The sequence below is a fragment of the Bradyrhizobium sp. S3.2.6 genome (genome assembly GCF_040546885.1).
GTDB classification, from domain to species: domain Bacteria; phylum Pseudomonadota; class Alphaproteobacteria; order Rhizobiales; family Xanthobacteraceae; genus Bradyrhizobium; species Bradyrhizobium cytisi.
The window spans coordinates 1-56112 of record NZ_JBEPOS010000028.1; the positions used below are offsets into that span (position 1 = coordinate 1).

The 56112-nt window shown below is 63.9% G+C and carries 57 protein-coding genes and 4 pseudogenes (1 of these 61 only partly in view); 15 read left to right on the forward strand and 46 right to left on the reverse strand.

Going from position 1 to position 56112, the window contains the following annotated elements; genetic code table 11:
• Positions 1-118: 118 nt before the first annotated feature.
• From surE to ABID58_RS32590, 12 genes and pseudogenes are all read right to left on the reverse strand, one after another.
• The gene (gene surE, locus ABID58_RS32535; RefSeq protein ID WP_354036966.1) at positions 119-886 is read right to left on the reverse strand and encodes a 5'/3'-nucleotidase SurE; all 768 of its coding nucleotides are present in this window, start codon (positions 884-886) and stop codon (positions 119-121) included.
• A 102-nt stretch (positions 887-988) separates the two neighbouring features.
• A complete protein-coding gene (locus tag ABID58_RS32540; protein ID WP_354036967.1) occupies positions 989-1351 on the reverse strand; it encodes a hypothetical protein in 363 nt (120 codons plus the stop codon).
• Positions 1352-1446: 95 nt separating this feature from the next.
• Positions 1447-2778: a serine--tRNA ligase gene (gene serS, locus ABID58_RS32545; RefSeq protein ID WP_354036969.1), complete on the reverse strand. Its 1332-nt coding sequence runs from the start codon at positions 2776-2778 to the stop codon at positions 1447-1449.
• Positions 2779-2966: 188 nt separating this feature from the next.
• Positions 2967-3779: a twin-arginine translocase subunit TatC gene (tatC, locus tag ABID58_RS32550; RefSeq protein WP_148753771.1), complete on the reverse strand. Its 813-nt coding sequence runs from the start codon at positions 3777-3779 to the stop codon at positions 2967-2969.
• Positions 3776-4321, reverse strand: a complete 546-nt coding sequence (gene tatB / locus ABID58_RS32555) for a Sec-independent protein translocase protein TatB (protein ID WP_354036971.1) — start codon at positions 4319-4321, stop codon at positions 3776-3778. The genes tatC and tatB overlap by 4 nt, the downstream gene beginning before the upstream one ends.
• Positions 4322-4409: 88 nt before the next feature.
• Positions 4410-4646: a twin-arginine translocase TatA/TatE family subunit gene (locus tag ABID58_RS32560; RefSeq protein WP_092028685.1), complete on the reverse strand. Its 237-nt coding sequence runs from the start codon at positions 4644-4646 to the stop codon at positions 4410-4412.
• Positions 4647-4816: 170 nt separating this feature from the next.
• Complete coding sequence (gene scpB, locus ABID58_RS32565) at positions 4817-5569, reverse strand: SMC-Scp complex subunit ScpB (protein WP_354036972.1); 753 nt, start codon at positions 5567-5569, stop codon at positions 4817-4819.
• Between the two features lie 21 nt (positions 5570-5590).
• On the reverse strand, positions 5591-6430 hold the full coding sequence (locus ABID58_RS32570) for a segregation and condensation protein A (protein ID WP_148753768.1): 840 nt from the start codon (positions 6428-6430) through the stop codon (positions 5591-5593).
• 8 nt (positions 6431-6438) lie between these two features.
• Positions 6439-6669 (reverse strand): annotated as a pseudogene (locus ABID58_RS37430) (beta-hexosaminidase); the annotation flags it as partial.
• Between the two features lie 246 nt (positions 6670-6915).
• Positions 6916-8472 (reverse strand): SPOR domain-containing protein, encoded by a 1557-nt coding sequence (locus ABID58_RS32580; RefSeq protein WP_354037046.1) that lies wholly within the window; start codon positions 8470-8472, stop codon positions 6916-6918.
• A gap of 140 nt (positions 8473-8612) precedes the next feature.
• A complete protein-coding gene (argS, locus tag ABID58_RS32585) occupies positions 8613-10403 on the reverse strand; it encodes an arginine--tRNA ligase (protein WP_354036974.1) in 1791 nt (596 codons plus the stop codon).
• A gap of 9 nt (positions 10404-10412) precedes the next feature.
• Complete coding sequence (locus tag ABID58_RS32590; protein ID WP_354036975.1) at positions 10413-11621, reverse strand: deoxyguanosinetriphosphate triphosphohydrolase; 1209 nt, start codon at positions 11619-11621, stop codon at positions 10413-10415.
• Between the two features lie 125 nt (positions 11622-11746).
• On the opposite strand from ABID58_RS32590, the gene erpA reads away from it, so the two are divergent.
• A complete protein-coding gene (gene erpA / locus ABID58_RS32595; protein WP_354036976.1) occupies positions 11747-12076 on the forward strand; it encodes an iron-sulfur cluster insertion protein ErpA in 330 nt (109 codons plus the stop codon).
• A 245-nt stretch (positions 12077-12321) separates the two neighbouring features.
• Here erpA and ABID58_RS32600 read toward each other — a convergent pair whose 3' ends face one another.
• The gene (locus tag ABID58_RS32600; RefSeq protein ID WP_354036977.1) at positions 12322-12987 is read right to left on the reverse strand and encodes a DUF4272 domain-containing protein; all 666 of its coding nucleotides are present in this window, start codon (positions 12985-12987) and stop codon (positions 12322-12324) included.
• A 300-nt stretch (positions 12988-13287) separates the two neighbouring features.
• Between ABID58_RS32600 and ABID58_RS32605 the strand changes: the two genes are divergently transcribed.
• The 3 genes from ABID58_RS32605 to ABID58_RS32615 all read left to right on the forward strand — a co-directional run bounded on the left by ABID58_RS32605 (position 13288) and on the right by ABID58_RS32615 (position 14937).
• Complete coding sequence (locus tag ABID58_RS32605) at positions 13288-13569, forward strand: type II toxin-antitoxin system RelE/ParE family toxin (RefSeq protein WP_354036978.1); 282 nt, start codon at positions 13288-13290, stop codon at positions 13567-13569.
• A 17-nt stretch (positions 13570-13586) separates the two neighbouring features.
• Entirely contained in the window at positions 13587-13892 is a 306-nt protein-coding gene (locus ABID58_RS32610; protein ID WP_148753762.1) for a HigA family addiction module antitoxin, read from the forward strand.
• 142 nt (positions 13893-14034) lie between these two features.
• A complete protein-coding gene (locus ABID58_RS32615) occupies positions 14035-14937 on the forward strand; it encodes a hypothetical protein (RefSeq protein ID WP_354037048.1) in 903 nt (300 codons plus the stop codon).
• Positions 14938-15062: 125 nt separating this feature from the next.
• On the opposite strand, the gene ABID58_RS32620 is transcribed toward ABID58_RS32615, so the two are convergent.
• Complete coding sequence (locus ABID58_RS32620; RefSeq protein WP_354036979.1) at positions 15063-17405, reverse strand: ATP-binding protein; 2343 nt, start codon at positions 17403-17405, stop codon at positions 15063-15065.
• Positions 17406-17539: 134 nt separating this feature from the next.
• Between ABID58_RS32620 and xth the strand changes: the two genes are divergently transcribed.
• A complete protein-coding gene (gene xth / locus ABID58_RS32625) occupies positions 17540-18337 on the forward strand; it encodes an exodeoxyribonuclease III (RefSeq protein WP_354036980.1) in 798 nt (265 codons plus the stop codon).
• Positions 18338-18405: 68 nt separating this feature from the next.
• On the opposite strand, the gene ABID58_RS32630 is transcribed toward xth, so the two are convergent.
• Both ABID58_RS32630 and ilvD read right to left on the reverse strand, forming a co-directional pair.
• On the reverse strand, positions 18406-19230 hold the full coding sequence (locus ABID58_RS32630; RefSeq protein ID WP_148753758.1) for a tetratricopeptide repeat protein: 825 nt from the start codon (positions 19228-19230) through the stop codon (positions 18406-18408).
• Positions 19217-20941: a dihydroxy-acid dehydratase gene (gene ilvD / locus ABID58_RS32635; protein ID WP_354036981.1), complete on the reverse strand. Its 1725-nt coding sequence runs from the start codon at positions 20939-20941 to the stop codon at positions 19217-19219. The genes ABID58_RS32630 and ilvD overlap by 14 nt, the downstream gene beginning before the upstream one ends.
• Positions 20942-21462: 521 nt before the next feature.
• Between ilvD and ABID58_RS32640 the strand changes: the two genes are divergently transcribed.
• Both ABID58_RS32640 and ABID58_RS32645 read left to right on the forward strand, forming a co-directional pair.
• Entirely contained in the window at positions 21463-21741 is a 279-nt protein-coding gene (locus tag ABID58_RS32640) for a metal/formaldehyde-sensitive transcriptional repressor (RefSeq protein WP_063706516.1), read from the forward strand.
• 4 nt (positions 21742-21745) lie between these two features.
• Positions 21746-22807 carry a HoxN/HupN/NixA family nickel/cobalt transporter gene (locus ABID58_RS32645; protein WP_354036982.1) on the forward strand — a complete coding sequence of 354 codons (1062 nt, stop codon included), beginning with the start codon at positions 21746-21748 and terminating at the stop codon, positions 22805-22807.
• 33 nt (positions 22808-22840) lie between these two features.
• Here the strand turns inward: ABID58_RS32645 and ABID58_RS32650 are convergent, their stop codons facing one another.
• The 8 genes from ABID58_RS32650 to ABID58_RS32685 form a co-directional block, all read right to left on the reverse strand.
• Positions 22841-23713: a DUF1259 domain-containing protein gene (locus ABID58_RS32650; RefSeq protein ID WP_354037049.1), complete on the reverse strand. Its 873-nt coding sequence runs from the start codon at positions 23711-23713 to the stop codon at positions 22841-22843.
• A gap of 423 nt (positions 23714-24136) precedes the next feature.
• Complete coding sequence (locus ABID58_RS32655; protein WP_354036984.1) at positions 24137-24907, reverse strand: CbtA family protein; 771 nt, start codon at positions 24905-24907, stop codon at positions 24137-24139.
• Positions 24908-24917: 10 nt separating this feature from the next.
• Positions 24918-25124: a CbtB domain-containing protein gene (locus ABID58_RS32660; RefSeq protein ID WP_354036985.1), complete on the reverse strand. Its 207-nt coding sequence runs from the start codon at positions 25122-25124 to the stop codon at positions 24918-24920.
• Positions 25125-25126: 2 nt separating this feature from the next.
• The gene (locus tag ABID58_RS32665; protein ID WP_148753753.1) at positions 25127-25417 is read right to left on the reverse strand and encodes a hypothetical protein; all 291 of its coding nucleotides are present in this window, start codon (positions 25415-25417) and stop codon (positions 25127-25129) included.
• 218 nt (positions 25418-25635) lie between these two features.
• Positions 25636-25893, reverse strand: a complete 258-nt coding sequence (locus ABID58_RS32670; protein ID WP_148753752.1) for a hypothetical protein — start codon at positions 25891-25893, stop codon at positions 25636-25638.
• Positions 25894-26029: 136 nt separating this feature from the next.
• Positions 26030-26242, reverse strand: a complete 213-nt coding sequence (locus ABID58_RS32675) for a hypothetical protein (protein ID WP_148753751.1) — start codon at positions 26240-26242, stop codon at positions 26030-26032.
• A 208-nt stretch (positions 26243-26450) separates the two neighbouring features.
• On the reverse strand, positions 26451-26627 hold the full coding sequence (locus ABID58_RS32680) for a hypothetical protein (RefSeq protein ID WP_187435144.1): 177 nt from the start codon (positions 26625-26627) through the stop codon (positions 26451-26453).
• Between the two features lie 105 nt (positions 26628-26732).
• Complete coding sequence (locus tag ABID58_RS32685) at positions 26733-28469, reverse strand: adenylate/guanylate cyclase domain-containing protein (RefSeq protein ID WP_354036986.1); 1737 nt, start codon at positions 28467-28469, stop codon at positions 26733-26735.
• A 321-nt stretch (positions 28470-28790) separates the two neighbouring features.
• Between ABID58_RS32685 and ABID58_RS32690 the strand changes: the two genes are divergently transcribed.
• Complete coding sequence (locus ABID58_RS32690) at positions 28791-30968, forward strand: lytic transglycosylase domain-containing protein (protein WP_354036988.1); 2178 nt, start codon at positions 28791-28793, stop codon at positions 30966-30968.
• Positions 30969-31052: 84 nt separating this feature from the next.
• Here ABID58_RS32690 and ABID58_RS32695 read toward each other — a convergent pair whose 3' ends face one another.
• Together ABID58_RS32695 and ABID58_RS32700 are read right to left on the reverse strand one after the other, a co-directional pair.
• Positions 31053-31265, reverse strand: a complete 213-nt coding sequence (locus ABID58_RS32695; RefSeq protein ID WP_354036990.1) for a hypothetical protein — start codon at positions 31263-31265, stop codon at positions 31053-31055.
• 322 nt (positions 31266-31587) lie between these two features.
• Positions 31588-31986 carry a hypothetical protein gene (locus tag ABID58_RS32700; protein ID WP_354036991.1) on the reverse strand — a complete coding sequence of 133 codons (399 nt, stop codon included), beginning with the start codon at positions 31984-31986 and terminating at the stop codon, positions 31588-31590.
• Positions 31987-32706: 720 nt separating this feature from the next.
• Here ABID58_RS32700 and ABID58_RS37435 point away from each other — a divergent pair.
• The 4 genes and pseudogenes from ABID58_RS37435 to ABID58_RS32715 form a co-directional block, all read left to right on the forward strand.
• Positions 32707-33048, forward strand: a pseudogene (locus tag ABID58_RS37435) (PAS domain S-box protein); the annotation flags it as partial.
• A gap of 66 nt (positions 33049-33114) precedes the next feature.
• Positions 33115-33291, forward strand: a pseudogene (locus ABID58_RS37440) (ATP-binding protein); the annotation flags it as partial.
• Between the two features lie 77 nt (positions 33292-33368).
• Positions 33369-33959, forward strand: coding sequence for a response regulator transcription factor (locus ABID58_RS32710; protein ID WP_430640189.1), 591 nt, complete (start codon positions 33369-33371; stop codon positions 33957-33959).
• Positions 33960-34045: 86 nt separating this feature from the next.
• Positions 34046-34432, forward strand: coding sequence for a response regulator transcription factor (locus tag ABID58_RS32715; protein WP_187435143.1), 387 nt, complete (start codon positions 34046-34048; stop codon positions 34430-34432).
• Between the two features lie 32 nt (positions 34433-34464).
• Here the strand turns inward: ABID58_RS32715 and ABID58_RS32720 are convergent, their stop codons facing one another.
• From ABID58_RS32720 to eno, 14 genes are all read right to left on the reverse strand, one after another.
• Positions 34465-35436 (reverse strand): tripartite tricarboxylate transporter substrate binding protein BugD, encoded by a 972-nt coding sequence (locus ABID58_RS32720; RefSeq protein WP_354036994.1) that lies wholly within the window; start codon positions 35434-35436, stop codon positions 34465-34467.
• An 87-nt stretch (positions 35437-35523) separates the two neighbouring features.
• A complete protein-coding gene (locus tag ABID58_RS32725; protein WP_354036995.1) occupies positions 35524-36765 on the reverse strand; it encodes a threonine synthase in 1242 nt (413 codons plus the stop codon).
• A gap of 75 nt (positions 36766-36840) precedes the next feature.
• Complete coding sequence (gene lpdA / locus ABID58_RS32730) at positions 36841-38262, reverse strand: dihydrolipoyl dehydrogenase (RefSeq protein WP_354036997.1); 1422 nt, start codon at positions 38260-38262, stop codon at positions 36841-36843.
• Positions 38263-38393: 131 nt separating this feature from the next.
• Positions 38394-39737, reverse strand: a complete 1344-nt coding sequence (locus ABID58_RS32735) for a pyruvate dehydrogenase complex dihydrolipoamide acetyltransferase (RefSeq protein WP_354036998.1) — start codon at positions 39735-39737, stop codon at positions 38394-38396.
• Positions 39738-39799: 62 nt separating this feature from the next.
• Positions 39800-40252, reverse strand: coding sequence for a nucleoside deaminase (locus tag ABID58_RS32740; protein ID WP_148753740.1), 453 nt, complete (start codon positions 40250-40252; stop codon positions 39800-39802).
• A gap of 2 nt (positions 40253-40254) precedes the next feature.
• On the reverse strand, positions 40255-40557 hold the full coding sequence (locus ABID58_RS32745) for a DUF5076 domain-containing protein (protein ID WP_015685879.1): 303 nt from the start codon (positions 40555-40557) through the stop codon (positions 40255-40257).
• Positions 40558-40560: 3 nt separating this feature from the next.
• Positions 40561-41949, reverse strand: a complete 1389-nt coding sequence (locus ABID58_RS32750) for a pyruvate dehydrogenase complex E1 component subunit beta (protein WP_148753739.1) — start codon at positions 41947-41949, stop codon at positions 40561-40563.
• Between the two features lie 30 nt (positions 41950-41979).
• The gene (pdhA, locus tag ABID58_RS32755) at positions 41980-43002 is read right to left on the reverse strand and encodes a pyruvate dehydrogenase (acetyl-transferring) E1 component subunit alpha (RefSeq protein ID WP_148753738.1); all 1023 of its coding nucleotides are present in this window, start codon (positions 43000-43002) and stop codon (positions 41980-41982) included.
• 169 nt (positions 43003-43171) lie between these two features.
• The gene (locus ABID58_RS32760; RefSeq protein WP_354037000.1) at positions 43172-44551 is read right to left on the reverse strand and encodes a glycerophosphodiester phosphodiesterase family protein; all 1380 of its coding nucleotides are present in this window, start codon (positions 44549-44551) and stop codon (positions 43172-43174) included.
• Positions 44552-44645: 94 nt separating this feature from the next.
• The gene (locus ABID58_RS32765) at positions 44646-44963 is read right to left on the reverse strand and encodes an FtsB family cell division protein (RefSeq protein WP_148753737.1); all 318 of its coding nucleotides are present in this window, start codon (positions 44961-44963) and stop codon (positions 44646-44648) included.
• Positions 44964-45083: 120 nt separating this feature from the next.
• A complete protein-coding gene (locus tag ABID58_RS32770) occupies positions 45084-45635 on the reverse strand; it encodes an NADPH-dependent FMN reductase (RefSeq protein WP_354037002.1) in 552 nt (183 codons plus the stop codon).
• A gap of 182 nt (positions 45636-45817) precedes the next feature.
• Positions 45818-46813: an MBL fold metallo-hydrolase gene (locus tag ABID58_RS32775; RefSeq protein WP_354037003.1), complete on the reverse strand. Its 996-nt coding sequence runs from the start codon at positions 46811-46813 to the stop codon at positions 45818-45820.
• A 111-nt stretch (positions 46814-46924) separates the two neighbouring features.
• Positions 46925-48064 carry a zinc-binding dehydrogenase gene (locus ABID58_RS32780; protein ID WP_148753734.1) on the reverse strand — a complete coding sequence of 380 codons (1140 nt, stop codon included), beginning with the start codon at positions 48062-48064 and terminating at the stop codon, positions 46925-46927.
• A gap of 34 nt (positions 48065-48098) precedes the next feature.
• Positions 48099-49382, reverse strand: coding sequence for a phosphopyruvate hydratase (eno, locus tag ABID58_RS32785; protein ID WP_354037004.1), 1284 nt, complete (start codon positions 49380-49382; stop codon positions 48099-48101).
• Between the two features lie 126 nt (positions 49383-49508).
• Here eno and queF point away from each other — a divergent pair, with 126 nt between their 5' ends.
• Positions 49509-49997, forward strand: a complete 489-nt coding sequence (queF, locus tag ABID58_RS32790) for a preQ(1) synthase (protein WP_354037005.1) — start codon at positions 49509-49511, stop codon at positions 49995-49997.
• A 16-nt stretch (positions 49998-50013) separates the two neighbouring features.
• Complete coding sequence (gene modA / locus ABID58_RS32795) at positions 50014-50799, forward strand: molybdate ABC transporter substrate-binding protein (protein WP_148753731.1); 786 nt, start codon at positions 50014-50016, stop codon at positions 50797-50799.
• 28 nt (positions 50800-50827) lie between these two features.
• Here the strand turns inward: modA and ABID58_RS32800 are convergent, their stop codons facing one another.
• The 6 genes and pseudogenes from ABID58_RS32800 to ABID58_RS32825 all read right to left on the reverse strand — a co-directional run bounded on the left by ABID58_RS32800 (position 50828) and on the right by ABID58_RS32825 (position 55859).
• A complete protein-coding gene (locus ABID58_RS32800) occupies positions 50828-52060 on the reverse strand; it encodes an HlyD family secretion protein (protein WP_354037007.1) in 1233 nt (410 codons plus the stop codon).
• Complete coding sequence (locus ABID58_RS32805; RefSeq protein WP_354037009.1) at positions 52053-52523, reverse strand: hypothetical protein; 471 nt, start codon at positions 52521-52523, stop codon at positions 52053-52055. The genes ABID58_RS32800 and ABID58_RS32805 overlap by 8 nt, the downstream gene beginning before the upstream one ends.
• Positions 52524-52772: 249 nt before the next feature.
• Positions 52773-53225 (reverse strand): universal stress protein, encoded by a 453-nt coding sequence (locus ABID58_RS32810; protein ID WP_148753728.1) that lies wholly within the window; start codon positions 53223-53225, stop codon positions 52773-52775.
• 119 nt (positions 53226-53344) lie between these two features.
• Positions 53345-54556: pseudogene (locus tag ABID58_RS32815) on the reverse strand (MFS transporter).
• Positions 54556-55407 carry a 3-deoxy-8-phosphooctulonate synthase gene (gene kdsA / locus ABID58_RS32820; RefSeq protein ID WP_354037010.1) on the reverse strand — a complete coding sequence of 284 codons (852 nt, stop codon included), beginning with the start codon at positions 55405-55407 and terminating at the stop codon, positions 54556-54558. Before kdsA ends, ABID58_RS32815 begins: the two are co-directional and overlap by 1 nt.
• Positions 55408-55532: 125 nt before the next feature.
• The gene (locus ABID58_RS32825) at positions 55533-55859 is read right to left on the reverse strand and encodes an NIPSNAP family protein (RefSeq protein WP_148753725.1); all 327 of its coding nucleotides are present in this window, start codon (positions 55857-55859) and stop codon (positions 55533-55535) included.
• Between the two features lie 172 nt (positions 55860-56031).
• Between ABID58_RS32825 and ABID58_RS32830 the strand changes: the two genes are divergently transcribed.
• A protein-coding gene (locus ABID58_RS32830) for a response regulator transcription factor (protein ID WP_354037011.1) crosses the window boundary here: on the forward strand, positions 56032-56112 show its 5' portion. It continues 597 nt past the right edge of the window; the window shows 81 of its 678 coding nt (coding positions 1-81); it begins with the start codon at positions 56032-56034; the stop codon falls past the right edge of the window.

The following is a 56112-nucleotide window of genomic DNA, read 5'->3' on the forward strand; positions in this document are numbered from 1 at the left end:
TATTGGTCGCATCGTCGACACCTACACGCCCGCAGAATCCACAAACTACTTCGTGGCCGCAGGGTACTTGCAACCTGATCGGCTAACGCTCTAGCTAGCTTCTACTTCCAAATCATCTTCACTTTAGCGTCGCGCTCAGCTCTTCGGAAAACGCTTCATTGGTGCGATCGAGCCGCAGTGGCGTGACCGAGACATAGCGCTCGCGCAGCGCCGCGAGATCGGTGCCTTCGGCCGGCATGTCCATCATCGCGGCACGTTCGAAGCCAATCCAGAAATAAGGATTGTTGCGGCCGTCCCTGCGCTCGTCGATCCTGAGGAAGCCGAGATTGCGCTTGCCCTGCCGCGTGACGCGAATGCCGAGCACATCCTCCGGCGCGCAGGACGGGAAGTTGACGTTGATGACGGTGTCCTTCGGGATGCCGGCCTTGATCACCTTGCGCAGGATGTCGGGACCGAATTTGCGCGCGGTGTCCCACGGCGGCCGCTCGCGCGTCTCGACGCTGAACTCCTGCGATAGCGCGAATGACGGGATCCCCAGGATGGTGCCTTCGAGCGCACCGGCGATGGTGCCGGAATAGACCACGTCCTCGGCAACGTTGCGGCCCTTGTTGACGCCGGAGAGCACGACATCGGGCAGCTTGGCGCCGAGGATGTGGCGCGCGCCCATGATGACGCAGTCGGTCGGCGTGCCGCGCACCGCGAAGTGCCGCGGCCCGACGTCGCGCAGGCGCAGCGGATCGTTCAACGACAGCGAATGCGACACGCCGGACTGGTCGAGCTCGGGCGCGACCACCCAGACGTCGTCGGACAGCGCGCGCGCGATCTCCTCCACGACCTTGAGGCCGGGAGCGTGGATGCCGTCGTCATTGGTGCAGAGAATACGCATGCCGGTGGTCGATTCCTGAGCTGGGTCAGGCCGTCTTATCCCGCTATGGCGGATCAGGCAAACCGGTATCCAGGCCCGACGCATTATTAACGCCGGGCGCAATTAACGCCGGACGCGCCATTGCGGCAGGAAGCGCGCAAGCTTGCCCTCCGCGCGCAGCTGCATCGCCGGCACGACAGGGCTGACGACGGGTGTCTCGATCACACCGAGCGCCTTCAGCTGCGCAACGAATGGAGCCGACACGGGCGTCTCTGGAAAGCGCTCACGCGCTACCGTTACCGCCGTGTCAAAATCCTCGACATTGACGCCCGGCTTGGCGCGCCGGCTTTGCACATGCGTGTCGTCCCAGAGCCGCGCGATGTCGATGTCCAGCACGCCACGCAAGCGCTGGTCGACGGCCTGGATACCGGAACCGGTCACCGCCCATTGTCGGCCGACCCAGAAGATGTCGCGGTGCAAGGCCATGGACGGTCGGTTCGCGTTGACGGATGGCCGGCAGGATAACCGGCCGCCCGATCTTCGCAACCAAACGTTTCTGCGTTTCAGGCGGGCAACGAGAATTATTCGCGCGCGACCACTTTCAACCCGCCCATATAGGGCTGAAGCACGCTGGGAACGGCGATCGAGCCGTCCTCCTGCTGATAAGTCTCCATGACGGCGATCAGCGCGCGGCCGACCGCCGTACCGGAGCCGTTCAGCGTGTGCACGAAGCGCGGCTTGCCGTCCGGGCCGCGCGAACGCGCATCCATGCGCCGCGCCTGGAAATCGCCGCAGACCGAGCAGCTCGAGATCTCACGGAACATGCCGCCGTCGCCCTGCCCGGGCATCCAGACTTCGATGTCATAGGTTTTTTGCGACGAGAAACCCATATCCCCTGCGCAGAGCGTCATGACGCGATAGTGCAGGTCGAGCTTCTGCAACACCTGCTCGGCGCAGGACAGCATCCGCTCCAACTCGTCCTTGCTGGTTTCAGGCGTCGTGATCGAGACCAGCTCGACCTTGGTGAACTGGTGCTGGCGGATCATGCCGCGTGTATCACGCCCTGCGGCACCCGCCTCCGCGCGAAAACACGGCGTCAGCGCAGTCAGCCGCATTGGTAGTTGCTTCTCGTCGAGGATGGATTCGCGGACGAGGTTGGTGAGCGAGACTTCCGCCGTCGGGATCAGGCCGAGACGCTCGGTCTTCAGCCGCTCATGATCGGGCGAAGCGAGCAGCTCGCCCTTGATCGCCCAAAACTGGTCATCCTCGAATTTCGGCAATTGCCCGGTGCCGAACATCACCTCGTTGCGCACCAAGAGCGGCGGGTTGATCTCGGTGTAGCCGTGCTCATTCGTGTGCAGGTCGAGCATGAACTGCCCGATCGCGCGTTCAAGGCGCGCGAGGCCCTTCTTCAGCACGACGAAGCGCGCGCCGGAGAGTTTTGCCGCCGCCTCGAAATCCATGTAGCCGAGCGCGGTGCCGAGATCGTCGTGCAGCTTCGGCGCAAAACCATAGTTGCGCCTGGCACCGAACACGTGGTGCTGGACGTTGCCGTGCTCGTCGACCCCATCGGGCACTTCATCGAACGGAATGTTCGGGATCGCGGACAGCTCTTTGGTCAGCTCATCGTCGGCCGTTTTCGCGGCAGCCTCGAGCTGCGGCATCGTGGTCTTGAGCTCGGCGACCTCAGCCATCAGCTTGGCCGCACGCGCATCGTCCTTCGCCTTCTTGGCGTCGCCGATCTCCTTCGAGGCCGCATTGCGCCGCGCCTGTGCCTGCTCGGAAGCCAGGATCGACGCCCGCCGCCGCTCGTCGATCGCGAGCAGCGACGCCGATAGCGGCTTCAGGCCCCGCCGGGCGAGACCGGCGTCGAAGGCTTGCGGATTGTCGCGGATCGATTTGATGTCGTGCATGGCGGTGGTCCTGAATCAGCGTGCAATGGCCGAAGCGCGTGTTGGCGGGGTGCACAGCGCTTCCCACTACCACAGGCGTCATCGCCGGCGAAAGCGGGCGATCCAGTATTCCAGAGACAGGGGTGATTCTCCGAGAGGCCGCGGCGTACTGGATTCCCCGCTTTCGCGGGGAATGACACAGAGGCGCCCTACTCGGCCGGATTCGGCGGCGTCGACACGTCGGTGCCGGTCGTGGCCTGCGAGGCGGCCGCCTTCTTCTCCACCATCGAGACCGCAATGATCGAGCCCTCGTAGAGCGCCAGTAGCGGAATCGCCAGCGAGCACTGGCTAAGCACATCAGGCGGCGTCAGCACGGCCGCGATGATGAAGGCGACGACGATGAAATAGCGGCGCTTCTCGCGCAGCATCTTTGACGTGATGATGCCGATCCGCCCGAGCAGCGTCAGGATCACCGGAAGCTGGAAGGCGATACCGAAGGCGAAGATCAGCGACATCATCAGCGAGAGATATTCGCCGACCTTGGGCAGAAGCTGGATCTGCGCGGTCTCGTCGCTGCCGGCCTGCTGCATGCCGAGCGAGAAGCGCACCAGCATCGGCAGCACGACGAAATAGACCAGCGCCGCGCCGAGCACGAAAAAGAACGGCGTCGCGACCAGATACGGCAAGAACGCCTGCTTCTCGTGCTTGTAGAGGCCGGGCGCGACGAATTTGTAGATCTGCGTCGCGACGATCGGGAAGGAAATAAAGCCGGCACCGAACAGCGCGAGCTTGAGCTGGGTGATGAAATATTCCAGCAGCGCCGTGTAGATGAATTTCGAGTTCTCGGCGCCTGCGATCCACACGAACGGCCAGACCAGCACGTTGTAGATCTGCTTGGCGAAGAAGAAGCAGAAGATGAAGGCCACGCCGAATCCGAGCAGCGCCTTGATCAGCCGCGAGCGCAGCTCGATCAAATGGTCCATCAAGGGGGCCTTGCTGGCCTCGATCTCGGCGTCGCTCATGACGCTTTGGCGTCCTTGATCGCCTCGGGCGCGGTGTCTTGCTCTACCGTCGCCTGCGGCTCGACCTCGCGCGTGATCGCGAGCGGCTCGTTGACCGCCGCGTGCGCCTCGGCCTCCACGAAGGTTTCAGGCGTCGGGGCTTCGGGTGTCGTTGGTGTCGTCGGCGTTTCACTTGAAATCGCCGGCGCTTCACTTGAAGTCGCCGGCGGTTCGACAGCAGTGGTCGTGGCGGTCTCGGCCGGCTTGTCGAGCGCATCGACGCGCAGCGCGTCGCTGACGTCCTTCTGCAGCGAGGTCATCAGACCGCCGCCGGTGAAGCCGGAAGCGGCTTCCTTGACCTCGTCAAAGCTCTTCTTGAGGTCGGCCATCTCGGCCTCGCGCATGGCTTCCTGAAACTGGCCCTGGAATTCGGCGGCCATCTTGCGGGCCTTGCCCATCCACTGACCGACCATGCGCAGCACGCCCGGCAGCTCTTTCGGGCCGATGGCGACCAGGGCCACGACCCCGATCAGAACCAGTTCACTCCACCCGATGTCGAACATGACGTCTTCCGTTCACACGAAATCACGATCGGCCTGATCCCTCACGCGCAGGATCGGGGCCGCTACCCGTGTCTCGCGTGCTCCTGGCTCAGACGGCCTTGCTGCCGACGTCGGATCGCGCCGCGGTCGGCGCCGCATTGTGCTCGATGGACTTGGACGGCTCGGCGGGCTTGTCAGCGACCTTGTCGTCGTCCTGCATGCCCTTCTTGAAGGCCTTGATGCCCTGCGCCACGTCACCCATCAGATCCGAAATCTTGCCACGGCCGAACAGCAGCAGGACCACTGCGATCACCAAGATCCAGTGCCAAATGCTAAGTGAACCCATCCTGCAACCCTCCAAACGCGCATCGCCGGGACCCCCGGCCGATCTTCACCGAAACCTAGGCTTCGCAGGCCTCAAAAACAAGGACCAAGGCAGCGCCAATTCGCTGTTGGCGCTACGTAATCTTGCCTAGTGTTAACTGGTCGCAGGCGGCCCGTAGAGCGACCGGAGGATCACTCCTCGTTCCCGCCTTCGCCGCCCTCATTGCCGCCTTCCGGCGGCGTCTCGGGCTCGACCGCAGGCGCCAGCGCCAGATCGAGGTCCTCGCCCGGTTCCAGGAGGTCCTCGTCCTCGCGCAGCTGAGGATCATCCGACGGCGTCGGGACGCTGAAGCCGGTCGGCAGCCGCGAATCCAGCAGTCCCGTACCCTTCAGCTCCTCCAGACCCGGCAGGTCGCCGAGCTGTTCCAGAGTGAACTGCGAGAGGAAGTCCTCGGTGGTTCCGAAGGTCAGAGGACGGCCAGGCGTCTTGCGACGACCGCGCGGCTTGATCCAGCCGGTCTCCAGCAGCACGTCGAGCGTGCCCTTGGAGGTGACGACGCCGCGGATCTCCTCGATCTCGGCACGCGTCACCGGCTGGTGATAGGCGATGATCGCCAGAACCTCGATGGCCGCACGCGACAGGCGGCGGGTCTCGGTGCTCTCGCGGGTCATCAGCCAGGCGAGATCGCCGGCAGTGCGGAACGTCCATTTGTTGGCGACCCGCACGAGGTTCACGCCGCGCAAGGCGTAGTCGGCCTGGAGCTGCTCGAGCGCGGCCTTGATGTCGACGCCCTCGGGCATGCGCTTGGCCAGCGTCGCCGTATCCAGTGGTTCATTCGAAGCAAACAGCAGCGCTTCCAGCAGCCGCAATTCTTCGGGACGCGCCTGGGATTCGTTCTCCATCGGCTCGGCCTCATCTACCCGCACTTCAGCCAGGCTTGCCATGGCAGATTCTCCTTCTTGCACTTAAGCGACCGGCGCATCGGGCGCAGGAGCTGCGTCCGGAACCGGTTTAGGACGCCCCTTCCGGAAATAGATGGGCGCAAACGCCTCTTTCTGGTTCAGCTCGAGCTGACCTTCGCGCACCAGCTCGAGCGCGGCGGCGAAGCTCGAGGCGAACACCGTCGCGCGTTGCGTCGGATCGGCGACGTGGCGGACCAGGAAGTCGTCGAGCACGCCCCAGTCATCCTGGTCGGTGATGCTGCCGACCAGCCGCTCCAGCGTGGCGCGCGCCTCGGCGAGCGACCACACCGTGCGCTTGGCCAGATGCACGCTCGCCAGCACGCGCGACTGGCGCTGTGAAGCATAGGCCGTGAGCAGGTCATACAGCGTCGCCGTGTATTTCGGATGCCGGATCTCGGCGATCTGCTCGGGCTCGCCGCGCGGAAAAATGTCGCGCAGCAATTGCTGCCGGTTCATCAGCCGGTTGGCGGCTTCGCGAATGGCTTCCAGGCGGCGCAGACGGTTGGCGAGCGCGGTCGCCATTTCCTCGGCGCTCGGACCTTCCGCACTCGGCGGCTCCGGCAGCAGCAGGCGCGACTTCAGGAAGGCAAGCCAGGCGGCCATCACGAGATAGTCGGCGGCAAGCTCGAGGCGGATTTTTCGAGCAGCTTCGATGAAGTGAAGGTACTGGTCGGCCAGCGCCAGGATCGAGATCTTGGCGAGATCGACCTTCTGCTGCCGCGCCAGCGCGAGCAGGAGATCGAGCGGGCCTTCATAGCCCTCGACATCGACCACCAACGCCGGCTCGCCCTCGGCCAGCTCTGCGGGCCGCCCGGTTTCAAACGATAGGATTTCTGCGGTCATGCGGATGCCGTGGTTGCGGTCAATGCGTCCAGTTCCGCATTGTCATTGCTGTGAAGCGTCGTGTCGCAGCCGCCCGCGAACATGGCGCGAATTCGCTCGGCGATTCCGCCCGCCGGCGCGTTCATCGGCACGTCATTACTCATTAACAAACCCTGGAACCCAATTGCGCTGCGAATCACTTGAGCAATCATTGTCGCAGAAGTCGTCACCGGATGGGCGGGGGCGGCGGCGCCATCCACGGGAATGCTGAGACTGCCGAGATTGGCCGCGGTTAAGCCCGCAACCACCAATTCCTCAAGCAGTACCGTGACTTGCGTCGAGATTTCGATGCTACGCCTGAAGCGAATGAAATCCCGTGGGCGTTCGGCACGGCCAAACGCCAGCTCGGCGGCGGTCAGTTCCATTCCGGATACGCCGGTATTGAAGGCCCGCGTGCTCATGGGGCCGATTAACCCTGCCCCGGTAGGGGGTCAAGGAAACGGCCGCTAATTCCTCTGGACGAAGCAGGACGGCAGGCCAGCCGACTTCAGATTGTTGCAGGCCTGCACCGCCTCGTCGGCCGAGCCATACGGTCCGGCGAAGGCGCGGTAGACGATACCTTTGCCCTTATCGGTCAGATCGACGCGCTTGATGACCGGCGAGCGGCCGCCGAGCACGCTGCCATACTTGCTCTGCAGCACCCTGTAGGACGCGGCGGCGCTATCCTCGCTCTGCTGCGAGGAAACCTGCACGACGAAGCCGCCACCGCCGCTGGGCGTGGGTGCAATTTGGGTCGGATTGGTCGCGGCCATACGCTGCGGCGGTTCAGCCGGCGCAGCCTGCGGCGCCAGCGAGAGTGGCTGGTTGGCACTGGCATTGGCCGAAGTCGGCGGCGTACGCGGCGCGGCTGGTGCAGCGACCGGCTTCGGCGTCGCGGCCGGCTTGGCGGCTGACGATGCGGCGGCCTGCGGCGTGGCGCTGTCGGTCTGGTCACCCTTCACCGCCACGGTCTTGACCGAGCGTGGCGCACTGTTCGGCATCGTCCCGTTGCTCGGGACCGGACCGGCATTCGGTGGCAGAACGTTGGACGGCGACACGCTCGCAACCGGCGGCGGGTTCGCATTCTGGTTCAGCGGCGGAAACACCACGCGCGGACCGGCCGCCTTGGCAATGACGTCGACGGGCGCCTCCTCGCGCGGCACGATCTTCTCGCTGCCGTCGCCGCTCACCATGCGGTCCGGCACCTTGGCCGAGGAGTCCGACGGCGCGGGCACGATCTTGGTCGGCGTGTTGTCGGCCTTGATGATCGGCGGCTCGCCGCTGCGGGGCGATCCGATATAGGTCTTGTAGGCGAAGGCAGCACCAGTTCCGACCACGGCCAGCGCGAGGATCGCGGCGACCGTCATCATGCCGCCGCGCGATTTCCTGGGCTCGTCGAGATCGGCCTCGGGATAGTCGCTCTGGAACGCGTAAGGGTCGTCCGGATAGGCCGGCTCACGCTGAAAATCCTGCTCACCCGACTCGAGCCGCCCGTAGAGCGCATCATCGTAACGCGCCGAATCGGGCTGCTCGGATGACGCCTCGTAGGCTTGGTCCTGGGCCTGATCCTGATGATAGGCCTGATGCTGGTAAGCCTGATCCTGATAGGCCTGATCCTGATAGGTCTGGGGCTGATGAAACTCAGGCTCCGGCGCAGCCGGCTGGGCTGAATAGCGATGCAGCGGATGAACGGGATTCACCGCGACGGGATAGTCAGGCTCGGGCGCCGGCTGCGGTTGCACGTTGGCGCGGCGCATCCATGACGGCGGACCCGGCTGAGTCGGGGCAGCCTGCTCGGCATATTCCTGCCGATAGCCGTCCTGCGAATAATCTTCGTCCTGATAAGTCTGTGCCGGCGCAGCTGCCGGACGCGCACCTGGGCGGGCCTGTGCTGCGAACGGATCGGTCTGCCCGATCAGGCGGGCGAGCTCAGCCAAGGGATCGTTTTCCGCCTTCCCATGCTGGTCGGCGCCGCGGCCATAGTCGTCGGACGGAAACGGTCTGTCGTGATATCGATCGGCCATCGTGATGATGCGTCCCTTCGGGAAAGCCGCGCGCCCCTCGACCAAGGCGCGGCTTTCGACCCACAAGGCTTTCAACCAAGTCTAAGCGATCCGGCTTCTGCCGGTACCCCCAATATTCCCCTTAAGTAGTTCGCCCCAAACTACCGCATCTCGTCCGGAGCATGGACGCCGAGGATGGCGAGGCCCGATGCCAGGACAGAGACGACGCCCTGGACCATGGCCAGCCGCGCCTTTGTTAGAACTGCATCATTATTGATAATGAAGCGTAAATAGGGCAAATCGCGCCCCTTCGTCCAAAGTGCGTGAAATTCGCTCGCTAAGTCATAGAGATAAAAGGCAATACGGTGCGGCTCGTGAGCCGCCGCGGCGGCTTCCAGCATCCTCGGATAAATTGCAAGGCGCTTGAGAAGGTCGAGCTCAACAGGGTCGGACAGCCGCTCCACGGCGGACTCACCAAGCCAGGAGATCCGCTTGTCGGCATCCCCCGGGAGTTCCGGGAACACCTCCGTCCGCGCGTTGCGGAAGATCGAGTGGCCGCGGGCGTGGCCGTACTGGACGTAGAACACCGGGTTGTCGCGCGACTGCTCCATGACCTTGGCGAGGTCGAAGTCGAGCACGGCGTCGTTCTTGCGGTAGAGCATCATGAAGCGGACGGCGTCCTGGCCGACTTCATCCACCACCTCACGCAAAGTGACGAAGTCCCCGCTCCGCTTGGACATTTTCACCGGCTCGCCGTTGCGCAGCAACTTCACGAGCTGGACGATCTTGACGTCGAGCGCGCCCTTGCCAGAGGTCGTCGCCTTCACCGCCGCCTGCATGCGCTTGATGTAGCCGCCATGATCGGCGCCCCAGACGTCGATCATCTCCGCAAAACCGCGGTCGAACTTGTTCTTGTGGTAGGCGATGTCGGAGGCGAAGTAGGTGTAGGAATTGTCCGACTTGATCAGCGGACGATCGACATCGTCGCCGTAGGCGGTTGCCTTGAAGAGCAACTGCTCGCGGTCTTCCCAGTCCTCGACCGGCGCGCCCTTCGGCGGCGGCAGGCGGCCTTCATAGATGTCGCCCTTGGCCTTCAGGAAGTCGATGGTCTCGGCAACCTTGTTATTGCCGCTCTCGATCAGCGAGCGCTCCGAGAAAAACACGTCGTGGCGGATATTGAGCGCGGCGAGATCGTCCTTGATCTCGTCCATCATCATCCCGATCGCCTTGGACCGTACCGTCGGCAGCCATTGCGCCTCGCTCATCGCGAGGAGCTTGTCGCCATGCTCCTCGGCCAGCGCCACACCCACCGGCTTCAGATAATCGCCCGGATAGAGGCCTTCCGGAATGGCGCCGATGTTCTCGCCGAGCGCCTCGCGATACCGCAAGAAGGCGGAGCGCGCGAGCACGTCGACCTGCGCGCCGGCATCGTTAATGTAATATTCACGCGTGACGTCGTGGCCACCGAATTGGAGCAGGCTCGCCAGCGCGTCGCCGAACACGGCGCCGCGGCAATGGCCGACATGCATCGGCCCAGTCGGATTGGCCGAGACGTATTCGACATTGACCTTGGATCCGCCGCGGACGCGACCGTAATCGGCGCCCTCGCGCAGCACCGTCCGCAGCGCCTCGGCCCAGGCGGCAGGCATCAGCGTCAGATTGATGAAGCCGGGACCGGCGACGTCGACCTTGGCGATCAGCGCGTCGGCGCGCAGCCGCTCGGCGATCTGCTCAGCGAGATCACGCGGTTTTGCCTTTGCCTCTTTCGCAAGCACCATGGCGGCGTTGGTCGCCATGTCGCCGTGGGTCGCATCGCGCGGCGGCTCGACCACCACGCGCGAGAAATCGATGCCCTCGGGCCAGTTGGCTTCGGCCGCGAGCGCGCGGCAGGCGGCGTGCACGCGCGCGAGCACGTCGGCGAACAAATGCGGTGCTGAGGATGTGTCGGGCATGGCCGCCGCCTAACGCAAATCCGGGGTCGAGTCAAAGAGCCGCTGGTGCTCGGTCAGGGCGAAACGGTCGGTCATTCCGGCAATGAAATTGCCGATCCGGCGGGCCCGATCGCCCTCGTCGTCCGCCTCGGCCCCGATCAGCCATTCCGGCGGGAGGTCGCCCGGCGATATCAGGTATTTTGCGAACAGGTCGAACAGGATCTGTTCCGCCTCCGCCATCACCCGCACCACCCGCTTGTGGCGGTACATGTGTCCATAGAGAAATCGCTTGATGGCGGCCTCCTCCTCGGCGACCTCGGCGGGGAACGCGATCAGCGCCCGGCTCTGCTGGCGCACGTCCTGGGCCGATTGCGGGCTGACCGCGGCGATGTTCTTTTTCGCCTCCGCGAACACCGCGCCGATCAGATGCGAGATCAGCTCGCGCACCAGCTCAGCCCCGCGCCTGACGTCTTCGAGGTCAGGGTAATGCGCCGAGGTCTCGGCGATGATCTCCGCCGTGAGCGGCATCACCTTGAGATCATCGAGGTGGAACAGGCCGGCGCGCAGGCCGTCGTCGATATCGTGGGCGTCATAGGCAATGTCGTCGGCAATCGCCGCGACCTGCGCCTCCAGCGAGGCGAAGCTCCAGAGCTCGAGATCGTAGGACTTGATATAGTCGGCGATGCCGACGGGAATGCCGTGCTCGCGGTAGCGCCCGACCGGAGCGCCGCTGCGATCGGTCAGCGGGCCGTTGTGCTTGACGATGCCCTCGAGCGACTCCCAGGTCAGGTTGAGCCCGTCGAACTCGGGATAGCGGTGCTCCAGCGAGCCGACGACGCGGAGCGCTTGGGCGTTGTGGTCGAAGCCGCCGAAATCCTTCAGGCAGGCATCCAGCGCCCGCTCGCCGGCATGGCCGAATGGCGGATGGCCGAGGTCGTGGGCGAGCGCCAGGGTTTCCGTGAGATCCTCGTCCAGCCCAAGCTGGCGCGCCAGCGCGCGGGCGATCTGCGCCACCTCCAGCGAATGGGTCAGCCGGGTACGGTAATGGTCCCCCTCATGGAACACGAACACCTGGGTCTTGTACTTGAGGCGGCGGAACGCGGTGGAATGGATCACCCGGTCGCAATCGCGCCGGAACGGGCTCCTGGTCCGGCTCGGGGGCTCGGCGACCAGCCGGCCTCGGCTCCGATCGGGGTCGCAGGCATAGGGCGCATGGGGGGCTGCCATTCCGACGGACACGACGAATTTAGTCCCTATCCATTTGATTCTGCGTATCCTTGCACTTAACTATGCCGGACGCGGGATACCAAATGAATTGGCCAAATGAATTTGGTACGACTGCGGGCCTATCGGAGAGACGAGCCATGACGACTGACGTGACCATCAGTGACCGCGCCGCGCGCCGGATTGGAGAAATCCTCAAGGGCGAAGGCACAGGCGCGATGCTGCGCATCTCCGTCGAGGGCGGTGGCTGCTCCGGGTTCCAGTACAAGTTCGACATCGATCGCGACCGCACCGATGACGATCTCGTCATCAAGCAGGAGAACGCGGTGGTGCTGGTCGATTCCGCCTCGCAGCCGTTCCTGGCGGGCTCGCAGGTGGATTTCGTCGACGATCTGATCGGCGCCTCGTTCCGCGTCAACAATCCCAACGCGACGGCGTCCTGCGGCTGCGGTACCAGCTTCTCGATCTGATCCGGCTCAAAATCTGAAAAACAACCCCATGCACAGTAGCCGGGACGCCGGCACGGTGTATTTCGGCTTTTGCGAAGATCGGTTGACCCGTCGGGCAAAACAGGGGTAATGTATCATCATCGCGAGATCCCCCAAGGTCGGGGAGCTCGACCGGACGCACACGGGGCGGGTCGATACAGCCCAACGCCGAAGCGTCCCTTGCCGCAGTCCAATCCTTCGAGAAGGTTTGAATCTCGTCAGTGGCGTCAGGTGTGAGTGGTGACATGATCCCACGTTTGTTGGCCGTATCCGATAAGCCAATTCAAAGCGTGGTGTGTTTCTGCCGTCACGCCAGGATCTAGAGCTGCGGGTACCTGCTGTCCTTTAGTACGCGCGTTTCTGACAGCCCAGTGGTACCTGTAGATCAGATCGGCCTGATCAAGAATGTCGGCGATCGGACGAAGTTCGGAGTCGTCGATAAACTCAGATGTCGTCCTTTCGGCCATGGTCTTCGCGGCGAATTCCACGTCGCAAATCTGATCTGGCTTGCCTAGCTGGGCCACGAAGCCCAATGCCCAAAGCAGAGTCCAGGCGGCTTCGTGCCTCCAAGTGAATTGAATCCGGTCGTGCTGCGAAGGGGAATTGTCGAGCACGAACGCGAGTTCCTTGGGAGTCAGATGCGGCCGGAGTTCGTATGTTTCTAGAAGTCGTTCGACTAATTCTTCCTCAAGTCCCTCGCCTTTTGCAGCAACAAAAAGGAGACAAAGAGTGCGTAGCGCGACTTCTTCTTTAGATCGTTTCAGCGCCTCAGCCTTGGTCTCAATAACGGGTAATGCGGCAAAGAAAGGTACGCCCTCGGCTTGAAGGATCCTCTCTGATCTGAGCTTTCTATCAATAGCTTCCGCTGAGATCCCTCCATTATCCGTTGACATCCTTCCATTCATCGCGCCAATCCCCCCAACGGTTGCCGGACGTACAATATCACGAGGCATCCTCGCCCGCGACAGGATCGAGCATGCCGCCGCTTGGAGCGCATGCCAGACGGCGAAGCACCCATCTTCGTCTGCCGTGGCGCGCCGTTCTACGCTAGGGCACGCCACGGCCCGCGTAGCGGCCGTTCCTGCGCTGCCGCTCCTACGATCAGCTACCGCGCCGAGGCTGTGGCTAGGCCGCGTATCATTGATTGATACGTTGATATTGACAGGCGTATCATCCAATGATACACCTTGTGAGTGATCAGAAGCTTCCGGGACAAAACCACCGAGGCCGTCTTCAATGGCGAAAGTCCCAAGGGCTTTCCGGCCGACCTGGTCAAGGTAGCGCGCCGGAAACTGCGCTACCTGAACGCCGCGGGCGATTTGGGCGACTTGAAATCGCCTCCTGGCAACCGCCTTGAGGCATTGGCGGGCGATCGCAAGGGGCAACACTCAATCAGAATCAACGACCAATTCCGCGCGTGCTTTGTTTGGACAGCGCAAGGCCCGGCGGACGTCGAAATTGTAGATTACCATTAGAAGAAGAGGACGCGACAATGGCCAAGAAGCTCAAGCCCATGCATCCAGGTGAGGTTCTGCGGGAGGAGTTCCTGGTTCCGCTGAAAATGTCGGCGGGCGCTCTTGCCAAGGCCTGCGGCTTGCCTCGCACCCGGATCGAGCGGATCGCCAGCGAACAGACCGGCATTACTGCCGACACTGCGCTCCGGCTCGCTAAGGCGCTCGGGACAACCGCCCAGCTTTGGCTCAACCTGCAGAACGACTATGATATGCAGCTCGCAAAGCGCGAACTCGGTAAGACTCTTGACCGCATCGAGACCGTAAACAAGCCGGAAGCAGCCTGAGCGGCGGAGCGCAATATCGCAAGGCGTCGAAAATTTGCGGATCGGCGCGGGCGGCCGGCCGCTCCATCATAGCGCCCCGGCGAAAGCAATTGTGCCCATCTTCATCGGCCGTGGCGCCTCAATAGCGGAAGTCAATTATCAGATGCGCATGATCAATCGTCTGCTCTGTTGCCTCGCCCTACTCCTTGCAATCGCAGCCGTCCCGGTGCTTCCCGCGCGCGCTTCCGAAACCTGCCCGTTCATCAGCGCCAGGGAGCTCGCCGACGCGATGCCTGCGCTCAAATGGTCGCTGATTTCAAATCAGGACGGCCGTGGTTGCATCTATCAGGGCGGGCGCGGCGACACGATGATGCTGACCGTGTTTCGCAATCCCGACAAGGACCGCGCCAAGGAGTTGTACGCGACCTTCGTCAAGACGCTTGGCGAGCGCATGCCGCTTAACGCAGTCGCTGACATCGGCGACGAAGGCCAGGGCGGAACGAGCGCCGCCGGCGCGGAGCGCCAGGAGGCATCGGTCGTCGCCTTGTCCGGCGATTACATCCTGCAGATCAGCGTCTATCCGACCGGCCGGCGTGCCGACGAGGCCTTGCTCGGGCCGCTCACCGAAGGCGCCCGCGTTGCCATCGCCAACGTGAGCAAGAGCAGCGAGCGGTTCGGCAATTGCGAGTGGCTCACTGCCGCGGATGCCGACGGTTTTCTCGACAAAGGCACGCTGACGGTGCAGCGGACCGGCGCCGGCAGCTGCATGATGTTCGATCGCGCGGCCAACACCATGGCCGTCGCGGTGATCGCGAGCTCGCGCGACACGGTCATCAGCATGATGAAACGCACGGACCCGTGCCAGCACGTGGCGATCCCCGAGCTCGGTAATGAAGCGTTTGGCGAGCATTCCTGCACCAAGGGCAACGGCAACGCCGTCAACATCTATGTCTGGAAGAACGGCAGGCAGGCTTCGATCCTGTTCGCACCGGTCAAGCCGCATCCGGAGTCCGGTTCGGTCGAGCGCCTGAAGGCAGTCGCCGGGCGAGTTTATGGAAAACTGTAACGGCGCCGCGTTGCATTGTCGGCCGTAGCAGAGCACCAAATCGATTTCGCCGGCGATTTGATCGGCGATTCTCTTTTTGACGCGTTTTCTTTACGCCAACGGCATTCACTTCGCTTGAAAGTGCTTTAAGCCCCGGTCATCTGCCTTTCCTCGTCCGTCCACTCCGCCTCGACCGGCATCAACTCCGGCTGGAGCGGCGCGTCCTCTGCCATCACGTGACCGTCCAGCCCGCGCAGCAGGGCCGCGGCCAGCGCGGGCTTCCGTAGCGGCTTGGCCAGGAAGTCCGACATGCCGGCCTCGCGGCAGATCTTGACGTCTTCGGGGAAGGCGTTGGCTGTCAGTGCGATGATCGGCAGGGCCTCGAAGCGCCCGCCTTCCGCGCGGATCGCCCGGGTCGCGGCAAGGCCATCCATCTCTGGCATGCGCACGTCCATCAGCACGATGTCGTAATCGCCTTCGGAGACGGCCGCGACGGCGTCCACGCCATCGGCGACGACCCGCAGCTCGACCTCGAAGGCACCGAGCATCTTGCTCACGACCATGCGGTTGACGGCGTCATCCTCGGCGACCAGCACCTTCAGCGGCCGGTCGAGGCTCGCGATGCGGGCCTTGAGGTCGTCCGCTTCATCGCGGCCCGCGTCCTGACTTGACGTCTGCGCCTGACTCCACGGCAGCACCAGCGTGAAGCGGAAGGTCGAGCCCTCGCCCGGCGTCGAGATGACGCCGATGGTGCCGCCCATCTGCTCGATGATACGCCGGGAGATCGCGAGACCGAGGCCAGTGCCGCCGAAGCGGCGGCTGATCGAGGCATCGGCCTGCGCGAAATCCGAGAACAGCTGCCCGAGCTTCTCGGGCGCAATGCCGATGCCGGTGTCCGACACGGTCCATTCGACGGTTGCGAGCAGATCGCGGCGCGCCTGGCAAATGGCCTTGATCGTCACCTCGCCCTGATCGGTAAACTTCACGGCGTTGGAGGCGAGATTGAGCAACACCTGCCGGATACGCGCGACGTCGCCACGCAGCGTCGGCGGCAGGTCCGGATCGAGCTCGACCTTGACTGCGAGCCCCTTGCTCTTGGCGCTTGCGCGCACCACGGTCGCGACCGTCTCGACCAGCGTCTGCGGCGCAAAGTCGATCGCCTCGAACGCGAAGCGTCCGGCCTCGAGCTTGGACAGGTCGAGGATGTCGTTGAGGATGCGCTGGAGGTTGTCACCGGATTCGCGGATCGTGGTGACGGCCTCGCGCTGCTCCGGATCGAGATTTGTTTCGAGCAGCATGCTCGCAAGTCCGAGCACGCCGTTCATGGGCGTGCGGATCTCGTGGCTCATCACGGCGAGAAAATCCGACTTCGCGCGGCTCTCGGCCTCGGCCTTTTCCGCGCGCCAGCGCTCGGTGACATCTCGGCCAAAGCCGCGATAGCCCAAAAATTGCCCGTCGCGGTCATAGGCCGGCTTCGCCGTCAGCGACCACAGCCGCGCCTCGCCGCCCGCAACGACCTTGAGGTTCATCTCGTGCAGCGGCTCGGCGTGCTCCATCAGGCCGACGACGTTGTAGGCCGCCGCCTGATCTTCGGGGCACAGCATGTCGAGCACGTCGGCGAAGAGCGACCCCTTCAGCAGTGGAAGCGGCAGCTGCGCGACGTCGGCGAAGCGCTCGGGCACATCCGTGAGATGCCCTTCGGCGTCGGTCTGCCACAGCCAGTCGCTGGCGTTCTCCTGAAAATCCTTCAGCAGCAGCGAGATGATCTCGGTCTGGCGTTCGAGCTCGAGCCGGGCCTTGAGATTGCCGAGGAACAGATTGCCCTGCGAGACGATGTTGCGCGCCATGAAGAACGCGAACAGCAGCAGGAACACCGCGGTCAGGGCATACGGACCAGCACCGCACAACAGCATCGCGCCGGCGCAGGCGACCGTCATGGTCGCGAGATAGACGAGGCCCGCACGCGGAAAGGTCGACAACGTGAAGGCGCCGCCCGACATCATGCCAACCATCAGGCAGGCTAGGATCAGCTGGCTGGTCGGGCCGACGCGGCTGAACAATGCGAGCGGCAGCATGCCCCAGATCGCGGCCAGGAAGAATGCCTGCCGCATCATTTGCCGCGTCGCGCGGCGTGACGCTTCCTGCGGCGGATTCTGCTGCGCGCGCCGCCACGCCCTCACCGCGAGCGAGGCGGCGGCGGCAAGCGTCATGCCCCATATCGCGAGGAAATCGTTCCAGCCCCGGCCCCAGAACAGGATCAGTACGATGGCGACATTGAGCATGGTCACGGCCATCGTCACCGGGATGGCCCGCGTCACGGCGTCGATCTGCTTGGCGCGGATGCGGCGCAGCTCGCGCTCGCTGAGACCGGCGGTCAGGCCGTCCTCGATCTCGAAGCCGCCGAGCCAGTACAGGAACGCGCCAACCAGGCCGTCTTTCAGGCCATCCTGCGGCTCAGTCTCTGTAGTGGATTTGTCCGGCCATCCCATCCGAGGAACCTTTTCCGCATCAATGGCCTGCCGCCTGCTTAAGCCGGGTTAATTTTGTGGGAGATTTTGCGGCGTCCTTGACGGGCACGTTTGCATTTTGTTCTAACCATGGCCCCTGCCCGGAGCGCGTCGACATGCCCATCAGAGTAGCCACCTGGAACGTGAATTCAGTCCGGCAGCGGATCGACCTGCTGCTGACCTGGCTCAGGGAGTGCCAACCGGACATCGTCTGCCTGCAGGAGATCAAATGCGTCGACGAGGCGTTCCCGCGGCTGGAGATCGAGGCGCTGGGCTACAACGTGGTCACCCACGGGCAGAAGACGTTCAACGGCGTCGCTTTGCTCTCCAAGCTCAAGTTCGACGAGACCAAGTCGGGGCTCGCCGGCGACGACGAGGACGCGCATGCCCGCTTCCTCGAGGGCGTGGTGACGCTCAAGCGCGGCGTAATGCGCATCGCCTGCCTCTATCTGCCCAATGGCAATCCGGTCGGGACCGAGAAATATCCCTACAAGCTCAAATGGATGTCCCGGCTTCTTGAGTATTCGAAGGAGCGCCTTAAGACGGAGGAGCCGCTGATCCTCGCAGGCGACTTCAACGTCATTCCGCACGTCCGCGACGTCCACAATCCCGCCGCCTGGACCGAGGACGCCCTGTTCAAGGCCGAGACGCGGGAGAGCTTCCAGTCCCTGCTCGGCCTCGGCCTGACCGATGCGCTGCGGGCCGTCACCGACGAGCCCGGGCTCTATACTTTTTGGGACTACCAGGCGGGGGCCTGGCAGAAGAACCAGGGCTTGCGCATCGATCATCTGCTTCTATCGCCGCAGGCCAGCGACCGGCTCGCCAATGTCGGCATCGATAGCTATGTGCGGGCCTGGGAGAAGCCATCGGACCACGTGCCGGTGTGGGCGGATCTGGATCTGGAGGCGGCGTAAGCGCCACTCAGGTGGTGGGCGCGCTCCGCTTTTGCCCCACCTCACCTACGGCACCGAGGTCGCCGCGCTTACTCGTGGCGGCCCTGCACCCACTGTTCCAGCATTTGCAGGCACATGGCGCGGTCGTCGTCCGACGCCTTGGCGAAAGCGCGGTTGTAGTTTTCCTTGATCCAGGTCTCGTCGGTGCCGGCGCTGTCACGCGCCAAGGTCAGCCACATCAGGCCGCGCGCAGCCTGGCGCGGCAGGCGGTCGCCGTTGAACAGCATCTGCCCGAGCAGCGCCTGGGCCTCGTGCTGGCCCTTCTGGGCGGCGAGGCCGAGCCATCGCGCGCCGTAGCGGAAATCCTCGCGCGAGGCGTCCGGCGTCTTCAGATAGAGCCGGGCGAGATCGTACTGGGCGTCCGCGTTGCCGAAATAAGAGGCCGCGTAGGAGAACATCTCCCGCGCCCGGTCCGGATCGGCCTTGATCTTCGAGTTCGGGATACCGCTCAAATAGTAGCGGCCGAGCGCGACGAAGGCGTTGGCCACGACCTGCGCCTGCGGCGCGGACGGGCTGTCCTCAGCATGGGCATTGGCGATGCGGGTGAAATATTCGAAGGCGCGCACGTCGTCCTGGGCCACGCCGTCGCCGCTGGCGTACATGCGGCCGAGCTTCCACTGCGCGATCGGGTGACCGCCCTCGGCGGCATATTGCAGAGCGCTGAGCGAGGTTTCCTGGGTCGCGACCGGCGGCAAGGACTTGCGCACCGCGCCCGCAGCACCAGGCAAGGTGGTCACGACCGGGATGGTCGCATCCTTCTGGTTGACCGGCGCACCATCAAAGGCGAGCGCCGGCGCCGCCAGCGCGGCAGCCCCCAACACAAACGCAACGATGGCACGCCTAGATGTCCGCATAACACTGTTTCTCGTGCGCGCCGCCCGGATGGGTTACTGCCCCACCGACCGCTGGTCCAACCTGCTGGGCATATTTCCAGAGCGCGCCCGTCGTGTGGTTAGTCGCGCGAGCGCTCCATTTGGTCTTGCGTTGCGCGAGCTCGGCGTCGCTCAATTTTACGTTAAGGATTCCGGCAACGGCGTCGATCTCGATGATGTCGCCATCCTGCAACAGTGCGATCGGGCCGCCGATGGCAGCTTCGGGCCCGACATGACCGATGCAGAAGCCGCGGGTGGCGCCGGAGAAGCGGCCGTCGGTGATGAGCGCGATCTTGCCGCCCATGCCCTGGCCGGTCAGCGCCGCGGTGGTCTGGAGCATTTCCCGCATGCCGGGGCCGCCCTTGGGGCCCTCGTAGCGGATCACGATGACTTCGCCTTCGCGGTACGTGCGGTTCTGGACGGCTTCAAAGGCGTCCTCTTCCCGGTCGAAGCAACGCGCCGGACCGGTGAACCTCAGATTGGACATTCCCGCGACTTTCACGATCGCACCTTCTGGCGCCAAATTCCCCTTCAGACCAACCACACCGCCGGTGACGGTGATGGGCTTGTCTGCCGGGTGCACCACGTCCTGGTGCGGATTCCACTTCACGCTCTTGAGGTTTTCGGCGATCGTTCGACCGGTGACAGTGATGCAGTCACCGTGGAGAAATCCGTTGTCGAGCAGCGTCTTCATCAGAAGCGGTATGCCACCTACTTCAAACATGTCTTTGGCGACATAACGGCCGCCCGGCTTCAAATCCGCGACATACGGTGTCTTTTTGAAGATTTCGGCGACATCGAACAGGTCGAACTTGATGCCGGCTTCATGCGCGATCGCCGGCAGGTGCAGCGCAGCATTAGTCGAGCCGCCGGAGGCCGCGACTACAGCGGCCGCATTCTCGAGCGCCTTGCGGGTGACGATGTCGCGCGGCCGGAGATTGGACGCGATCAGGTCCATCACCTTCTCGCCTGCGGTCATGCAGAAGGCGTCGCGGATTTCATACGGTGCCGGGGCACCGGCCGAGTAAGGCAGCGCCAGGCCGATGGCCTCGGAGACGGTCGCCATGGTGTTGGCGGTGAACTGCGCGCCGCAGGCGCCGGCCGAGGGGCACGCCACGCGCTCGATCTCGTCGAGATCCTCGTCCGACATGGCGCCGACCGAGTGCTTGCCGACGGCCTCGAACATGTCCTGCACGGTGACCTGCTGTCCGCGAAAATTGCCGGGCAGGATCGAGCCGCCATAGATGAAGATCGAGGGCACGTTGAGGCGGACCATCGCCATCATCATGCCCGGCAGCGACTTGTCGCAGCCGGCCAAGCCAACGAGCGCGTCATAGGCATGGCCGCGCACGGTCAGCTCGACGGAGTCGGCGATGCATTCGCGCGAGGGCAGCGAGGAGCGCATGCCGTCATGGCCCATGGCGATGCCGTCGGTGACCGTGATGGTGCAGAATTCGCGCGGCGTGCCGCCGGCGGACGCGACGCCCTTCTTCACCGCCTGCGCCTGGCGCATCAGAGAGATGTTGCAGGGGGCGGCCTCGTTCCAGCACGAGGCGACCCCGACGAAGGGCTGGTGGATCTGCTCGGTGGTCAGACCCATGGCGTAGAAGTAGGACCTGTGGGGCGCGCGCGAAGGGCCTTCCGTCACGTGACGGCTCGGCAGCCTCTGCTTGATGTTGGTCTTGGCGTCCATCGCGACCAGTTTCCTTGGCTAACCCTTGTCAGACCCGGAACATCAGACCCAAGATTTGAATCGACCTTGGGATTTTCCGCCGCCTGCAAGGGACCAGCCCAGCCCCTGAAACATTAGAGTTGGATTTTATTCATGTTTGGGTGTGGCCAAAAAGCGGCGCGGATGCGAACGGACTGCGATAGGGGTCAAATCGCGCGGGAATGTTGCATGAAGAGCACAAAAGTGGCTCAGAGGACACGGAAAAGCCTACTGTGTTACCCTCATGAGACCGGCCATCCACAACTACAGATTTTGTGAAGGGAGAGGCGCGCCCAGCCTTGCGGCAATGGCGAGCGGAGCCAGACTGAGTCGACCGTTTCCCGCCCCTTGCATCCTTCGGCGCCTCCGCTGCGCGCCGGCGCCTCGGAGTGACGGTGATGGATGAGGGCTTTCTCCCTCCACACCGTCGCCTTGGCCAAAGGCAGCTGTACGATCAGCATCCACGCATTGACTTGTATAGGGTACCCCCCTATCTTATGAGCATGTCACATACGATCAAGCACAAGTCGAAGCTCATCGGTCGGGTCCGGCGTATCAAGGGCCAGCTCGAGGCCGTCGAGCGCGCGCTCGAGTCGGAGATCGGCTGCGCCGATGTGCTGATGCTGGTGGCTTCGGTGAAAGGCGCGATCAGCGGTCTCACCACCGAGCTCTTGGAGGACCACATCCGCCATCATGTCGTGGATCCCGCGCACGAGAAGGATCCGGAGAAGGCCAAGGGCGCCGCCGACCTCATCGACGTCGTCCGAACCTATTTGAAGTGAACGGATGACCGACCTGTCTCACCTGCTCCAGCAGAGCAGCGCGCATGCATGGCTGTTCGTGCCTAGCGCCATCCTCCTCGGCGCGCTGCATGGTCTCGAGCCCGGGCATTCCAAGACCATGATGGCTGCGTTCATCATTGCAATCAGGGGCACCGTGCTTCAGGCCGTGCTGCTTGGCCTGTCGGCGACCATCTCCCATACCGCCATCGTCTGGGCGATCGCACTCGCGGGGTTGTATTTCGGCCGGGAATTATCAGGCGAACGCAGCGAGGCCTATCTGCAAATGGCGTCCGCCGTCATCATCATCGGCATCGCCGGCTGGATGGTCTGGCGCACCTGGCGGGAGCAGAGCCACGCGCACGACCATCACCACCACGACGAACTGCAATCCATCTCGCTGGCAGGGTTGCAGCTCTTGCTGGAGGTGTTCGAGGACGGCGTGCCCCCTCGCTGGCGGATCCGGAACGAGGCCGGCGAACTTCCCGCCGCCCGCGATATCAAGATGACCACCATCCGCGAGGACGGCTCGGAGCAGACATTCGCGTTTGCCGCTTGCGATGGATACCTCGAAAGCGTCGGGGAGATTCCCGAGCCGCATGCGTTCAAGGCGCGCATCGCGCTTGCAGGCGACGCCACCGAGATCCTGTTTGAGGAGCATGATCACGACCACATGGATCTCGGCGACGAGGACGACGCGCACGCGCGCGCCCATGCCGCCGACATCCGCAAGCGCTTTGGGGGGCGCAACGTGACGAGGGCGCAGATTGTGCTGTTCGGCCTCACCGGCGGACTGATCCCCTGCCCCGCCGCGATCACCGTGCTGCTGCTTTGCATACAGCTGAAGCAATTCAGCCTCGGCTTTGTCCTTGTGCTGTCCTTCGGTGTCGGGCTTGCGATCACGATGGTGTCGGCAGGCGTTCTCGCCGCGCTCAGCCTGCGCCATGTCGAACGGCACTGGGGCGGTTTCAGCCGTTACGCCCACCGCGCGCCCTACGTGTCGGCGGCCCTGATCGTCTTCGTCGGCCTCTACACCGGCTGGACTGGCCTGCACGAACTGATGTTGTGATCGGCAGCGGCGCGGCATCGGCTGCCTGTCCGGTCAGCCTTTCGTGCTCGCAGTCTTATCAAGCGCGGCCCGCAGGCCCTTGGCGAGCTTGATGGCGTCGTCATGAGCCCAGAAGTGCATGAAGAAGAGCCGTGGCTGCTCATCCAGCATGTGGCTGTGCAGTGCCGTCACCTCGATGCCATTCGCCAGCAGTGCCGCAAGCACCGAATTCACCTCGTCACCTGACAGAACGAAGTCGCCGGTGATGGCGGCGTTGCCCCCGCCGGTTGGCTGGAAGTTGATGCCGATTGCAACGCCCATCGCCCCGACGGGGGTGAGCGGCATGCCCTCCTGCGTGATCGGATCGCGGCGCTTGACGTTGAATTGGTAGACGCCGCCATTGGCCTGTCCCTTCGCGCCGATGATCTGGTCGAGCTTGGCTGTATCAAGATCGACGGCGGGCGGCGGATTGGCCGGCGCGGCAACAGTCGGCGGGGTCTTGCTTTCGGCGAGTGCGTCGTGGATCGCCGAGGCCAGCTTGGCGGGCTCGCCGTGTCCCGCGACATGCATGTAGAACGTCGCCGGGCTCGCACGCAGGAGGTGGTTGTGCACGGCGGTGATCTCGAGACCGCTCGCGATCATCTTCGCCATCACGGGATTGATTTCGGTCTCGAGGAGCACAAGGTCGCCCATGACCATGGCGCCACCATGGGCTGGCTTGAACGCCACCCAGCCGCCGAGGGCCAGCGCCGGCTTGATCGCTACCCCGTCCAGAGTCACGGACAGATCGTTGCGAGGAAACCCGTATCGGTGGACATCATCCGAGACGGCGGCCTTGCGGCCTAGCGTTTGGTCGATCGCCTGCCAGTTGATGTCTTCGGCCTGGGCCGGCGCGATGAATTGCGCAGCGAGCGACGCTGGGCCCATGACGGCGGCCAGCAAGATGGCTGCGTGACAGGTTGTTCGTAGTCGCATGGTCATTCTCCTGGTGTCCCTGCCCCAGGTCGAATCCGTTTTTCGGGCTCAGGCATCCGCACCGCGCGCGCCGACGCATGCGAGGCGAATGAGCCATTCTGTCGAAAGAAATCGAGGTGGGTGAAGTGGACATGCTGCGCCCTTGATGATCAGGACGCGATGCTTGGGCATGTCGCCTCGCGGGGAGACCGCATATCCCCGATGCCTCAACTAGAAACCCGGGAGTCCAAGCTGTCAATCGCGCGCAATCAGCGGATCCGCGAAAAGATTTCGCCGATCCCATGGAACGAAATCGATTGACGCCCTCTCGCTCCGGCTTTGTCCAGGGGCTTGGCCGCTCGGCTTCGTCGAGACGGTCTGGACGACGGGCAAGCTTTAGGTGCGCTGGTCCGCACCGCGATCGAAACGCGCGAACATCGCGCTCGTCAGACCGCCGAGCAAGGTCCAGAACACCAGGCTCGTCACCGTTACCGCCGTGACGAACTGATGCGTCAACGACGACGGCACGTTGGTCTCGATGTTGGCGAGCTCCGGTGCGCCGATCAGATGCGGCAGGGTCAGCAGGATCACGCCGGCGACCGCGGCCGGCACCGAGCGGCGGAAGGCGATCAAAGCGAGCCCTCCGGCCGTGGCCAGCACGGCGGCGAGCCACCAGATCTGGCGCGACAAAAGCGGCGCGGCAGGCACGCCGGGCAGCTCCGGCGGCAGGCCGAGGCCGGGCGCCAGGGTGAAGACGGCAAAGCCCGCGAGGCCCCACAGCAGGCCTTCATGCCAGGACACAAGGGCCCCCGTAGCGCCGCTGCGCACGGCGAAGAAGCCGGCCAGCAGCAGCGCGAATCCGATCGCGGTCAGGATATTGGCGGCCGCAGTATAGGCGTTGCGCTCGAAACCATCGCGCGGCTCCCAGGCCCCGGCGCCATGGTCGTGGCCGCCGGCGCCATGGTCATGGCCTGCGTGGTCATGCCCGGCTGCTGCCGGTTGCGCAGTGGCCGGAGTGTCATGCTGGTGCGCCTCCGCCGCCTTCTCGAAGACTTCCGCCTTCAGGATCAGGGGGACGGTGCCGAACTGCTGGACGACGGTGACGATGAGACCGACGATGAAACCGGCAATGACCGACGCGAAGACGATCGAGCGAAATGTGCTCATGCCACCCCGGTTAGTGGCAGGGGAACGCGTTCGAGTGCCGCACGTCGTGGGCGGCGTTGTGGACGACGTCGATGTGGGAGAAGCCGACCATGCCGATGACGAACACGCCGAGCACCATGGCCATCAGAGCCTGCGACCGCCGTCCCACCTGCCCGGCGGCGACCGGAAGCGTGACCTGGGTCGTGACCTGGGCGTCTGCGAGCTGGGACTGGCTCATGGCTATTCTCCGTTGGCGATTTGCGCGTCTTCTAGCAGCTTCCGGGCAATGTCGCGACTGGTAAGATGCAGGCTCGTCCCCGGCAAAATGCCCTTGCGGGCGATCTTGGCACCGGCTGCGGCCCGAAAGGCGGCCTCAAACTGCCGGAAATAGCCGAAGCAGGCGTCCGGCGTCGGCTCGCTGCCCAGCAAGGTCCGGAAGGCGCCCCGGTGCACGGCGCAGATCGCGCCATGTCCGGCGACGGGAAACACCAGCGACGCGATGTCGTCGCGCCAATGGACCTCGTTGCTCAAACTGTCGCGCGCCCCGTGAGCACCATAGGTGAACTCCCGGCGCTACCCTACCACAGCTATCGACGAATTCCGCCAGCTCGCAGTCAGGCCGGCTCATGCTCCGTGCGCGTCCTGATCATGGCCCGCTCGCTCGCCGGCATCGACGAGCTGGCCGATGCCGGTGCGCGGCCCATCAGCGGGCAGCGGATGATGTTCTCGGCGACCGACCTGCCGAAACCCTAGGTTCGCCCGCGCAGGCGTTGGGCCCGGGCCCAGGCCGCGGTCACCTCGTGCGGGGGAATGTCGACGCGCTTGATCGGTAACAGCTGCCCGGACGCAGAGACGATCGCGGTCTCCTCACGGCGGCAGCGCGGACAGACGAACCTAACCTCATGCGGCTGCGCCGACCAGCTCGCGCGTTTGACGTTGGCCGCCATCGGCCAAGCCTCGCAATGCGAGCAAGACACGAGAAACCGGCCGGGATCGAGCGTACCCATCCATAGGACTCCGTGTCCTGCCCGCTTACTCCAATGACTATCCTGCGTGATCGTTCCGGTGTCCCGGCACCGCCGAGCGAGCTCATAGCCACATAGGCCAGCGTGTCGTGCGCGACCTCGCCGGCATGCCTTGCTTTCAGTGCGCGCCGCGGAGCGTGCAGGAGGTGGTGCACGTGACCGTATTGCCGTGGTCACACGACTTGCAGGCGGCAACGCACTGGTTCATGTCGCGGGGATTGTAGGAGCTGTAGTTCCGCAGCGCGCAGAGCGGTGTCGAGCCCGTGACGTCCTGCTCCTGGTTGCAGGCTGCCGTCAGAAGCGCAAACAAGATGACCGCAAGCAGACGCATGGGATGTCAACCATCGAACGAGCTACGGACAATTTCGCATGGCGACCTTGCCCCAGGCATTCCCATCGCCGGGAGACGCAATGCGCGACTCCCCGCTTCCCATCAAGGATGCGTCTCAATTGTTAAGAACGGCTTGCGATCACGCGCGATCCTGCAAACGCAGGGATGCCGCGTCGTGCCTCGTTCCAATTGGAACCCTTAAGCCGTTTCAGGCCGCCGCCTTGGTCGCGATCGCCTGGCGCATGTCCACCGCAAGCTGGCGGTACTGCTCCCCGAGCTTCAGGTAAAACTCGCGCTTCTTGCTGTCGGTGGCGAGCTTGGCAATCAGCTCGCATTCGGCGGTGAGCGTCTCGAACCGCTCCAGCCTGTCCTCAAGTTCTGTCATCGGCGTATCCCCATTAAACGCCTCAAGGACAACTAACCTAAGCCCAGACATTAGGTCATTGCGAACATTGTTATAGGGTAGAATCAATTATTCGCGGGCGGACGGCTATTTGCTCTCCAACCGCCAAGCGCCGTTCCAATCGGCTGCCGGCGGGTTGGCCTCGAACTGTGCAATGCGGGCGAGCATGGCGCGCGACGGGCCGTCGCCGGGAGCGCTCTCCAGCGCCGCGTTGAACGCGCCGCGTGCCTCGTCGAAACGACACGCGCGATAGGCGGCAAGGCCTTCCGCATAGTGCGCGCGCAAGCTCTCCTGCGGCGGATTGGGCGCGCCTGCCCTGCCCATCACCTCGAACACGGGCTGCGGCACGCTTTGGCCGACCACCGCGAGACGGTCGATCTCGCGCAATTCGAGGCGCGCGCCGATCGCCTCGGCGGTCGCCTGCGAGATCAGGATGCGGGTGCCGTAGACCTTGTTGGCGGCCTCTAGCCGCGAGGCGAGGTTCACCGCGTCGCCCATCACCGTAAAGCTCATCATCAGCTCGGAGCCGATGCTACCGGTCAGGACCTCGCCAGTGGCGATGCCGATGCGCAAATCGCACGGCACCGGCATGGCGCGGATGCCGAGCAGGTCCGGCAATTGCTTCTGCAATGCGGGCACTTCGTCGGCCATATCGATGGCGGTAAGCCCGGCGAGCAGCGCCTGCTCGTCCTCCTCGACGAAGGGCGGGCCCCAATAGGACATGATGGCGTCGCCGATATATTTGTCGATCACGCCACGGTTGTTCCGGATCGGAGCGGACATCACCGTGAAATAGTGGTTCATCACCTTGACCAGGCCGCGCGGGGTCATGCCCTCGCTCATCGAGGTGAAGCCGCTCATGTCAGAGAACATGATGGTCATCACCCGGCGCTGGCCGTCGATGGCAACCTCGGGCCGGTCGATCAGGCCCTGCACCACCTTGGGATCGATATAGCGGCCGAACGTCTCGCGGATGCGCTCGTTGTGGCGCAACTGCTCGATCATGCGGTTGAATGCGGCCGCGAGCTCGCCGATCTCGTCCTGGGTCGAGACCGTGATGGCCTTGTCGAAGCGGCCCGCCTCGACCTCGCGAGTGCCGGCGAGCAGCAGCCGCACCGGGCGGGTGATGCCGCTACTGACCAGCAGCGCAAAGGCAAATCCGACCACCGCCGCAAGGACGGTGACGATGCCGGAAATGATGATCGCCTGCCGCTGGTGGCGGATCACCTGCGACGTAGAGACGAAAACCTGCTTCAGCATGTCGGCCCGGATCGCGTCGATCTTCTGGTTGAACTGGTCGCGCAGCGCGTCGATATGCTCCAGCGTATTGCGGGCTTCTATCATCTGCTGGGCGTCGATCTGCTTGAGCAGCTTTGCGTGGTCCTCGTTCTGATCGCGGCGCAGCTCGATGACGGCGGTCTCGATCCGGGTCTCGATCCGGGCCAGCGCGGCATTGTCGGAAGGCGTCCTGGTATCGTCGATGATCGCGTTGATGTGCTTGCGCGCGCTCTCGGCCTCCTGCTCGATCTTGCGGTCAGCGTCCTCGAACTCGCGCAAGCGCGCCGCATAGGCCTCCTCGTCCGTTGGCGACTGCATCTTCATCATGACCATGCGCCGCAGCGCTACCGCCCGCTCCAGCGAACGGATATTGGCGCGCGCGAGATCTCCGTAGGCCGGTATGTAGCGGTTGGTCAGCTCGTCAAGGAGGATGCCGACCTGGCTGGACATCACGATCGACAGGATCGAGGTGACCAGCATCAGGACGATCAATCCGAGGGCGATGCCGACGATCTTGCGCCGGATCGACTGGTTGAAAAGCGGCATGAGGCGCGGGCAAAGGGGTGAAAGAAGGCTCGGGAACCCAATACACCGAATTTGGGCCCGGGAACACGCGCAATCTGGCCGTTCACGCGCCAAGAGCTGCCGCAACCGTCGCGCAAACCCTATTCGTTAACGAAGGTTAAGAGCTCTCCGTTTATCCTCCGTTGCGCAAGTTCCCGCGTTCCATCCGTATTTTGCCGCATTGTTGCGGCAGCGTGAGGAATGCGAAACGATGCCGTGTCATCGTTCTTGATGGGGTTTTGATTCTCGGCCGCATGTCGTCGCGGACTTTGGTTTGTGCTGGTTTCGCAGGGGGACCACGGAATGAACCAGTGCCTACGCTCGCTCGCGTGTGTGTTTGCCATGGCCGCTGTAGCCCTCCTTCCGACGGAGCTGGCAGCGAAGACCAAGTCATCAGCGCCGAAGAAGACGCATGAGGCCAAAACCGGTAAGCACCGTCATGCTGCATCCGGCAAGCACGGCAAACATGCCGAGGCCAGGCGCAAGTCGAAAAAGCAGGACGACGAGCCCGCGGACAAGCCCGCCCCGCCGCCGCTGACCGGCGACCTCGCCGCGCTCAAGGACGCGATCGACCTTGCACGCAAGGGCAAGACCGATGATGCGACCGCGGCGCGCGACCGCATCGCCGATCCCGCCGGACAAAAGCTCGCCGACTGGTTCATGCTGCGCCATTCCGAGAGCACGGCGGATTTCAAGCGCTACGCCGCCTTCCTCGCCGCCAATCCGGATTGGCCGAGCGCCGCGCTGCTGCGCCGGCGCGCCGAGGCGCGGCTGTGGCAGGAGAAGACCGATGCGGCCACCGTGCACGCCTTCACGATGGACCGGCCCACCAGTGCCAAGGGCGGTTTCGCGCTCGCCCGCGTGCTGGTCGCCGAAGGCGACAGCGACAGGGCCGCGCGTCTGGTGCGTGAGGCCTGGCGCTCGGAGGAACTGTCCGAGCGCAGCGAGGAGGATTCCTACGCAGCGTTCCGCGACCTCCTGACCGCCGAGGATCATCGCGCCCGCATGGACAAGCGCCTTGGCGCCAAGGACTACGCCGGCGCAAGGCGTGCGGCCAAGCGGCTTGGCGAGGACGCGCTCGCGATCGTCAAGGCCTGCGCGGCGGTCAACGGCAAGGAGAACAAGGCCAAGGACTACCTCGAAGACGTCTCGGCCGATGCTCGCCGCGACCTCGGCTATGTCCTCTGCCGCGCGCAATGGCATCTCCAGAAGGACCGCATCGACGATGCGGCCGAGGTGATCCTCGCTGCGGCGCCCGACACCATGGCGGTGCAGGATACCGATGCCTGGTGGCGCGAACGCCGCCTCCTGGCGCGAAAACTGCTCGACCAGGGCAAGTCCGGGACGGCCTATGATGTGGTGCGCGCCGCCGCGGTGCCGGCGATGGAGGTCTATCGCGTCGACTATCACTTCATGTGCGGCTGGATCGCGCTGCGCTATCTCGACGATCCCAAGACCGCGATGATGCACTTTGCGGCGATCGACGAGGGCTCGCCCAATCCGCTCGCGCTATCGCGCGCCCATTACTGGCGCGGGCGCGCCGCCGAAGCCATGGGGGCCACAGCCGACGCGCGCATGAGCTACAGGGCCGCCGCGCGCTATCCAACCGCCTATTACGGCCAGCTCGCCCGTGCACGCCTCGGCCTCGAGGGAATCGAGCTGCGGGCGCCCTCGCCCGTGCTGGCCTCCGTCGGCACGCCGGCCACGGACGAGCGCGTGCGCGCCGCCGACATGCTGTACGGCATCGGAGAGCGCGACACGGTGTATTACTACGCCGAGGATTTCGCCAAGGAGAGCACCGACGTCGCGGCGCTCGAAGCGCTCGGCGAGCTCGCCGGCCGGCGCAACGATGCGCGCGTCATGCTCGAGGTCGGCAAGTCGGCGCTGGCGCGCGGGCTGGCGCTGGACCATTACGCCTTCCCGACGATCGGCATTCCTGAACATAAGCAGGTCGCGCCCGCGATCGAGACCAGCGTGATCTATTCAGTGGCGCGCACCGAGAGCTCGTTCAACCAGCGCGACAAGTCGGCCGCCAATGCCGTCGGGCTCATGCAGGTAACGCCCGAAGCCGGCCGCGATACGGCAAAGCGCTTCGGCGTGACCTATGACTGGGACAGGATGGTCTCCGATCCCGTCTACAACACGCAGATGGGTGCCGCCGAGCTCAGCGCGTTGCTGTCGGAATATCGCGGCAACCAGATCATGACCTTCGCCGGCTACAATGCCGGCCGCGGCCGGGTGCGCGAATGGGTGCAGGCCCACGGCGACCCCAGAGATCCCAAGATCGATCCGGTCGACTGGGTCGAGCGCATCCCGCTGTCGGAGACGCGCAACTACGTGCAGCGGGTGATGGAGAACGTGCTGGTTTACCGGGCCCGCTTCGAGGGCAGCGGTATGGTGGCCGGCAAGGACGTCCAGCGTGTCACGTCACAAGACGTGGGTGCGGCACCGACGGCATCGGCCGCAGCCCCCTCGCCCTAGGCCCGCACCGCCGGGGCTGGAGCGCGGCGCGAAGCTGGACGGGGTGACTGCGGCCGACGGCTCTGCGCGGCCGGCATCGTGGGGTCAGCCGTCACCTCCTTCCGTGGTCAGAAGGTCGTGCGCGCGCAGATAGGCTTCGGTCAGCGAGCGCGAGAGTGCGCCCATCTGCATCATCAAGCTCCAGGCCGAAATGGCCGTGAGCGCCGTGATCGCCTCGAGCGAACTGCGGTAGGGCCAGAATATCTCCATGGTTGCCTGCTGCCGGTAGCAGTCATAGTCGCAGTACCGCTCTTGCATTGAGGCATGCCGGAGGTAACTCGCGCCCAGCGGCCGGGCGCAGGCGCTACAGGTAGCGCCGAGGCGAGGTGTTTCCTGATTGACGAGCATGAATCTCAACGTCGTGCCCTCTCTTGCCGCCTCGACCGGTTCTCTCCTCAGGACGCCGCTCGCACACGCTCCCCGATCGGCGCCAACGCTTCGTGATGAAGCGCGTAGCATTCGTGGTCGCAGTAGGGCAGCAGCGTTCGGACGTCTCGCAAATAGCTGCCGCTGATCTCCTCGCAGCACCACAGACAGAACGTCTTGCGGAAAGGGGTCCTGCCGTTCACCAATATGAACCTCACGTGGCACCTCCCAGCGCGAAGCAATAGACCGTATCGACCAGGGAAGCGGACGGCGGCGGCGCGCAAAGATGGTTGCGGCCGTCGGGATTGTCCCTGTTTCGCTCGATTTTCTGGACCGGGATCAGGATGTATTTCCCGTCCTCCCGGCGCCGCGCGTAGATCTTGCCGTCGACATAGCGGATCTCGGTCGGGTAGCAATCCGCGCTGTTGCAGCAGCTCAGCACCGGATTGTCGGGCATGTGCCAGCTCGAATAAAACTTCTCGTGCAGAAGCTCGTCCTGAGGCGGATGGTGACGATGTGCAGCATCCGGTCCAACCTCGTCGGCCTTCACGCCCGTCATCAGGGGAAGCGGCAGCGCGATCGCCAGGAGGAGCTTGCCGACACGGTTCAACACGTAGCCTCCTGGTTCGGAAGTTTCCTGGTGACGGTCCCTGCGGCTGGTCCCTACGCCGCCTGGAACCGGAACAGCCAGCGGCGGTCGCGCTCACGGCGCGCCCTGAAGCGATCGAGACATTTCCGGGAGCAGAGCGGCGCTCGCCAGGAATAATACCGGATCAGGCCGAACTTCCCGCTGCAGACGGCGCAGCTTTTTGCGGCAGAAGGGCGCTCGGAGTGTTCGGGCTTATCGCACATGATCCTCTCCTCTTCGCCTCTGATGGGTGCCTCTGATGGTCCAGGCTCCCACGGGCGCTGATGCACGGTCATCACGTTCGTCAACGAAATGCGGCTTCTCAATCATGACCGGCCAGATCATCGGCAAGTCAGGCGCCGGCGAAGGCGAAGCAGGCCTCTTGGGTGCACGACACCGAGCTACTCGACGGTTCGTGCTTCGCGATCGACTCCACTGGATTGACGGTGAGACTAGTCCCCATGCGGCGGGCCGCTCAATTGTACGGAAGTAAATGCAGCGTATGACTAGGGTTGCGCGACCTATACATAGGTTTGTCCGGTAGTTTTCCGGAGTTTCGCCCGCGCGCAACGAGACGGCGCAAGCCTGGCAAGCTGCACGGAGGCCGCGAATTTCCGGTGCGGAAATCCTGCTTTGATCGGAATTGCCCCTGTTGGAGCAAAGTGCTCTACTCGCCCTGCCCCCAAGCGGGCCGGGACGCCTGCGATGATGCCTGGCCAGATCGCAAAATTAGGGAACTCGGCCGCGCAATTCCTGCTCGGCGGCCTTGCGGCGCTTCGATCTCTCGGCAATGCAGCGAAAGACGAGCCCGCGGCTGGAGAAGGCCGGCGGCAGGATAACGCCGACCTACGCGACGCCGTAAAGCAATGGCGACAGGTGTTCGAGCACAATCCGGTCATGTACTTCATGGTCGATCCCGCCGGAACGGTGCTGAACGTGAATCCATTTGGCGCCGCGCAACTGGGCTACACCGCGGCCGAGCTGACCGGCCAATCCGTGCTGAACGTCTTCTTTGAAGAGGACCGCGATTTCGTCCGTCGCTGTGTCGGGCACGGCGAAGGCCGCATGCTCGTGACCGTGACAGATCGCGGAGTTGGCCTTGGCAACGGCGCGACGGAGCGCATCTTCACACCTTTCTTCACGACAAAGCCGAGCGGCCTGGGGATGGGACTGTCGATCTGCCGATCGATCATCGAGGCTCACGCGGGCCGGCTCTCGGCCTTCCCCAATGACGGGAGCGGTGCAACATTCCAGATTGCCCTGCCCTTGCCGACCGAGGACACGTCGTGACCGACCTTCCCAAGGCCGCGACGGCGCGGACAAGCGTCGACGATGCGATCGTCTTGATCGTCGATGACGATCCATCGATGCGCCGTGCGCTCACGAACCTCTTTCAATCCGTCGGCCTCAGGGTCGAGGCTTTCGGCTCCGCGGCGGAGATCATGGAAGCCAAGCCACCGGCGGTCCCCAGCTGCCTTGTGCTCGACATCCGCCTGCCGGGCTCGAGCGGATTTGACCTGCAGTCGGACCTCGCGAAGGCGAACATTCACACGCCCATTATCTTCATCACCGGTCATGGCGATATTCCGATGACCGTCAGGGCCATGAAGAGCGGCGCCATCGATTTTCTGACCAAGCCGGTGCGCGACCAGGACATGCTGGATGCGGTTCAGGCCGCGATCGAACGGGATCGCAGGCGGCGCAATATCGAGGAGTCGGTTGCGGGAGTGCGGTCCCGCTTCGAGGGTTTGAGCGCGCGCCAGCGCGACATCCTCATCCTGGTGGCGTCCGGTCTGATGAACAAGCAAGTCGCTGCCGAGCTTGGATTGGCAGAGATTACCGTCAAGATCTATCGCGGACAGATCATGCGGAAAATGGGCGCCAAGTCGTTGGCCGACCTCGTCAGAATGGTGGAGGCGCTCGGAATCTCACGCCCGGGGGGAAAGGTGCAAACCTAAGTATGCTTTTCAAGCTCGCTCCAAGAGCCCACCTTCCGCCAGGTGCGGCACCGTGATCGGCGGCTCCCCGATCAGGAGCGATCATCTTGTCAATCCCCTCGGCTATTTCCGTCATTGACGATGATCGATCAGTCCGCCTTGCGACGAACAATCTGCTGACGTCGCGGGGATACACGGTCAACATCTTTCGCTCCGCTGACGAATTTCTTCAATCGGCCGAACTGAAGACAACGTCCTGCGTGATCGCGGATGTGCAGATGGCGGTCATGGGCGGCGTTGAGCTCTTGATGCACATGCGCAGCCTCGGTCATCACACGCCGTTCATCTTCATGACGGCCTTTCCCGACGATGCCGTGCGCGACCGCGCGCTGAAGGCGGGCGCTATCTGCTTTCTCGCGAAGCCCTTCTCCACGCCGGCTCTGCTTGAATGTCTGCGTATGGCCCTGTCCGGCTCCGATAAAACCGAGACGTGATACGCCGGCGCCGAGCCCCGGCGATAAGGCGCTCAATCCACCGTGATGTTGGCGGCCTTGATGATCGGCCACCATTTTGCGATCTCGGCCTTCTGGCGCGCGCCGAGGGCTTCGGGCGTGAGCTGATCCTGCGGCGTCATCTCCAGGCCCTGGCCCTCGAGCTGCTTCTTCACGGCAGGATCGTTCAGCGCTTCTACGGCCGCCGCATTGAGCTTGGTGACGATCTCCTTCGGCGTGCCCTTCGGCACCCACAGGCCCGACCACAGCGTCATGTTGAAGCCCTTCAGGCCCGCTTCATCCGCGGTCGGGATGTCGGGCGCCGAAGCCAGGCGCTTGTCGTCGGTGATGGCGTAGGCGCGGATGGTGCCGGCCCGCACCTGGTTGATGGAGTTGGAGGTCTGGTCGACGATGACATCGATCTGGCCGGCGATCAGATCGTTCAGTGCGGGCGCGGTGCCGCGATACGGCACGTACTGCAGCTTGATGCCGGAGATGCTCTCGAAATAGACGCCGGCGATGTGGCTGCCGGAGCCGGCGCCAGCCGTGCCGGCCGTCGGCGGCGACGGCCGCGATTTCAGCCAAGCCAGCAGCTCCTTCAGCGAGGTTGCGGGCACCGCGTTCTTGCTGACCACGATCATCGGGTTGCTCGGCAGCAGCACCACCGGCTCGAGATCGGAGACGAGATCGTAATTGAGCTTGTAGACGGCGCCGTTGGCGACGTGGGTGCCGAGATGGCCGAAGGAGATGGTGTAGCCGTCCGGCGGCGAATGCACGGCGCGCCCCACCCCGATCGAGCCGCCGGCGCCGGTGACGTTCTCGATCACCAAGGGCTGGCCGAGCGAGGTGCGCATGCGCTCGGCGAGCACGCGCGCCATCGCATCCGACGGGCCGCCAGCTGCGAAGGGCACGATGATGGTGATGGGATGCGACGGATAATCGTCGGCGCGCAGGGCGCCCGTGAACGCGACAATGCCGATCAGCGCAGCCCAGACGGCCTTGTTCATTGTGTTCTCCCCAACGATGTAGTTTTTGCTTTTATCTCTTCCCGCGTACGGGAAGAGAGGTCGTTCGTGAAGAGATGAAATGACGCGCTAGAACTGTGTGTAGTCGATCGGCTTGTGGCGATCGAGCGTGCGGGTGACCGGCGGCAGCGGGTATTTCAGGCCGGTCGCGCAGTTGAACAGCATCACGCGGTCGGTCTTGCTGACGCGGCCGTCGGCAAGGCTGTCCTTGTAGGCGGCATAGGTCGCGGCGCCCTCGGGGCAAAGCAACAGCCCCTCCTCGCGCGCCACTTCGTTCAGCGCCGCCGAGATCTTGTCGTCGTCGACCGCGATGGCAAAACCCTTGCTCTGCCGCACCGCGCGCAAAATCAGGAAGTCGCCGATCGCCTGCGGCACGCGGATGCCGGATGCGATGGTGTGGGCATCCTCCCAGCGGGTGGCGTGCTCGGTGCCGGCCTCATAGGCGCGCACCATCGGCGCACAGCCCGAAGCCTGCACCGCGACCATGCGCGGACGCTTCGAACCGATGAAGCCGATCTTCTCCAGCTCGTCGAAGGCCTTCCACATGCCGATCAGGCCGGTGCCGCCGCCGGTCGGATAGAAGATCACGTCGGGCACGTCCCAGCCGAGCTGCTCGGCAAGCTCCAGCCCCATCGTCTTCTTGCCTTCGATGCGGTACGGCTCCTTCAAGGTCGAGGTGTCGAACCAGCCCACTTTTGCTTTGCCCTCGCCAACGATCTTGCCGCAATCGTCGATATAGCCGTTGACGCGATAAACGGTCGCGCCCTGCAGCTCGATCTCACTGACATTCACCTCGGGCGTATCGGCCGGGCAGAAGATCGTGGTCTTGATGCCGCAGGAGGTTGCATAGGCCGCGAGCGCCGCACCGGCGTTGCCGTTGGTCGGCATCGCCATATGCTTGATGCCGAGCGCCTTGCCCATCGACACCGCCATCACGAGGCCGCGCGCCTTGAACGAGCCGGTCGGCAGCCGACCCTCGTCCTTCACGATGATCTCGCCGCCGCCGAGCTTCTGGCCGAGCTTGGGCAGCCGGATCAGCGGCGTGGTGACTTCGCCGAGCGAGACGATGTCCTTGCATTTGCGCACCGGCAGCAGCTCGCGATAGCGCCACATGTCGGCGGGACGCTGGGCCAGCGCGTCCTTGGTCAGCGCCTTCTTCACACCGGCGAGGTCGTAACGCACCAGCAGCGGCTTGCCGGCCTTGGAAAGGTTGTGGACCTGATCCGCGGCATAATGATCACCCTCCATCGCGCATTCCAGATGCGTGACGAAGGTCGGGCGCTCGATGGTCAGGTTGTCATTGTCGTGCATGGGGTGATTTCCTTCTCATTTTGCGAACGGCTCTCGCCGCTCGTCATTGCGAGCGGTGGGCGGCGATGGCGCCCGTCAAATATTCAGCACCCGCCCATAAGCATCCAGCACGGCTTCCTTCATCATTTCCGACAGGGTCGGATGCGGGAACACCGTGTGCATCAGCTCTTCTTCCGTCGTCTCCAGATTCATGGCGACGACGTAGCCCTGGATCAGCTCGGTCACTTCAGCACCGACCATGTGGGCGCCGAGCAGCTGGCCGGTCTTTTTGTCAAAGATCACCTTGACCAGGCCCTGGTCCTCGCCAAGCGCGATGGCCTTGCCGTTGCCGACGAACGGGAAGCGGCCGACGCGGATCTCACGGCCGTTTTCCTTGGCCTTGGCTTCGGTGAGACCGACGGAGGCAACCTGCGGCTGGCAATAGGTGCAACCCGGGATCAGGTTCTTGTCCATGGGATGCGGATGCAGGCCCTTGATCGCCTCGACGCAGATCACGCCTTCATGCTCGGCCTTGTGCGCGAGCATCGGGGGGCCGGCGACATCGCCGATGGCATAGATGCCGGGGACGTTGGTCTTGCCGTAGCCGTCGATCACGATGCAGCCGCGGTCGGTTTTGACGCCAAGCTTTTCGAGCCCGAGATTTTCGATATTGCCGACCACGCCGACAGCCGAGATCACGCGCTCGAACTCGGTCGTGGCCGGCTTGCCCTTGCCGTCATCAATCGTGGCGACGACGCTGTCGGCCTTCTTCTCGAGCTTGGTCACCTTGGTCGAGGACATGATCTTGATGCCCTGCTTCTCCAGGCGCTTGCGGGCGAGGCCTGCGATCTCGGCGTCCTCGACGGGAAGGATCTGAGGCAGCACCTCGACGACGGTGACGTCAGAACCCATGGTGTGGAAGAACGAGGCGAACTCGATGCCGATCGCGCCCGAGCCGACCACCAGCAGCGACTTCGGCATCCGCTCCGGCACCATCGCCTCGAAATAGGTCCAGATCAGCTTCTTGTCGGGCTCGAGCCCCGGCAGCACGCGCGGACGCGCGCCGGTCGCGACGATGATGTGCTTGGCCTGGTAGCTCCCCTCGCCGAGGGTCCCCTTCGGTGCCTCGACGTCGGACTTCTTCACGGTGACCTTGCCGGGGGCATCGATCGAGGCGGCGCCCCAGATCACGCTCACCTTGTTCTTCTTCATCAGGAAGCCGACGCCGTCGTTCAGCCGCTTGGAGACGCCGCGCGAACGCTGCACCACCGCCTTCGGATCGAACGACACCTTCTCAGCTGACAGGCCGTAATCCTTGGCATGCTGCATGTAGTGGTAGATCTCGGCGGAGCGTAGCAGCGCCTTGGTCGGGATGCAGCCCCAATTCAGACAGATGCCACCGAGATAGGCTTTCTCGACGATCGCGGTCTTGAGACCGAGCTGCGCGGCGCGGATCGCGGTGACATAGCCGCCGGGACCGGAGCCGATGATGATGACGTCGAAGGATGTGTCGGCCATTGCGGCTCCCATTCAACTTAAATTCGTAGGGTGGGCAAAGCGAAGCGTGCCCACCGCCGTCTAACGCTATGAAATAAGGTGGGCACGGCGCCTTGCGCCTTTGCCCACCCTACGTATCCACCGTTCTCGGCTCACACCATCATCATGACGGGATTTTCGATCAGCTGCTTGAAGGCGCCGATCAGCTCGGCGCCGAGCGCGCCGTCGATGGCGCGGTGATCGCAGGACAGCGTCACGCTCATCATGTTCGCGATCTCGATCTTGCCGCCGCGCACGACGGGCCGCTCCTCGCTGGTGCCGACCGCCAAAATGGTGGCGTGCGGCGGATTGATCACGGCGGTGAAGTGGCTGATGCCGAACATGCCGAGGTTGGAGACTGCGGTGGTGCCGCCCTGATATTCCTCGGGCTTCAGCTTGCGAGAACGCGCCCGTGCGGCAAAATCCTTCATCTCGTTGGAGATGGTGGAGAGCGTCTTGGTCTCGGCCTTGCGGATGATCGGCGTGATCAGGCCGCCGGGCATCGCCACCGCGACGCCGACGTCGGAATGATGATGCTTGACCATGCCGCTTTCGGTCCAGCTCACATTGCAGTTCGGAATCTTCTGGAGCGCGACCGCCATCGCCTTGATGACGAAGTCGTTGACCGAGATCTTGTAGAGCGGCTTCTTCTCCTTGTCCTTCGGAGCAGCCGCATTGATCTCCTCGCGCGCGGCGAGCAGCTTGCCGATGTCGCAGTCGATGGTCAGGTAGAAGTGCGGGACGTTCTGGATCGAGGCGGTCAGGCGTTGCGCGATGGTGCGGCGCATGCCGTCATGCGGGACGACCTCGTAGGAGCCGGGCTCGAATAGCGAGAGGATCTGCTTGTCCGACATGGTCGGGGCAATCGAGGGTGCACCGGACGGCGCCGCGGCGGGTGCCTTGAGACCCTTGCCGGACTTGGCCTGCTCGACGTCGCGCGCAACAACGCGGCCGTGCGGACCGGTGCCGATGACCATGCCGACATCGATGCCAACTTCCTTGGCGATGCGGCGCGCCAGCGGCGAGGAGAACACGCGGCCGCCATGGCCGTTGCTCTGCGCTGCCGGTGCAGCAGCCTGCGGCGCTGGAGCAGCGGCAGCAGGCGGCGGAGCCTTGGGGGCGGCAGGCGCAGGAGCGGCAGCAGGCGCAGCAGCAGCTTTCGGAGGCGCGGCCGAAGCGCTGGGCTTGGCGGCGCCTGCAGCCTTCACGTCCTCACCTTCGCCGGCAAGCACCGCGATCACGTCATTGACCGGGACGTCCTGCGTGCCCTCGGGCACGAGGATCCTGGCGATCGTGCCCTCGTCGATGGCCTCGACCTCCATGGTCGCCTTGTCGGTCTCGATCTCGGCGATGATATCGCCGGATTTGACCTTGTCGCCTTCCTTCTTCAGCCACTTGGCGAGGTTGCCCTTCTCCATCGTCGGCGAAAGAGCGGGCATCAGGATGTTGATGGGCATGCTGACCTCAAGAAGAATTTTGCAAAACGTCGTCTCCGACAGCGAAGACGAGCAGACCAGGTTTAGTTGCCGATGTCGCCCTGCCACAGGCGCTCATTGGCAGGGATGGAACGCCAATTCTTCATCATGGCGATGGAGCGGTCGTCGGCAAGGTCGAGCCAGGGGATTCCGAACTTGTCGAGAATATCCTTGGAGCCCTCGAAGGTGACGGATTCCCCGATCACCACCAGCTGAACCTTGAACAAGGCGAGCGCGCCGGCACACATCGAGCACGGCGACAACGTGGTGTACATGACGGTGTCATGGAACGAGATCGCACCGGCTTCGCGCAGGCAGCTCATCTCGCCATGAAGGATCGGATTGTTCTCCTGCACGCGGTTGTTGTGACCGCGGGCGATGATCTTGTTGTCGCGCGTCAGCACGGCGCCGATCGGCAGGCCGCCTTGCGCAATCGAGGCTTCCGCTTCGCGGATCGCCTCCAGCATGAGATCGTAATGGTGGGATTCGATCGCCACGGTCAGTGTCCCTTCCCGCGCGGGGTCGTGGTGCCGGTGTCGGTGGGACGCTCGATTTCCGCCTGGAACATCTCGAGGATCCGGTTCATCGCGTCCTCCTCGGTGTATTCGCTCTCGCGCGCATAGGCGCGCGCGGCGTGACGGGCGAGATCGACGAGCAGCAGGCCCCACATGTCGGGCTCTTCGAAGGCACGCTGGAACGCCATCGACAGCCCGCCATCCAGCACGAACACGCGCAGGATCTCGACCGCGTCGTCGCGGGCGAGGACGTCGGGCGGCAATGGCTGCTCCTTCGGGCCCGCCATGGCCTACCTGTAGCAGACAGCTTTGGCGGCCTCGACCACTTCAGCCGCCGAGGGCAGCGCAAGCTTCTCCAGGTTTGCCGCATAGGGCATCGGCACGTCCTTGCCGGTGACGCGGGCGACCGGCGCATCCAGATAGTCGAACGCGTTCTCCATGATGCGCGCAGCGATCTCGGCGCCGACGCCGCTCTGCGCCCAGCCCTCCTCCACCGTGACGGCGCGGCCCGTCTTCTTGACAGAGTTGATGATCGTCTCGGTGTCCATCGGGCGCAGCGTGCGCAAATCGATCACCTCGGCCTCGATGCCCTCCTTGGCGAGCTCGTCGGCGGCCTTGAGCGCATAGGACATGCCGTTCGACCAGGAGATGATCGTGACATGGCTGCCCGAGCGTACGATCCGCGCCTTGCCGATCGGGATCACGAAGTCGTCGAGCTTCGGCACCTCGCCGGTGTGGCCGTAGAGCATCTCGTTCTCGAGGAAGATCACCGGATTGGGATCGCGGATCGCGGCCTTGAGCAGACCCTTGTAGTCGGCGGCCGAGAACGGCGCGACCACCTTGAGACCCGGAATGTTCGAGTACCAGGACGCGTAATCCTGGCTGTGCTGGGCGGCGACGCGCGCAGCCGCGCCGTTCGGTCCGCGGAACACGATTGAGCAGCCCATCTGTCCGCCGGACATATAGAGCGTCTTGGCCGCAGAGTTGATGATCTGGTCGATCGCCTGCATGGCGAAGTTGAAGGTCATGAACTCGACGATCGGCTTCAGGCCGGTCATGGCCGCGCCGACCCCGACACCGGCAAAGCCATGCTCGGTGATCGGGGTGTCGATGACACGCCTGGCGCCGAATTCCTGGAGCAGGCCCTGGGTGACCTTGTAGGCGCCCTGATATTCGGCGACCTCTTCGCCCATCACGAAGACGTCGGCGTCGCGGCGCATCTCTTCGGCCATGGCGTCGCGCAGCGCTTCGCGGATGGTCTGCGTCACCATCTCGGTGCCGGCAGGCACTTCGGGATCTGGCTCGGCGACGGCCTGCGGCGCAGGCGCGGCCTTTGGCGCGGGCGCTTCGGCCTTGGCAGCGGCGGGAGGTGCGGATTCCGCAGCCTTCTCCTGCTTGGCCGGCGCGGGCGCCTTGGCCAGATCGGCGGCACTCTCGCCGTCGGCGAGGATGGTCGCGATCGGCGTGTTGACGGCGACGTCGGCGGTGCCCTCGGGGATCAGGATCTTGCCGAGCGTGCCCTCATCGGTCGCCTCGACCTCCATGGTGGCCTTGTCGGTCTCGATCTCGGCGATCACGTCGCCGGACTTGATCGTCTCGCCCTCTTTTTTCAGCCATTTGGCAAGGTTGCCCTTTTCCATCGTGGGCGACAACGCGGGCATCAGCACTTGAATTGGCATATCTTCTCCAAAAGAAAGCTTGCGCGCGTTTCAGCGGTAAACGTCGGTCCAGAGCTCGGCGGCATCCGGCTCGGGATCGTGCTGGGCAAAGTCGGCGGACGCGTTGACGATGTCGCGCACTCCGGCGTCGATCGCCTTGAGGTCGGCCTCGCTGACCTTGGCCGCGAGCAGTCGGTTGCGCACCTGCTCGATCGGATCCTGGTCGTGGCGAACCTTCTCGACCTCCTCGCGCGTGCGGTACTTGGCAGGATCGGACATCGAGTGGCCGCGATAGCGGTACGTCTGCATCTCCAGGATCATCGGGCCCTTGCCGGAGCGGCACCAGGCGGCAGCTTCATCAGCCGCAGCCTTGACCGCGCGGACGTCCATGCCGTCAACCTGCATTCCGGGGATGTTGAAAGAGGCGCCGCGCTTGGAGAAATCCTGCTGCGCGGAGGCGCGCGAGACCGAGGTGCCCATGGCGTAGCGGTTGTTCTCGATGACGAAGATCACCGGCAGCTTCCAGAGCTCCGCCATGTTGAAGCTCTCATAGACCTGGCCCTGGTTGGCCGCGCCGTCGCCGAAATAGGTGACGCTGACATTGCCATTGCTGCGATAATTGTTGGCGAAGGCGAGACCGGTGCCGAGCGAGACCTGGGCGCCGACGATGCCGTGGCCGCCGTAAAAGTGCTTCTCCTTGCTGAACATGTGCATGGAGCCGCCCTTGCCCTTGGAATAGCCGCCGCGGCGGCCGGTGAGCTCGGCCATCACGCCGTTGGCTTCCATGCCGGTGGCAAGCATATGTCCGTGATCGCGATAGCCGGTGATGACCTGATCGCCCTGCTTCAGGGCCATCTGCATGCCGACCACCACGGCCTCCTGGCCGATATAGAGGTGGCAGAAGCCGCCGATCGCGCCCATGCCGTAGAGCTGACCGGCCTTTTCCTCGAATCGCCGGATCAGCAACATGTCGCGGAGCGCCTTCAGCTCCTGCTCCCTGGTGAACTCCGGGGGCGAACCGCCGTCGGTCTTGTCTTGTGGGCTGCTTGCGGCGGCTTTCTTGGGGGCGGCCATGGGAATTCCGGGTCAGAGAAAACTAAGCCCTCTCTAACCCAACTCAATCGCGTGTGAAAGCACCGCAGCGACATGGCACGACTTTCATTATGCCGCACTGCAACGTGGCCGAAATTTTGCAAAATCTTTGGGCTTGATCAGGCAACATTCGGCTTTGGCAATGCTCGGCTCACCAGCCGAGCTCTCGCAAATACGTTGCGCGGGCGGCAACGCCGGTGTGTGTGAAGTCGGTGAAGACCCCGTCGACGCCGAGACGGAAAAATTTGAGATATTCCTGGGCCGGATCGGCGTGATAGTCGGCCGCGAGATATTTCTTCTCATTCCGGAACGTGAAGACGTGGACGAATAGGCCGAGCTTGTGCGCGTCGGCGATCAGACTGGTTGCCTCCTGCGTCGATGCCTCCGGCGTCGAGCCCTTGTAGGGCGTGCCGTCGGCATTGCTGTCCTTCCACGGCGCGACCTTGAGCGGAACGATATAGGCCTTCCACGGGCCGATGCCGTCGGCATAGGTCTTGATCTCGGCGAGGCCCACGGGGCTCAGCATCGCATCGTACAGGCGCGCGTCACCGGCTACCGTCCAGTCGAACGGACGGGAGTTGGTGATGTTGTTGAGCAGGACCTTGCCGGTCTTGAAGTCGATGCCGTTACCATCGATGAGCTGAACCTGCCGCGTCTCCAGGCCATGGCCGCGCATATATTTCAGGCTGCCGGGCTCGAAACTCTGGACCAGGATCGGCGCGTCCTTGGTGTTGAGGCCGTTGTCCTTGATGATCTTGATTAGGGCATCCTCGAGTGGATGGCTGCCCGGCGCGCCGCAGCCGTTGGCGATGGCCTGCGCATTGTTCCAGGTCGGGTTCTTGGTTTCCGGATAGACCAGGATGGGACGCCCGGTCTCCTTGCTCTTGGCCTTGGCGATATCGAGGATGTCCTGGAAGCTGATAACCGGGAATTTGCCGTTGAACACCTTCGGCCGCTCATTGGCTGCATCGTAAGTGGTGCCCCCGATCCACTGCTTCAGCTCGGCCATGGTGAAGTCGGTGATCGACCAGTCGTTGGTGTGATCTTCGCCGTCGACGATCAATGACTTCAGCACCGATTTGGGATCGGCCGGATCGGTGAGATCGACGAGGTAGTCGGCGGGCCCGTTGGTGGGAGAAGGCGCCTTGACACGCACGCCGGGCACCGTGCGCTTGCGGGCCGCGACTGCCGCATTGGTCTTCGCCACCTCGGCCACGTCAGTGTTATCCGCGAGCCAGGGGTTGTGACGCGCGACCAGGACGCAGTCCTTGGTCAGGTGCAGGTCCTCTTCGAGCGCGTCGGTTCCGAGCGCCGCGGCGAGGTCATACGAGGCCTCGGTCTCTTCGGGCACTAGCCCCGGCACGCCGCGATGGCCGAGGATCAGCGGCGCCTTTCCGTCAACGGTCAGGAAGGGTTTTGCGCCTGATGGCGACGAGGCGGTCTGTGCATATGCCATCGACAGCGGCAGGAATGCCGCGCTGAACAGCATCGCTCCAATACGCAGCGTCCGTCGGGAACGATCGTTCGTCATGACAAGCCTCCATCTTCGCGGCAACGCATCAATGCCGGGCTTGCTGTCTTGTCTTAAGACTCTGACATGCGGATGACGGCGGAAGGCAGGCGATTCAGTTCTGCGGGATCATCCGAACGAGATCGTGCGGATTGACATAGTCGAGCTGGAACCGCGCCCGCTCATCCAGCATGTCAGGATCGATCTTCTCAGTGCGCAGCAGCGAGACGCGCTGCTCGCTCCGGGCGCGCTCGCGCTTGAGCTGGGCGAGCTCGCTGGTCAGCGCGATGATCTCCTGGTCGAGCTCCTGGCGGGCGTTGAGGCCGTATTTGCCGGTATAGGCGTTGACGCCGAAATAGCCGACGATGGCGGCCGCCATCGCATAGAGGGCGAGACCGGTCAGGACCGATTTGAGGCGGGCGCGAGAGACCATTTTGGCAAGATGGGGCAGCTTGGTTAAGGGAGTGCTAATCTTCCCTTTCCCGTATTACGGACCCGTCATGCCCGGGTTTATCCTTGGTTTATCCCGGACATGACGGAGGCTCGAACCGTATCAGCCGTGATGCTTGGCAACGTGCGCGGCGAACGCGTCGATGTAGGCCTGGAGCACGGGCTTGAGCGACTCCTTGACCAGATTGCCCTCGGCATCAAAAGCGTCGCCGACCGCATTCAGATAGATCTCGGGCTGCTGCAGGATCGGGCCGGCAATGCCCGGCAGGATGTTCTGGAGCGTCTTGGCGGCGCTGACGCCACCGAGCGGGCCCGGCGAGTTGGAGATGATACCGACAGGCTTGCCGTTGAACGAGCTCTTGCCATAGGGCCGTGAGGCGACATCGATAGCGTTCTTCAGCACGCCCGGGATGGCGCGATTGTATTCCGGCGTGACAAAGATGACGCCGTCGGACTTCTGCAGCTTCTCGCGGAAAGCCAGCCAGTCGGCCGGCGGCGCGCTTTCGAGATCCTGGTTGAAGAACGAGATGCCCCCGAGCGTCACGACCTCGAGCTTGAGAGATGCCGGCGCGAGCTTGGTCAGCGCATTGGCGATCTTCCGAGAGAAGCTTTCCTTGCGCAGGCTGCCGGCGATCACGACGATATTGTAGGCCATGGGTTGTCCTTGAGATCTGGAGCGAGAGTTCCGCGGCAGCACTTAAGCGATCCGGACCGATGGATGCAAGTGCATGAACCGACCCGATTTGGAAACGCTGAGTTTCTTGAAAGCAGATGGTCGTCCAAAACAACCGGGCCCCAAGCGGCGGCCCGATCTTTCGTGCAAATCTGCAAACGGGATCAGATCGTCGGATTCCACGCCGACGGGATCAGGCGATACCTGACGCCGTCCTTCTCGACATGGCCGACCGAAGGGAAGGTGAAGTGGAAGCCGACCACGGTCGCCTTCTCGGCTGCCGCCATGTCGTAGAACTTGTGGCGGGTCTCCTGCGCCAGCACGCCGTCGGTGTCGAAGGCCACGTGCCAGTCCGGATTGCGCAGGAACAGCTCGGGAATGTTGGTGACGTCGGACTGGATCAGCACCTTCTTGTCGCCCGAGGCGACCGCGAACGAAGTGTGACCGGGCGTGTGGCCGGGCGTCGCGATCGAGGTGATTCCGGGCGCGACCTCCTTGCCCCATTCATACTTCGTCACCTTGGACTCGATACCGGCGAAGGTCTTCTTCACGTTGGCGAAATAGTTCTTCATCATGTCGCTGGACGCCTTGCCCGCGTTCTCTTCGCTGGCCCAGAACTCCCAGTCCTTCACCGGGACCAAGATCTCGGCATTCGGGAACGCAAGCGAACCGTCGGCCAGGCGGATGCCGTTGGTGTGGTCGGGATGCAGGTGCGACAGCAGCACGATGTCGATGCTCTTCGGATCGACGCCGGCGGACTGCAGGTTTTGCAGGGTGCGGCCGACCGCGCCCTTGCTGGGCTCGAGATTGGCAACGCCGTTGCCGGTATCGATCAGCACGAGCTTGGAGCCGGTGTTAATGAGCTGCGGATTGAACGGGACCGTGACCATGCCCTTCGGCATGTAGGCGGCGTCGGCAGCGGCGAGCGCTTCCTCCTTCGGAATGTTGGCGACGAACTTGTCCGGCATCGGGAAGCTGCGCGCGCCGTCATTGATCGAGGTGCACTCGAAGCTGCCGACCTTGTAGCGGTAGAAGCCCGGCGCCTGCGCGCCGGCTTGCGGCACCGCGGCATTGGTTGCGATTGGTCGCAATCCCGTGACGGCGGCCGCGCCGACTGCAGCGGCGCCTGCAAGCAGATGACGGCGATTGAGATCGGTCATGGAGATGTCCCCTTCTGAGCGCGTTACGGTTTTTCCGCTTTCAACGCGGCGGAATAATCTCCCGCTTCTCTCAGAAGGCAAGACCTCTTTTAGGTAACCTGCCGTCGCCGATCACGAAGATTTATTCGGATTGATGAGGAATTTTTCGCCGGTGGCACGTTTGGCGTACACCGCGATATTGGCGGGATCGAGCGCCTCCTGCAGCGACACCACCTTGGTGTAGTGGCTGGCAAAGGTGGTCTTTAATTCGCTCACGACGCGCTGACGCAGCCGTCCGATGTCGGCAGGTCCGATCTTCTGCAGGAACGGAGTCAAGAGCCAACCGCCAACGCCCCAAGCCATGCCGAAGCCGCGCGGCAGCTCGATCGGACGGATATCGAGCGCGCCGTAGACGTAAACCTGCTTGTGCACGCTGGAGCCGTAACGGCTGTATTCCTTCGCGGTCTTGTTGATCGCGATTTCCATGCAGTTGAGGATGTCGCCGGCGAGCTTGCCGCCGCCGATGGCATCGAAGGCGATGGTCGCGCCGGTCTCGACCAGCGCGGCCGTGAGATCGTCGAGGAAATCAGGCACGCTGGAATCGACAACGTGCTTGGCGCCGATCTTCTTCAGGATCTCGGCCTGCTCCTTGCTGCGCACGATGTTGACGAGCCCGATGCCGTCCTTGATGCAGATCTTGTTCAGCATCTGACCGAGATTGGAGGCGGCTGCGGTGTGCACCAGCGCCTTGTGGCCTTCGCGCCGCATCGTCTCGGTCATGCCGAGCGCAGTGAGCGGATTGACGAACCAGGATGCGCCCTCTGCCGCCGTCGTGCCCTCGGGCAACGGCTGGCAGTCTCTTGCCTTCAGGGTCCGGTACTGCGCGTACATGGCACCGCCGATCATCGCGACGGTCTTGCCCATCAGCGCCTTCGCCGCATCCGACGAGCCGGTCTTGATGACGACGCCGGCACCCTCATTGCCGACCGGCAGGGATTGGTCGAGCCGCGCGCCCATTGCGCGCATCGCACCATCAGGCACCTTCGCGGTGATGACGGGCGCCTCTTTCGTGCCAGACGCCTTCGCCGTGCTCATGTCGGCAGCGCCGACGAGCAGGCCGAGGTCGGACGGGTTGATCGGCGCCGCCTCGATGCGGACGACGACCTCGTCATCCGCGGGCTCGGGAGTCGGCACGTCCAGAAGCAGGATCTCGAGCTCTCCGCTCTTCTTGATCAGCGAACGCAGTTGCAGTCCGGTCTTGCCGTCGCTCATGTCGATCCTCCCCTGTCCTTGTTCAAGCGCTGGCTTATGCCAGCGCCTTCAGTGCCGCCTTGCCGCCGTAGAGCGCCTGCTTGCCGAGCTGCTGCTCAATGCGGAGGAGCTGGTTGTATTTGGCGGTGCGATCGGAACGTGCAAGGGAGCCGGTCTTGATCTGACCGCAATTGGTGGCGACCGCGAGGTCGGCGATCGTGGAATCCTCGGTCTCGCCCGAGCGGTGCGACATGACCGAGGTGTAGCCGGCCTTGTGCGCCATCTCGACGGCGGCGAGCGTCTCGGACAGCGTGCCGATCTGGTTGACCTTGATCAGGATCGAGTTGGCGCGGCCGGCCTTGATGCCTTCGGCGAGACGCTTGACGTTGGTGACGAAGAGATCGTCGCCGACCAGCTGGCACTTGTTGCCGACGAGGTCGGTGAGCTCCTTCCAGCCGTCCATGTCGTCTTCCGACATGCCGTCCTCGATGGTGACGATCGGATAGCGGCCGACGAGGTCGGCAAGGTACTTGGCCTGCTCCGAGACCGAACGGGTCTTGCCCTCGCCTTCATAGACGTACTTGCCGTCCCTAAAGAATTCGGTCGAGGCGCAATCGAGGCCGATCACGATATCGCTGCCTGCCTTGTAGCCCGCCTTGCCGATCGCGTTCATGACGAACTCGAGCGCGGCATCCGCCGACGGCAGGTTCGGGGCGAAGCCGCCCTCGTCGCCGACATTGGTGTTGTGGCCGGCCTTCTTCAGTTCGGACTTCAGGGTGTGGAACACTTCCGCGCCGTAGCGCAGGCCCTCGGCGAAGGAGGACGCGCCCACGGGCAGGATCATGAACTCCTGGAAGTCGATCGGGTTGTCGGCATGCACGCCGCCATTGATGATGTTCATCATCGGCACCGGCAGCAACCGCGCCGAGGTGCCGCCGACGTAACGATAGAGCGGCATGTCGAGCGAATTCGCGGCCGCCTTGGCGCAGGCGAGCGACACGCCGAGGATGGCGTTGGCGCCGAGCCGGCTCTTGTTCGGCGTGCCGTCGAGGTCGATCATGATCTGGTCGATCTGCGCCTGCTGCTCGGCATCGAGGCCGCTCAGGGCCTCAAAGATCTCGCCATTGACGGCGCCGACCGCCTTGGTGACGCCCTTGCCGAGATAGCGGGTCTTGTCTCCGTCGCGAAGCTCGACCGCCTCATGGGCGCCGGTGGAGGCGCCGGAGGGCACAGCGGCGCGGCCGAGCGCGCCATCTTCCAGCACGACGTCGACCTCGACAGTGGGATTGCCGCGGCTATCGAGGATTTCGCGTCCGATGATTTCGATGATGGCGGTCATGAGGGCCTCTTTTCGGGGAGCAAAGGGGGGCAGTTGGCGGTGCTTCTACCGCAATGCATCGAAGCGGAAAAGGCCGGGTGACGGCCGCGCCACGATTGGCTAAGAGGGCCGCTCGGAGGCGGCCTCATGTCGAAAAAACCCAGCAAATCAAGCAACTCACGTTCAGATTCCCCTGCCCTGCAGCTCGGCCGTGCCGTGGAATGGCCGGATGCGCCCGAGAAGGCGAAGCTCGACCGAGTCCCGAATCCGCAAGGAGGGACCGAATATCTGGTCCGTTTCACCGTGCCGGAGTTCACCTCGCTCTGCCCGGTGACCGGCCAGCCCGATTTCGCCCATCTGATGATAGACTACGCGCCCGGCCAATGGCTGCTGGAGTCGAAATCGCTGAAACTCTACATCGCGAGCTTCCGCAACCACGGCGCCTTCCATGAGGACTGCACCGTGATGATCGGCAAGCGCATCGCCGCCGAGATCAAGCCGAAATTCTTGCGCATCGGCGGCTACTGGTACCCGCGCGGCGGCATCCCGATCGATGTGTTCTGGCAGACCGGCCGCGTGCCGAAGGGCCTATGGTTGCCCGAACAAGGCGTCGCGCCCTATCGCGGCCGGGGCTAGTTGGAGACCCGTGACGATGACATCGATACCTGCAAAATTCCGCGGCGTTGCCTTCGGCCTTCTTGGCGTCCTGTGGTTCACCGGCGCGTCCTACGCTGCCGAAGTCCGCGTGATGATCTCGGGAGGATTGACGGCGGCCTTTCAGGCGCTCGTGCCTGAGTTCGAGAAAGCCACCGGCAACAAGGTGCTGACCGCCTACGGGCCGTCGATGGGCACCACCACCAATGCGATTCCGGTCCGGCTCGAGCGCGGCGAGCCGGCGGACGTGCTGATCATGGTGGGCTACGCGCTGACCGATCTCGTCAGCAAGGGCAAGGTCGTGGCCGGCAGCCAGATCGATCTGACGCGATCGCCGATCGGGGTCGCCGTGAAATCGGGGGCGCCGAAGCCGGACATCAGCTCGGTGGACGCAGTCAAGCAGGCGCTACTGGCCGCGAAGACGATCGCCTATTCCGACAGCGCCAGCGGCGTCTACGTCTCGACCGAGATGTTCGACAAGCTCGGAATCACCGAGGCCATGAAGGACAAGGCGCGAAAGATCCCGGCGACGCCGGTCGGCGAGATCGTCGCGCACGGCGAGGCCGAGCTCGGCTTCCAGCAGATCAGCGAATTGAAGCCCGTGAAGGGCATCGACATCGTAGGTCCCCTGCCGAAGGAATTGCAGCAGATCACGATCTTCTCGGCCGGGATCGCGACCGTATCGAAAGAACAAGAGGCCGGCCGCGCCCTGATCAAATTCCTCGCCTCGCCCGCGGCCCGCGACGCGATCATCGCGAGCGGGATGGAGCCGATCGGGCCTTAGTGTCCACGAGAGCCGGCTCGCGGGCAGATCAATGCCCGCTCAGCACCAGCGTCTTGACCGGCAACAGCAGGGCCTGAATCCGCAGCAGCATGGCGTGCACAAGTCCGGTCGCATCGACGATGTGCAATGCGAAGCTTTTGAACGCACCGATTTTGCCCGACGCGATCAATTCGTGATTGCTGGTGTAGGCGTTAGCAATGCAACTGCTGCCGGGCGTCACACCCTCTAGGCCGCCCTTGTAGATCGGCTCCATGAAAACCAGAATCGTGCCGGGTCGAACGGTATTCTGCACTTCAAGCAGTTGCTCACCGCCTCTGAACTGGCCCGCTGCGATGTAATCCTGCACGTCCGTGACCACCATCGGAATGATGGTCCATGGCTTTGAAATGCAGGCGGCCTCGGCCACCATTCCGACTTTCATGACTTGCGCTTCGATCTGACCGAACCCCGCCGAAAGTGCGCGTTGCCCAGCGCCTTCGGGGATCAGGACGCCCGCGGACCGCAGCATGGGATTAACGACGTCGCCCGGCCGCAGCAGGAATTGTTCGACACGGCCGTCCACGCCGGCGCGAACGTAGGTCTTGTCCAGATCGACCTGCGCTTCAGCGAGCGCGGCTTCCGCGCTTGCCTTCTCTGCCGGGAGAAGCGCGCTGACGCGCGTCGTTACGGACTGCCTTGCCGCAGTTGCAGCATCGACCGAGCCCTGACGGCCGGCGACGGCCACCTCGAGCTTTTCGATATCCCGCTGCGGCACGATGCCCGGATTGCGTTTCTGTAGCTCGCGCTTGACGTCGAGTTCGTCGTTGGCCTGTTGCAATGCGCTCTTGGCTTCCTGAATCTGGCCTTCCGATTTGAGAATATCGGCCTGCGCCGTCAGCATCGATGCATCGACTTCGGCGATCTTGCGTTTCGCCGTCTCCAGCGACGCCTGCTGTTTGGAATTGTCGAGCCTGAAGATCACGTCGCCTTGCTTGACCGGCGCGCTGTAGTCGACATGAACCTCTGCCACCCGTCCGGTAATCTCGGGGACGATAGGCACGGTCCGATAGTACAACGTAGCCGATGTGGTCGACGGGTGATAATAGAAAATCATCGTAATCAGCGAGACGGTCAGCATCAGGCAGGCAATGATGCCAAATCGCAATTCGAACCAGACCGAATAAAGCGTAATCTCGTGCCCGAGGCGCTTTCCCTGCCGATATCGGCGATAGAGATAGTCGGGAAATATTGTCAGGAGCGAGCAGAGCAGCAGCTCAAGCATGACCGGCCACCTCGCTCTTGGCGCTCTCAGCCTTGGCGCTCTCAGCCTTGGCATCGCCGGCCACAGGAGGTTGCGCAGGACCAGCTCCATTCGATGGCTCGGTCGGATCTTGCTCCGGCGCGACGCCGGCCATCTTCTCGACCGAGCCGGCAATCTTGCGCAGCGGCGTGCTGAAGTCGGGCAGATCGATCATGGCGAGGAACAGGCCGATCACCCAGAACAGGTGGTTGTGCGTGAACAGCGCCAGCAGTCCCAGTACGGCCACGATCTCAAACTGGAATTTCTGCGATTTGTGAGCCTTCCGCTCCGGCAAAGTGTGCAGGTGCAGATAGATATTTCCGACTGCGAGAACGGCGCCGACCAGAACGATTCCGACGACAACCATCAGGACATCGGTGTCTCCCGGCGCGGTGATGAAGGAAGGCAGGTGATGCGGGGCGGCGGGATGAAGCGATTCACTCACGCGTCTCTCCCCGAAATTGCATTGGGAGCCGGCCGCTCCAAATTCATTCTTTCACAATGCCGGAACTTGGCAAGCACAAAGCTCGTGCCACACCTTCAAGATGCGCCTCGGCCCGTCTCGTACGCGCTGGGAAAACAGGCCTTCGCGTTTGCGCGCATCAGCCGCCGCGCCAACAATGAAGCTGTCGCCTTCAGCCGCGAGCGAGCTCGACTGGCTCGACGGATTGGCGGCCAACGGGCGTGCACGCGACTACGGCACGACCAATACCGGCACGCTTCCGTTGACGAGAACTTCGGATGTCTGACTTCCCAGGAACAGCTTCCTGAGGCCGCGACGTCCATGCGAGGCCATGACAATCAAATCGCAGCCCCTGGACTTTGCCGTTTCGACAATCGCGGTGGCTGGGTGCGCATTCGGAACGTGTAAGAGCTCTACCGGCAGCCCGCTCCGCTCTGCCATGGACCGAGCTTGATCGAGCACCTTGCCCGCGCGCTGCTTGCAGGCTGCGTCAAACTGATCAATCTCTTCTTGCGAGGGAACCCATCCCGAATCGAATCCGCCGCCATAGTCGATCGGCAGCGGTTCCGTCACGGTGACGATTGTCGCTTTGGCATTCAAGGCCTTTGCCAGAGCAATTCCATGCTCAACGCCTTTTCTTGCGACATCCGAGCCATCGGTGCTCAAGAGGATATTGGCGTACATTGGGTGGCTCCTTGCTGATTGCCCCCTGCAAGTGATGCCTCCGAATATGGTCCGATCCCGGCCTCCGGTCTATTCGCTTTTATTTCAATCTCAATATCTCGGCCCGCGAAACACTGGCCTCAGGCACGCGCGTCGGACGGTGCCCGCGGCTTGAGGAGCGCGGCGCAGGCAAGGCCCAGCAGCACCATGAGCACGGCACTCGCGACCAGCGTCGGCGCCTTGCCGGTATGCGCAAGCCCGAACCCGTAGGCCAGCGGTCCGACCGTCTGGCCCATGAAGAAAAAGAACGAGTGCAGCGACATCGCCGTCGCACGTGCCTCGACCGACAGCTCGCTGGCGAACACCTGCAGGCAGCCGTGGATCATGTAGAAGCCCCAGCCCATCAGCAGCATGATGGCGAATTGGACTTTCCAGCCGGGCCCAAGAGCGAGTGCCGCGAGCTGGAGCGCGACGAGGCTCGCGCCCGCGATCATCATGCCCCTGACGCCCAGTCGCGGCAGGAAGCGCGAGACCGTGAACGTGTAGAACAGCCCACCGACCGCGAAACCCGCGATCACGATGCCCGCGATCGACAGCGAGGTCTCGCCGAGATCGAACAGCAGGGCGGCGATGAAGGGAAACAGCCCGAACACGCAGCAGCCCTCGACGAACACGGCCGAATAGCAATAGCGCGCGTTGGGATTGGCGAGGATGGTGCGATAGCCCTGCCGCAAGGTCTTCAGGTCGCTCTTCGGCTGAGCCGTCAGGGCGGCGCCGCGAAAGCCCGCCGCGACCGCGACAGCCGCGATCAGCCCGAGCGCCCCGATGATCACGAGCACGCCGCGCCAGCCGACGAGATCGCCGATGATGCCCGAGGCGGTCGCGCCGAGCAGATTGCCGGTCATCGAACCGGCAAGCGTGCGTCCGATCGCCACCTGCCGCTTGGCTGGTGCTACCAGGTCGGCGGTGAGGCCGAGCGCAACCGGGAACACGCCACCCGAGGCGATGCCGGCGAGCATGCGGCTCGCGAACAGGCCCGAGAAGGAGGTCGAGAGCGCGCCGAGAACGCAGGCGACGCCGAGCAGCGCCAGGCACAACGTCATCAGCCGCGCCTTCCCGAACAGATCGGCCGCCGCGCCGACGATCGGCTGGATCAGCGCTTAGATCAGGGCATAGCCGGCCGCGATGCTCGCCGCCGTCGTGATGCTGATCGAAAATTCCTCCGCGATGTGCGGCAGCACCGGGTCGAGCGCCCGCGTCGACAATGCAGCCGAGAAGCTCGCAAGCGCGATGATGTTGATCGCAGCCGGAAACCTCTGGTCGGTCGACGGCCTGGCCACGGGCTCGTGCATCAGTGCATTTGGCCCTTGGCGATCGTATCGAACGCCATCAGCGTGCGGATCAGCCCTTCGAACTCGCGCAGCGGCACCATGTTGGGCCCGTCCGACGGCGCCCGATCCGGATCGGGATGGGTCTCGATGAAGACGCCGGCGACACCGACGGCGACCGCCGCGCGCGCCAGCACCGGCACGAATTCGCGCTCGCCGCCGGAGGACGCACCCTTCCCGCCCGGCTGCTGCACCGAATGGGTCGCGTCGAAAATCACGGGCGCACCTGTGGTGCGCGCCATGATCGGCAGCGCGCGCATGTCCGATACCAGCGTGTTGTAGCCGAAGGACGCGCCGCGCTCGGTGACGAGCACGTTGGGATTGTTCGCGCTGGTGATCTTGGCGACGACATTCGTCATGTCCCAGGGGGCGAGAAACTGGCCCTTCTTGACGTTGACGACCTTGCCGGTTGCAGCCGCGGCCAGCAGCAGATCGGTCTGCCGGCACAGGAAGGCCGGGATCTGCAGGACGTCGACGGCCTGCGCGACGTCGGCGCATTGCGCGACATCGTGCACGTCGGTCAGCACGGGCAGACCGAGCGAGGACCGGATCTCGGCGAAGATCGGCAGCGACTGCGCCAGGCCGAGGCCGCGCTCCGCCGAGGCGCTGGTGCGGTTGGCCTTGTCGAAGGAGGTCTTGTAGACGAGGCCGATCTTCAGCCGCGCGGCGATCTCCTTCAGCGCGGAGGCCACCTCCAGCGCATGCTGGCGGCTTTCGAGCTGGCACGGGCCGGCAATGATCGAGATCGGCAGTTCATTGCCGAACTTGGCCGTGCCAACAGTGACGACCGGGGCCGCGGATGATGAAGAGCTCAAGGCCAATTCCCTCGTTTCGCCGCGACCATAGCGGTGATGAGGGGCCGATCAACCCCATTCGGCCCGGGCTATCAGAATATCAGGGTTGCGCGAGGGTTCCCGTCGCAACCCATGCCGGACAAGCGCTATTTGACCGACGAGAAGGCGGTCGGCGTCAGCAGCTGGCTGACGATGTTGCCGACGATCTGGCCGTCCGCTTCGCTCTCGGCGCGCCCCTTTATCCAGTCCGGGTCGGTCATGAACTTGCCCCACTTGGTCTCGCGCTCGGCAAGCGATTCCCAGGCCAGGAAGTAGGTCAGCTCCTGGTTGGATTCACCGATCAGCGTGGTGAAGAAGCCGGCCTGGCGGATGCCGTGCTTCTCCCAGAGCTTCAGCGTCACCGTCTCGAACCGCTTCAACAGCGCCGGAAGGCGGCCGGGCAGGCAGTGATAGACGCGCATCTCGTAGATCATTGTTGTATTCCTCCCTGAGCAGGTGCGGAGGTTATAGCGATCGGCCATGATGCTGTCTTGAGCGCTGCCCGGCCGCCTCCGCGGCGTTTCGCGCATGGCTGGTCCTGTTCCCGCAATGCTGCCGCAATGATCGGGCCGCTAGAATGGCTCAATGGGGTTGAGGTGGCGGATCATGCGAATCTTGCTCGTCGAGGATGAGGCGGAGATGGCCACAGCGCTGTCGTCGGCGCTCAGGCGCTACGACATGGTGGTG

Coding starts and splice junctions, on each gene's coding strand:
- ABID58_RS32640 (WP_063706516.1), top strand. CDS start 21,463: ATGTCACATACGATCAAGCACAAGTCGAAGCTCATCGGTCGGGTCCGG.
- ABID58_RS32630 (WP_148753758.1), bottom strand. CDS start 19,230: ATGCGGACATCTAGGCGTGCCATCGTTGCGTTTGTGTTGGGGGCTGCC.
- xth (WP_354036980.1), top strand. CDS start 17,540: ATGCCCATCAGAGTAGCCACCTGGAACGTGAATTCAGTCCGGCAGCGG.
- ABID58_RS32540 (WP_354036967.1), bottom strand. CDS start 1,351: ATGGCCTTGCACCGCGACATCTTCTGGGTCGGCCGACAATGGGCGGTG.
- ABID58_RS32695 (WP_354036990.1), bottom strand. CDS start 31,265: ATGCAAGAGCGGTACTGCGACTATGACTGCTACCGGCAGCAGGCAACC.
- lpdA (WP_354036997.1), bottom strand. CDS start 38,262: ATGGCCGACACATCCTTCGACGTCATCATCATCGGCTCCGGTCCCGGC.
- tatB (WP_354036971.1), bottom strand. CDS start 4,321: ATGTTCGACATCGGGTGGAGTGAACTGGTTCTGATCGGGGTCGTGGCC.
- ABID58_RS32620 (WP_354036979.1), bottom strand. CDS start 17,405: ATGGGATGGCCGGACAAATCCACTACAGAGACTGAGCCGCAGGATGGC.
- ABID58_RS32725 (WP_354036995.1), bottom strand. CDS start 36,765: ATGCACGACAATGACAACCTGACCATCGAGCGCCCGACCTTCGTCACG.
- ABID58_RS32610 (WP_148753762.1), top strand. CDS start 13,587: ATGGCCAAGAAGCTCAAGCCCATGCATCCAGGTGAGGTTCTGCGGGAG.
- tatC (WP_148753771.1), bottom strand. CDS start 3,779: ATGAGCGACGCCGAGATCGAGGCCAGCAAGGCCCCCTTGATGGACCAT.
- serS (WP_354036969.1), bottom strand. CDS start 2,778: ATGCACGACATCAAATCGATCCGCGACAATCCGCAAGCCTTCGACGCC.
- ABID58_RS32745 (WP_015685879.1), bottom strand. CDS start 40,557: ATGGCGGGCCCGAAGGAGCAGCCATTGCCGCCCGACGTCCTCGCCCGC.
- ABID58_RS32685 (WP_354036986.1), bottom strand. CDS start 28,469: ATGCCGCTTTTCAACCAGTCGATCCGGCGCAAGATCGTCGGCATCGCC.
- ABID58_RS32720 (WP_354036994.1), bottom strand. CDS start 35,436: ATGAACAAGGCCGTCTGGGCTGCGCTGATCGGCATTGTCGCGTTCACG.
- ABID58_RS32570 (WP_148753768.1), bottom strand. CDS start 6,430: ATGACCGCAGAAATCCTATCGTTTGAAACCGGGCGGCCCGCAGAGCTG.
- erpA (WP_354036976.1), top strand. CDS start 11,747: ATGACGACTGACGTGACCATCAGTGACCGCGCCGCGCGCCGGATTGGA.
- ilvD (WP_354036981.1), bottom strand. CDS start 20,941: ATGGACGCCAAGACCAACATCAAGCAGAGGCTGCCGAGCCGTCACGTG.
- ABID58_RS32560 (WP_092028685.1), bottom strand. CDS start 4,646: ATGGGTTCACTTAGCATTTGGCACTGGATCTTGGTGATCGCAGTGGTC.
- ABID58_RS32760 (WP_354037000.1), bottom strand. CDS start 44,551: ATGACGAACGATCGTTCCCGACGGACGCTGCGTATTGGAGCGATGCTG.
- ABID58_RS32645 (WP_354036982.1), top strand. CDS start 21,746: ATGACCGACCTGTCTCACCTGCTCCAGCAGAGCAGCGCGCATGCATGG.
- ABID58_RS32770 (WP_354037002.1), bottom strand. CDS start 45,635: ATGGCCTACAATATCGTCGTGATCGCCGGCAGCCTGCGCAAGGAAAGC.
- ABID58_RS32600 (WP_354036977.1), bottom strand. CDS start 12,987: ATGTCAACGGATAATGGAGGGATCTCAGCGGAAGCTATTGATAGAAAG.
- ABID58_RS32780 (WP_148753734.1), bottom strand. CDS start 48,064: ATGAGCGACGGCAAGACCGGACTGCAACTGCGTTCGCTGATCAAGAAG.
- ABID58_RS32615 (WP_354037048.1), top strand. CDS start 14,035: ATGCGCATGATCAATCGTCTGCTCTGTTGCCTCGCCCTACTCCTTGCA.
- queF (WP_354037005.1), top strand. CDS start 49,509: ATGTCGAAAAAACCCAGCAAATCAAGCAACTCACGTTCAGATTCCCCT.
- ABID58_RS32680 (WP_187435144.1), bottom strand. CDS start 26,627: ATGACAGAACTTGAGGACAGGCTGGAGCGGTTCGAGACGCTCACCGCC.
- ABID58_RS32655 (WP_354036984.1), bottom strand. CDS start 24,907: ATGAGCACATTTCGCTCGATCGTCTTCGCGTCGGTCATTGCCGGTTTC.
- modA (WP_148753731.1), top strand. CDS start 50,014: ATGACATCGATACCTGCAAAATTCCGCGGCGTTGCCTTCGGCCTTCTT.
- ABID58_RS32650 (WP_354037049.1), bottom strand. CDS start 23,713: ATGGGCCCAGCGTCGCTCGCTGCGCAATTCATCGCGCCGGCCCAGGCC.
- argS (WP_354036974.1), bottom strand. CDS start 10,403: ATGCCCGACACATCCTCAGCACCGCATTTGTTCGCCGACGTGCTCGCG.
- ABID58_RS32660 (WP_354036985.1), bottom strand. CDS start 25,124: ATGAGCCAGTCCCAGCTCGCAGACGCCCAGGTCACGACCCAGGTCACG.
- ABID58_RS32670 (WP_148753752.1), bottom strand. CDS start 25,893: ATGGGTACGCTCGATCCCGGCCGGTTTCTCGTGTCTTGCTCGCATTGC.
- ABID58_RS32765 (WP_148753737.1), bottom strand. CDS start 44,963: ATGGTCTCTCGCGCCCGCCTCAAATCGGTCCTGACCGGTCTCGCCCTC.
- ABID58_RS32750 (WP_148753739.1), bottom strand. CDS start 41,949: ATGCCAATTCAAGTGCTGATGCCCGCGTTGTCGCCCACGATGGAAAAG.
- ABID58_RS32800 (WP_354037007.1), bottom strand. CDS start 52,060: ATGCTTGAGCTGCTGCTCTGCTCGCTCCTGACAATATTTCCCGACTAT.
- scpB (WP_354036972.1), bottom strand. CDS start 5,569: ATGGCAAGCCTGGCTGAAGTGCGGGTAGATGAGGCCGAGCCGATGGAG.
- surE (WP_354036966.1), bottom strand. CDS start 886: ATGCGTATTCTCTGCACCAATGACGACGGCATCCACGCTCCCGGCCTC.
- pdhA (WP_148753738.1), bottom strand. CDS start 43,002: ATGGCCGCCCCCAAGAAAGCCGCCGCAAGCAGCCCACAAGACAAGACC.
- ABID58_RS32810 (WP_148753728.1), bottom strand. CDS start 53,225: ATGTACGCCAATATCCTCTTGAGCACCGATGGCTCGGATGTCGCAAGA.
- ABID58_RS32580 (WP_354037046.1), bottom strand. CDS start 8,472: ATGGCCGATCGATATCACGACAGACCGTTTCCGTCCGACGACTATGGC.
- ABID58_RS32710 (WP_430640189.1), top strand. CDS start 33,369: ATGCGCCGTGCGCTCACGAACCTCTTTCAATCCGTCGGCCTCAGGGTC.
- eno (WP_354037004.1), bottom strand. CDS start 49,382: ATGACCGCCATCATCGAAATCATCGGACGCGAAATCCTCGATAGCCGC.
- ABID58_RS32675 (WP_148753751.1), bottom strand. CDS start 26,242: ATGCGTCTGCTTGCGGTCATCTTGTTTGCGCTTCTGACGGCAGCCTGC.
- ABID58_RS32735 (WP_354036998.1), bottom strand. CDS start 39,737: ATGCCCATCAACATCCTGATGCCCGCTCTTTCGCCGACGATGGAGAAG.
- ABID58_RS32690 (WP_354036988.1), top strand. CDS start 28,791: ATGAACCAGTGCCTACGCTCGCTCGCGTGTGTGTTTGCCATGGCCGCT.
- ABID58_RS32775 (WP_354037003.1), bottom strand. CDS start 46,813: ATGACCGATCTCAATCGCCGTCATCTGCTTGCAGGCGCCGCTGCAGTC.
- ABID58_RS32825 (WP_148753725.1), bottom strand. CDS start 55,859: ATGATCTACGAGATGCGCGTCTATCACTGCCTGCCCGGCCGCCTTCCG.